Annotated in this window: 31 protein-coding genes; 13 read left to right on the plus strand and 18 right to left on the minus strand. The window is 39.3% G+C overall.

Features of this window, described 5'->3' with window-relative positions; genetic code table 11:
• Positions 1–626 precede the first annotated feature (626 nt).
• The gene (locus tag PLE33_06055) at positions 627–2,690 is read right to left on the minus strand and encodes a heavy metal translocating P-type ATPase (protein ID HPS60809.1); all 2,064 of its coding nucleotides are present in this window, start codon (positions 2,688–2,690) and stop codon (positions 627–629) included.
• The gene (locus PLE33_06060) at positions 2,691–3,044 is read right to left on the minus strand and encodes a metalloregulator ArsR/SmtB family transcription factor (GenBank protein ID HPS60810.1); all 354 of its coding nucleotides are present in this window, start codon (positions 3,042–3,044) and stop codon (positions 2,691–2,693) included.
• 332 nt (positions 3,045–3,376) lie between these two features.
• On the opposite strand from PLE33_06060, the gene thrS reads away from it, so the two are divergent.
• Entirely contained in the window at positions 3,377–5,278 is a 1,902-nt protein-coding gene (thrS, locus tag PLE33_06065; protein ID HPS60811.1) for a threonine--tRNA ligase, read from the plus strand.
• Positions 5,275–6,243, plus strand: coding sequence for a KpsF/GutQ family sugar-phosphate isomerase (locus PLE33_06070; protein HPS60812.1), 969 nt, complete (start codon positions 5,275–5,277; stop codon positions 6,241–6,243). Before thrS ends, PLE33_06070 begins: the two co-directional genes overlap by 4 nt.
• A gap of 80 nt (positions 6,244–6,323) precedes the next feature.
• On the opposite strand, the gene PLE33_06075 is transcribed toward PLE33_06070, so the two are convergent.
• Positions 6,324–8,033: a Na/Pi cotransporter family protein gene (locus PLE33_06075; protein HPS60813.1), complete on the minus strand. Its 1,710-nt coding sequence runs from the start codon at positions 8,031–8,033 to the stop codon at positions 6,324–6,326.
• A gap of 180 nt (positions 8,034–8,213) precedes the next feature.
• On the opposite strand from PLE33_06075, the gene PLE33_06080 reads away from it, so the two are divergent.
• The 10 genes from PLE33_06080 (at position 8,214) to PLE33_06125 (ending at position 18,859) form a co-directional block, all read left to right on the plus strand.
• Positions 8,214–8,483 carry an acylphosphatase gene (locus tag PLE33_06080; protein ID HPS60814.1) on the plus strand — a complete coding sequence of 90 codons (270 nt, stop codon included), beginning with the start codon at positions 8,214–8,216 and terminating at the stop codon, positions 8,481–8,483.
• Positions 8,464–9,663 (plus strand): LysM peptidoglycan-binding domain-containing protein, encoded by a 1,200-nt coding sequence (locus PLE33_06085; protein HPS60815.1) that lies wholly within the window; start codon positions 8,464–8,466, stop codon positions 9,661–9,663. The genes PLE33_06080 and PLE33_06085 overlap by 20 nt, the downstream gene beginning before the upstream one ends.
• Positions 9,664–9,674: 11 nt before the next feature.
• A complete protein-coding gene (locus tag PLE33_06090; protein HPS60816.1) occupies positions 9,675–10,553 on the plus strand; it encodes an RNA polymerase sigma factor RpoD/SigA in 879 nt (292 codons plus the stop codon).
• 74 nt (positions 10,554–10,627) lie between these two features.
• Positions 10,628–11,530 (plus strand): phosphate acyltransferase, encoded by a 903-nt coding sequence (locus PLE33_06095; protein HPS60817.1) that lies wholly within the window; start codon positions 10,628–10,630, stop codon positions 11,528–11,530.
• Positions 11,531–11,995: a 23S rRNA (pseudouridine(1915)-N(3))-methyltransferase RlmH gene (locus PLE33_06100; GenBank protein ID HPS60818.1), complete on the plus strand. Its 465-nt coding sequence runs from the start codon at positions 11,531–11,533 to the stop codon at positions 11,993–11,995.
• A gap of 12 nt (positions 11,996–12,007) precedes the next feature.
• Complete coding sequence (locus PLE33_06105) at positions 12,008–12,157, plus strand: OadG-related small transporter subunit (GenBank protein HPS60819.1); 150 nt, start codon at positions 12,008–12,010, stop codon at positions 12,155–12,157.
• On the plus strand, positions 12,157–16,005 hold the full coding sequence (porU, locus tag PLE33_06110) for a type IX secretion system sortase PorU (protein HPS60820.1): 3,849 nt from the start codon (positions 12,157–12,159) through the stop codon (positions 16,003–16,005). The genes PLE33_06105 and porU overlap by 1 nt, the downstream gene beginning before the upstream one ends.
• 10 nt (positions 16,006–16,015) lie before the next feature.
• Positions 16,016–17,425 (plus strand): cysteine--tRNA ligase, encoded by a 1,410-nt coding sequence (gene cysS, locus PLE33_06115; GenBank protein ID HPS60821.1) that lies wholly within the window; start codon positions 16,016–16,018, stop codon positions 17,423–17,425.
• Positions 17,422–18,237, plus strand: a complete 816-nt coding sequence (locus tag PLE33_06120) for an SMP-30/gluconolactonase/LRE family protein (protein ID HPS60822.1) — start codon at positions 17,422–17,424, stop codon at positions 18,235–18,237. The genes cysS and PLE33_06120 overlap by 4 nt, the downstream gene beginning before the upstream one ends.
• Positions 18,230–18,859 carry a hypothetical protein gene (locus tag PLE33_06125; GenBank protein HPS60823.1) on the plus strand — a complete coding sequence of 210 codons (630 nt, stop codon included), beginning with the start codon at positions 18,230–18,232 and terminating at the stop codon, positions 18,857–18,859. The genes PLE33_06120 and PLE33_06125 overlap by 8 nt, the downstream gene beginning before the upstream one ends.
• 366 nt (positions 18,860–19,225) lie before the next feature.
• Here the strand turns inward: PLE33_06125 and PLE33_06130 are convergent, their stop codons facing one another.
• From PLE33_06130 to PLE33_06165, 8 genes are all read right to left on the minus strand, one after another.
• Positions 19,226–23,752, minus strand: a complete 4,527-nt coding sequence (locus PLE33_06130; GenBank protein ID HPS60824.1) for a T9SS type A sorting domain-containing protein — start codon at positions 23,750–23,752, stop codon at positions 19,226–19,228.
• A 384-nt stretch (positions 23,753–24,136) separates the two neighbouring features.
• The gene (locus PLE33_06135; GenBank protein ID HPS60825.1) at positions 24,137–24,604 is read right to left on the minus strand and encodes a hypothetical protein; all 468 of its coding nucleotides are present in this window, start codon (positions 24,602–24,604) and stop codon (positions 24,137–24,139) included.
• A gap of 976 nt (positions 24,605–25,580) precedes the next feature.
• Positions 25,581–26,318, minus strand: a complete 738-nt coding sequence (locus PLE33_06140) for a prepilin peptidase (GenBank protein HPS60826.1) — start codon at positions 26,316–26,318, stop codon at positions 25,581–25,583.
• 34 nt (positions 26,319–26,352) lie between these two features.
• Positions 26,353–26,796: a hypothetical protein gene (locus PLE33_06145; protein HPS60827.1), complete on the minus strand. Its 444-nt coding sequence runs from the start codon at positions 26,794–26,796 to the stop codon at positions 26,353–26,355.
• A 61-nt stretch (positions 26,797–26,857) separates the two neighbouring features.
• Positions 26,858–28,036, minus strand: a complete 1,179-nt coding sequence (locus PLE33_06150; protein ID HPS60828.1) for a PLP-dependent aminotransferase family protein — start codon at positions 28,034–28,036, stop codon at positions 26,858–26,860.
• A gap of 138 nt (positions 28,037–28,174) precedes the next feature.
• Positions 28,175–29,470 carry an asparagine--tRNA ligase gene (asnS, locus tag PLE33_06155; GenBank protein HPS60829.1) on the minus strand — a complete coding sequence of 432 codons (1,296 nt, stop codon included), beginning with the start codon at positions 29,468–29,470 and terminating at the stop codon, positions 28,175–28,177.
• 16 nt (positions 29,471–29,486) lie between these two features.
• Positions 29,487–30,479: a Gfo/Idh/MocA family oxidoreductase gene (locus PLE33_06160; protein ID HPS60830.1), complete on the minus strand. Its 993-nt coding sequence runs from the start codon at positions 30,477–30,479 to the stop codon at positions 29,487–29,489.
• Positions 30,479–31,429, minus strand: a complete 951-nt coding sequence (locus tag PLE33_06165; GenBank protein ID HPS60831.1) for an NAD-dependent epimerase/dehydratase family protein — start codon at positions 31,427–31,429, stop codon at positions 30,479–30,481. Before PLE33_06165 ends, PLE33_06160 begins: the two co-directional genes overlap by 1 nt.
• 192 nt (positions 31,430–31,621) lie before the next feature.
• Between PLE33_06165 and PLE33_06170 the strand changes: the two genes are divergently transcribed.
• The gene (locus PLE33_06170; protein ID HPS60832.1) at positions 31,622–31,801 is read left to right on the plus strand and encodes a hypothetical protein; all 180 of its coding nucleotides are present in this window, start codon (positions 31,622–31,624) and stop codon (positions 31,799–31,801) included.
• 335 nt (positions 31,802–32,136) lie between these two features.
• Here PLE33_06170 and ygeW read toward each other — a convergent pair whose 3' ends face one another.
• The 7 genes from ygeW to ssnA form a co-directional block, all read right to left on the minus strand.
• On the minus strand, positions 32,137–33,315 hold the full coding sequence (ygeW, locus tag PLE33_06175; protein ID HPS60833.1) for a knotted carbamoyltransferase YgeW: 1,179 nt from the start codon (positions 33,313–33,315) through the stop codon (positions 32,137–32,139).
• Positions 33,302–33,787, minus strand: coding sequence for a (2Fe-2S)-binding protein (locus PLE33_06180; protein HPS60834.1), 486 nt, complete (start codon positions 33,785–33,787; stop codon positions 33,302–33,304). Before PLE33_06180 ends, ygeW begins: the two co-directional genes overlap by 14 nt.
• Positions 33,784–36,048, minus strand: coding sequence for a xanthine dehydrogenase family protein molybdopterin-binding subunit (locus tag PLE33_06185; GenBank protein HPS60835.1), 2,265 nt, complete (start codon positions 36,046–36,048; stop codon positions 33,784–33,786). The genes PLE33_06180 and PLE33_06185 overlap by 4 nt, the downstream gene beginning before the upstream one ends.
• On the minus strand, positions 36,038–37,135 hold the full coding sequence (locus tag PLE33_06190; GenBank protein HPS60836.1) for a dihydroorotase family protein: 1,098 nt from the start codon (positions 37,133–37,135) through the stop codon (positions 36,038–36,040). The genes PLE33_06185 and PLE33_06190 overlap by 11 nt, the downstream gene beginning before the upstream one ends.
• Positions 37,132–38,310: a pyridoxal-phosphate dependent enzyme gene (locus PLE33_06195; GenBank protein HPS60837.1), complete on the minus strand. Its 1,179-nt coding sequence runs from the start codon at positions 38,308–38,310 to the stop codon at positions 37,132–37,134. The genes PLE33_06190 and PLE33_06195 overlap by 4 nt, the downstream gene beginning before the upstream one ends.
• 129 nt (positions 38,311–38,439) lie before the next feature.
• Positions 38,440–39,636, minus strand: a complete 1,197-nt coding sequence (locus tag PLE33_06200; protein ID HPS60838.1) for a YgeY family selenium metabolism-linked hydrolase — start codon at positions 39,634–39,636, stop codon at positions 38,440–38,442.
• 374 nt (positions 39,637–40,010) lie between these two features.
• Positions 40,011–41,339 carry a putative aminohydrolase SsnA gene (ssnA, locus tag PLE33_06205; protein ID HPS60839.1) on the minus strand — a complete coding sequence of 443 codons (1,329 nt, stop codon included), beginning with the start codon at positions 41,337–41,339 and terminating at the stop codon, positions 40,011–40,013.
• Positions 41,340–41,982: the final 643 nt, after the last annotated feature.

Raw genomic sequence — 41,982 nt, forward strand, 5'->3', positions numbered from 1 at the left:
TACCGGCGGACGCCGTTCCGCCGTTTTTATTCGGCGCTACAGCGAGCGCCGGTACCAAGAAAGGCGGACGCCGATCAGCGGAAAGACAATTTGCCAGAACATCATTTTATACCATCTTTTACAGTTAATTTCATAAAGGCCTCCAGATATTTTTATGCCAGATTATTACCTTGCTTTAAACTGTCAATCACTTCTTTATCATACCTTGATCACTCCTTAATTATTAACGCTTGATTAAGGTTTGATTAAGGAGTAATACACGAGCTGAAGAGAGACAAGAGAAAAACATGGGGCTAACCTTTTACGAGGAGCTTACGCCTCCATTGCTATGAATGTGTTGCCCTAAGGGCTTTTTTGCCTTGAGGCGGAACGGCGTCCGCCCGTACATTAGTCGGTAGGGATTTTAGTACCGGCGCTCGCTGTAGCGCCAAATAAAAACGGCGGAACGGTGTCCGCCGGTACAAAGCAAGTTCCAGTTATACAAGTCATCCCAGACCTATTAAATCCTCTAAATCCTTTAATCCTTGTTTCTAAAATCTTTATCCTGAAATCCTTGTTTCTTGAGGTGGTTGACCAGGAGGTCAATCTTCAGCGTAAAAAATCGGGAGCAGTGGTTGACCAGGAGGTCAATCTTCCGGATGTTTCATAATTCTTAAAGAATTGAAAATAACCAGTAAAGTAACTCCTACATCGGCAATTATAGCTTCCCACAGGTTTGCCAGACCTGCAATCCCTAAAGCCATAACCAATATTTTAATACTTAAAGCAAGGATGATATTCTGCCACACCAGATTGTTTGTTTCTCTGGCAATGCTGAAAGCGCTTTCCAGCTGTTCCGGTTTATCATTTAAGAGAACAACATCCGCGGTTTCAATAGATGCTTGAGCACCAATTTTACCCATTGCTATTCCTACATCCGCCCTGGCTAAAACAGGGGCATCATTTAATCCGTCTCCGCAGTAGGCGACTTTATTTTTGCCGGTATTGATAATTTCTTCCAATTTTGCCAGTTTGCTTTCGGGGGTTAAAGCGGCAAAAAAGCCATCCAACCCTAATTCTTGGGCAACACTTTCCACTTTGGGCAGGCGGTCTCCGGAGAGCATTATTAAATTCTTAATTCCCCTCCGTTTTAATGCTTGCAGCGCTTCTTTCATTCCCGGTTTTAATTCATCCGTAAAACTGATGCAACCAAGATATATATTATTCTTAACAGTATGCACCACGCTGTTATCACCCGCATCAAGGAAATTCACGAAACCAAAGGATTGTAAAAAAATCTCGCTTCCGCAAAGATAGCGGTTTTTATCGTAAACCAGCAATACTCCTTTGCCGGGATATTCGGATAATGCTTCAACCGCTTTCGCATCAAACTTGTAGGAGAACGCATTTTTTATTGCTTTGGCAAAAGGATGAGACGATGTCCATTCACAAAGCCAAGTGCTTAGTTTTAGCTCTTCAGGGTCTATTCCGGGGGCTGTTTTAAGATTTGCAATACGCAGGTCTCCTGTGGTTAAAGTTCCTGTTTTATCAAATATCAGGGTTTTAACTCTGTTCAATAAATCAAGATATATGCTTCCTTTGAAAATTATGCCTCTTTTAGCTGATTTCCCTATCCCGATATAATATGTTAAAGGAATTGAAATTACCAAAGCACAGGGACAGGATACTACTAAAAATATGAGCGCTCTCTTCAACCAGACAGTATAGCTGTAGCCCAATAAAGTTGGAATAAGAAAAACCAAAACAGCAGCTAAAACAACTGCAGGAGTATAATATCGGGCAAAACGAGTCATAAACTTTTCGGTATCGGACTTTTTAGCGCTGGCATTTTCTATCAGTTTTATTATTCGGGAAACCATACTTTCGGTTTCGGTATTCTGAACTTGAATTTCCAGAATTCCTCCCCCATTTAGAAAACCTGCAAACACAGTAGATTTGGGTTCTACAAAAACTGGAATTGCCTCTCCTGTTAAAGAAGAAGTATCAACTGTAGATTCTCCTTTTAATACAATTCCATCTAAAGGAATTCGTTCTCCGGCATAAACAAGAATTATCTGTTCTTTTTTAATTGTTTTCAGTTTCAGGTCTTCTATCCCTTTCTCAGTTTTCAAATGCGCTATTTCAGGTTTTAAGGCAAGAAGGGATTGCAAATTTTTCTTGCTCCTGGCAATTGCTCCGCTTTCCAAATACAGCCCTATTTCATATAAAATCATCACTGCTGCAGCTTCCATAAATTCATTTAGAATGATAGCACCGATGGTAGCCAAAGTCATCAAAAAATTCTCGGTAAAAACCTGACGGGAAGCAATCTCTCTTATTGCTTTTTTAATAACTCTGTGCCCGGCTATAAGATAGGCAGCTATCCCCAAAACTATAGAAACAGGACTTCCGAAAAACAAACTGACGGTTAGAATTAGGATGGCAATAATAATAAACCAGGGCTTTTTACCTTCCTGCTCACTTTCTCTGCCAACCAAAGTAAATTGCACCTCTGGATCAATCTTGGCTGCTATGGCATTTAAGCGTTTTAAGGGATTATCCACTTTTTCTATGTATTCAATAGTTAAGCGCTTGGATATAAAATCCAAATTGGCGCTTTCCACCTCTTCCAGATTGTTGATTGCGGTTTCTATTTTAGAACTGCAATCAGGGCAATCCAGATTGTGAACATCGTATTCCTCAATAACCATTTATAGCTCCTGCAAATGTTCTAAAGCAACTTTGAAAATGCTGTTAATATGCTCATCATCCAAAGAATAGTAGGTTGTTGTGCCCTCTTTGCGATATTTCACTAATCTATTTAAGCGCAAAAGCATAAGCTGATGTGAAACCGCTGATTGCTGCATCTGCACTAATAACGATAAATCCGCTACACACAATTCTTTCCTGGAAAGATAGGACAATATCTTCAAGCGGGTGCCATCTCCAAAGACCTTAAAAAACTCAGCCATCTTTTGAATGACCTCGTCGGCGGGAATATGACTTTTTATATCTTCCATTTCTTCAACGGAAATGCTTTTATATAGATAGTTTTGAGTATCCATTTCCAGCTCCTTTATGAGTATGTGTTCATATATTGATGGATACCTATTCCTGTCAATAACTTTTTTGGATGAAGAAATAATCGTGCGAGGTGGGTTGACCAGTAGGTCAACCTTCCGGAAACAACCCCTGTTTATACAAGTTACAACAAACCTATTAAATCCCTAAAATCCCTTCAATCCTGTTCATCCCAGACCTATTAAATCCTCGTTTCTAAAATCTGCGTGAGCGAAAAAACCGGAGGAATATAACTTTCAATCTCGGCTTGACAGAATAATCTTTATGGAAATTAAGGTTATTTTTAAAAGAAATGAATTTGAAAATGGAGAGATAAATGATAAAAATAACGCTATTAGATGGAAAAACGCTTGAATATCCAAACCCCGTAACACCATTACAGGTTGCGGAAGACCTCAATCCCAAATTAGCGGAAGAGGCAATTTGCGCTGATGTCAATAACCAAACCGTAGATTTAAACCGGATGCTGGATAGTGATGCTACAATAGCTTTTCATACTTTTGCCGTGGAGAAAGGAAAAGAGGTCTTTTGGCACAGCACTTCTCATTTATTGGCACAAGCAGTTAAACAACTATATCCGGAGGTTAAACTTGCCATTGGACCTGCTATAGAACAGGGTTTTTATTATGATTTTGACAGGGATGAACCATTTACAGAAGAGGACTTACAAAAAATTGAAACAAGAATGAAAGAATTAAGCACAAAAGCTCTCCCCTATCAAAGAACGGAATTAAGTAAAGCAGATGCAATACAGCTTTTTGGCAAGATGGATGAAACCTACAAATTGGAACTTCTGAAAGATATTCCCGATACGGATATTATTACCATTTACCAGCAAGGTGAATTTGTAGATCTGTGTCGCGGACCTCATCTTCCAGATACAGGAAAAATTAAAGCCCTAAAATTATTGAGAACTTCGGGTGCATACTGGCGTGGCGATGAAAAAAACAAAATGCTGAAAAGAATCTATGGTATTAGTTTCCCCACGGAAAAAGAGCTTGCCGAATATCTGCATTTTCTGGAGGAAGCAGCAAAACGCGACCACCGGAAATTGGGAAAAGACCTGGATTTGTTTTCTATCAATGATGAAGTTGGCCCAGGTTTGGTGTTATGGCATCCCAAAGGAGCAATGGTGCGTCATTTAATTGAGGCATACTGGAAGGAACAGCATCTTAAAAAAGGTTACCAGCTTGTTTATACTCCTCATTTGGGACGGGCAAATTTATGGGAAACCAGTGGACATCTTGGTTTCTATAAAGAGAATATGTATAGCAAAATGGATATTGATGGACAGGATTATTATATAAAACCGATGAACTGTCCTTTTCATATCAGTATTTATAATGCCAGGCAACATAGCTACAGGGAATTACCTATTCGGCTTGCTGAATTGGGAACTGTTTACAGATATGAGCGTAGCGGAGTTTTACACGGTTTAATGAGGGTGCGTGGTTTCACTCAGGATGATGCGCATATTATTTGTACCCCCGAACAAATGAATAGTGAAGTTGATAAATTGATTGTCTTCTCTCTGGAGATGTTGAAAGCATTTGGCTTCAAGGAGTTCTTAATCTATCTATCTACCCAGCCGGAGGATTGTGTTGGCGCAAAAGAGGATTGGGATAAAGCTACAGTTTCTTTGGCAGAGTCCCTGCAAAAACTCGGCTTGGAATATAAAGTGGATGAAGGAGGCGGTGCTTTTTACGGTCCCAAAATAGATATTAAAATTAAAGATGCTTTGGGAAGAGCATGGCAGTGTACGACTATCCAATTTGACTTTAATGAACCCGAACGCTTTGATATGATATATATTGGTGCCGATAATACTGCTCATAGACCTTATATGATTCATCGGGCAGTGCTGGGTTCAGTAGAAAGGTTTTTTGCTACTCTATTGGAATATCACAGCGGTAATTTACCTTTATGGCTTGCTCCTGTGCAAATTATGCTTATTCCTATCACCGATAATCAATTGGAATATGCGCACACCATTGAAGGACAGCTTTTAGAACAAGGATTCCGTTGTGAATTGGATTCCCGCAGTGAAAAAATGGGCTATAAAATTCGTGAAGCAGAAAAAAACAAAATTCCTTTTATGTGCATCATCGGTAAAAATGAAGCAGAAAATAATAAAGTGACCTTGCGTCAACATACTGTCGGTGATTTGGGCTCTATGACAATAGAAGAAGCTACAGCTATATTAAGAAGAGAACTATGAATGTTTATGAAGTAGTTACGGAAGAGATGACAAAAGAGGCATCCGCTATTCAAAAGGTAGCGGAACAATTAAACAAGAATTCCCTGGAAAAAGCGTTTGATTTGCTTTGTAAATGTAAAGGCAAAGTTGTGCTTACCGGAATGGGAAAAACAGGCATTATTGCCCGCAAAATAAGCGCTACTTTAGCTTCTACGGGAACTACCTCAATTTTTTTACATTCCGCGGAAGGAATTCATGGTGATTTGGGAATGCTGGAGCCGGGGGATGTAGTAATAGCCGTTTCCAATAGTGGAAACACCCAGGAACTGATAAGTTTAATCCCTTTTCTGAAATTCAATCATATTCCGATAATTGCCATAACAGGCGAGCCCAAATCGCAATTGGCAAAACATTCTGATGTTGTGCTGAATTGCCATATTCCCAAAGAATTGGAGCCCTTGGGTTTAGTGCCTACATCCTCCACAACAGTTGCATTGGCAGTTGGTGATGCTTTAGCGATTGCTCTTCTAAAGTATAAGAATTTTCAGCTGCAGGATTTAGCTCGTTTTCATCCAGGCGGAGTAATCGGGAAAAAATTACTTTTGCGGGTAAACGATTTGATGCATAGTGGGCAGGAACTTCCGGTAATTGCGGAAAATGCAAAAATGTCTATAGCAATAATGGAAATGACTTCCAAAAAACTTGGTTGTACCGCGGTTACTGATGAAAATGGAAAACTAATCGGAATGATAACCGATGGTGATTTACGAAGACAATTACATCTTAAGGGCAATGCGCTTTTAAGTTTTACGGCAAAGGAATGTATGACGGCAAACCCCAAAGCGCTAAAACCCGAGGTTTTGGCTATTGAAGCGCTGAATTTAATGGAGACCAATAAAATAACAATGCTTCCTATTGTGGACAATGATAACCAACCGGTGGGAATGTTGCATATGCACGATTTAATAACGGCAGGAGTAATTTAAGAAGAGGGTCTCAATCAGCTTTTATTCTCTATTCCTAAAGCCCAGACCTTTACCTGCCTTGTTAACAAGAAAAAGGATTATTACATTTCCGTTTCGGTTTCGCTCTCTTTCTCCTCATCTTCAGCTTCTTTATTGTAATTATGATTATACACGAATTTATGGCTACCTGCTTTAACTAAATTCTTCATTTTATCGGCAATTTCTTCCACCTCATCAATGTAATCAATTGTATTTAAGCCACCGGGAGCATCGCATTCACCTTTTTGAATTTTAGCCAGGATTTCTTCTCGCAGATAGCTGTGTGTTTCGTTTATGCGCCCTTCCATCTCAATTATTTTATAGATAAAATCTTCCTTCAGTTCCTCCAGGTATTCAATAGATAAATCCAACATATAGAGCAGCTTGGAATGCAGCGCATCTATCATCTCAATAAATTCCGGAGCAAGAGAATGCTTTTGGGAAATAATTTGGTCATTCAGGATTTTGTTTATTTCTTCCGTAAAATCGCCAATTTTTTCAATATCATTAACGGTATGCAGTAAGGCAGGAATTTTGTGGATAATATCTTCCGCTTTGGTCTTTTCATTCACAGCTACCAGATATAGCGTTATCTCTCGTTGCAAATTATCAATTCCCTTTTCAATGCGGGACACTCGCATTTGTTTTTTGTAATCCTTTTCCTTAAATGCCTGATAGGAAACAAGCAGTTCCATACGCACTAATCTTAGCATTTCCCGCATTTCTTTGATGGATTGATTTATTGCCAAATCGGAGTTATTGATAACAGTATAATTCAAATGTTTCGGTTCGCCCAAAGAAAGGGTCTCTACTTTATCCGGAGGAATTATTTTACAGGCAAGATTAGCTAATTGATTAGCAAAAGGTAAGAAAACAATGGTATTGATGACATTGAACATCGTGTGCCCATTAGCAATATGCCGAGCGATATTTTGTCCGGCAAAAACATTACCTGGTGTTATCCGATTCAAAAACCAGGTATATATACCCAAATAGGTTAAAGTAGCAAAAATGATAGTACCCAAAACATTGAACAAGGTATGCACCATTGCCACTCTTTTAGCAGTGCTGTTTGAATTAATTGCAGCTAACCAGGCAGTAATAGTTGTCCCTATATTATCTCCAAAAACAAGATACAAAGCACCTTCAAAAGGAATTAATCCGGTTGAAGCCAGAACAATAACTATTCCAATGGAGGCGGAGGAGCTTTGAATCAACATTGTTAATGCAGTTCCTATTAAAATACTAAGCAACGGATTAGTTGCCAATTTAATCATCAAATTACGCATTAAAAGGGAATCTTTTAAAGGCATAACCGCAGAAGACATAACATTTAACCCTACAAACAATAAACCGAAACCAAAAATAATCTGACTCCAGTGTTCCATAGTTCTGCTTTTGCGGATGAAAAGTAAGGTTACCCCCAAAATTACAAATAAAAACGCATATTGACCTAAATTGAAGGCAATTAACTGAGCTGTAATAGTAGTTCCAATATTAGCGCCCATAATTACCCCTACTGCCTGATTCAAAGTCATAATTCCGGTATTAACCAAACCAACCGTCATCACGGTTGTAGCAGAACTGCTTTGAATGAGAGAGGTAACGCCCAAGCCAACTAAAACCCCTTTCAAGGGTGTGTTAATGAGAACTTTCAAGATGCGGCGCATTTCCGTTCCCGCAACTGCTTGTAAGCTATCACTCATTTTATTGATACCAAAGAGGAAAAGTGCCAAGCCCCCGATCAAGTTTATAATTAGCAATAAGTTCATTTAACCTTATCTATCCTTTTCGCCGTAATGTTTATATTTTTTTATCCCCCCTGTTCTGGTCAAGGATATTTTTGCTTGCTATAATTAAAAATATCCCTCATTTTGAAACGAATGAAAACGAATGCTTGACAAATTCGGGAGGAAAATTTATGCAGAACAAATAATCTAAAGGTGTGATATATGCCTACTTGGGAACTTTATGCAAACGGCAGAGTTCAGGGAGTAGGATTCCGTTATTTTGTGTGGAAGACCGCTTCCGAACTTGGAATTAAAGGTTATGTGAATAACCAGTGGGATGGCTCGGTTAAAATCGTTGCCCAGGCAGATGAACACTTATTGCAGGCATTTAAGCAGATTATTGCCCAAGGAAACAGATATGCTAAAGTGCGTGAACTGCAAATTTATATCCTGGAAAGTGCAGAAAAATATAATGATTTTGAAATTAGATAGATACCTTTGGCTGCTGGTAATGCAGATTTTACTGATTTACCCTTTGGGTTTGTTCCCGGCAGACCAAATGCATACCGTTAAAAAAGGGGATACGCTGTATTCGCTCAGTAAGCGTTATGGCACAACTGTAGATGACTTAAAACGCCTGAATAAATTAGCGGATAATAACCTTGCTATCGGGCAAAAACTAATTGTGAAAAAGGATACGGAAAAAGCTAAACCTGCTGTTCCGAGTATTTCAACACCTACTTCCCCACCTCAAAGTCCTCCTGTTTTAACTCCTGCAAATATTTCGCCTCCCGCGTCTGTAGTTCAAGTTCCGGATGATTATTACTACACTGTAAAAGCAGGGGATAACCTCTACCGGATAGCGGTTAATAATAGCATTACCTTAGGTGAGCTCCTTGCCTGGAATAATTTTGCCAATAGTTCAGTGGCTATTCACCCGGGTGATAAACTGATAATCAAGAATCCTGCTACTGCTTCAGATACGAAGAAAACAAAAGAAGAACCGGTTCCAACTGCTCCTGCTCCTGCAATTAATGCTCCTGAAGTTACAAATCCTGCCCAAGAAGATACAGTGCTTATTGAAAGAGTTTATATCGTGCAAAAGAAAGATACTTTATTCCGAATTGCCACAAACAATTCAATGACCGTTGATGAATTGATGCAATTGAATAATCTCTCTTCCCCCGATATAAAAGTGGGGCAAAAATTATATCTTTCCGGTAAACCGCGTACAGAATCACCATCTTCGCCAACAGATATTTTAACGGAAGAAGAACTGATGAAACGGGAAAAAATTAGAGATGATATAATAATGCCTGTGGCGGGAAAAGTTATTTCGGAATATGGTTTGCGCAATGGACGTCCCCATAAAGGCATAGATTTGGGGGCTAAAGCTGGAACTCCGATATATGCAGTTTTGGATGGAACTGTTGTTTATTCGGGAGTTCAGGGTTCTTACGGTAATGTTATTGTTATTGAACATCCCGATTTTGTAATGACGGTTTATGCTCATAACGAGAAGAATCTGGTGAATGTGAATGATGTAGTGAAACAGGGTCAACAAATCGCTACAGTTGGCGCCACCGGTAATGCGCAGGGTAATCATTTACATTTTGAATACCGTTTAAAAGGCAAAGCTATCAACCCCCGTAAAGTTCTTCCTTTACCCTAAGGGAAAAAAGTATGAGCCAGAAAGAAAGTGTTTTTACGGATAAAGCACTGCAAAATTATCTGAACGAGATTTCCAAATTTAAAACTTTAAGTCGTAAAGAAGAACACGACCTTGCCATAAAGGCAAAAAACGGAGATATGGAGGCAATGAACAAATTGATTCAGGCAAACCTGAAATTTGTGGTTAAAATTGCCTCCCGCTATCAAAACAGGGGGTTATCTCTTTCCGAACTGATCAGCGAAGGCAATATCGGTTTAATTAAAGCTATAGAGAAATTTGACCCAGATAAGGATATTAAGCTTATTTCTTATGCTATCTGGTGGATTAAACAAAGAATTATGCTTGCTGTTAGTGAAAAGAGTTCTTTAATTCGCGTTCCGATGGGTAAATCCAGCGCTGCACACAGGGTTAAAGTAACCCAGGATAGATATTTTTCGGAAACGGGTGAATTAGCGACTACCGGTGAATTAAGTGAGAAAATGAATATTACCGAAAAGACCATAGACAACTTGCAAAACCAAATACCCGAAACCAGCTCTATTGACGATATTCTTGCCACTTCCGAGAATCAGGATTTCACCGCTAAAGATTTACTGGAAGATAAAGATAACTTAGACCCGCAAAGTTTATACTACCAGGAACGGATGCAGAAAAAAATCCAAAATGCCATCAGTAAACTGGATGCCCGCGAAGCGGATATTATCCGGAACTATTTTGGTTTGAATGAATCCCACGAATCCCGTAATTTTGCCCAAATAGCTGAAAGATTAGGTCTATCTCGGGAAAGAGTGCGTCAAATTCAGAAGGAAGCATTAAAAAAGATAATGCGGGAAATCAAACCTGAAGAAGATGAATTTGTAGATAGATTTTTGGAGAAATATCACAATTAAGCAAAATATCCTATCCGGCATTAAAGAATGGGCTATTTTAATGATTTATATGATAAAAAAGGAGATACACCGCTATGTTCAAAAACTTCGCTGAAATGCTAAACTATGTAAAACAAAACCGAAAAGGAACCGCACTTATAGCCGGAGCTCAAATTGAATCAGCTCTGGAAGCAGCTGTTTTGGCAAAAAAAGAATGCCTGTGCGAAAGCATTCTGATAGGTGATAAAATAGAGATTTTACGCTTATTGCAACAAATAGCTCCGGAAAATACAGATTCCTTTACCATTATTGATACCTGCAGTGATTTGAAAAGAGCTGCAGAAACAGCTGTTTCTTTAGCCAGAGAAGGAAAGGGTGATTTGATATTAAAAGGTAAAATGGAATCCTCCGTTATCCTGAAAGCTGCATTGGATAAGGAAAAGGGCTTGAAAGTAAGCGAGGTTATTTCCGATGTTTTTGTTTATGAACATCCCGAAGGATTAAAAATTCAAACCGATGGCGGGATTAATATCCTTCCGGAATTGAACGAAAAAATAGCCATGGTTAAAAATGCTGTCCTCGTAGCTCATGCCTTGGGTAATCCGAATCCCAAAGTAGCTATGATTTGCGCTATAGAGACAGTCAATCCCAAAATGCCGGCTACTATTGATGCTGCTTTAATTGCCAAAATGAATGAAAGAGGTCAAATTCCTGGTTGCCTCATAGAAGGTCCTTTAGCTTTTGATAATGCTGTGGATAAAGAAGCTGCACGCATCAAAGGGCTCACTTCAGAAGTTGCGGGAGCAGCGGATATTTTAGTTTTCCCCAATATTGAAACAGGAAATGTGCATGGCAAAATGCTCACCTACTATTGTCACTATAGAATAGCACATGTAACCATCGGAACTAAAGTTCCCATTCTGATTCCTTCGCGTGCCGATACCGGTGAAACCAAGATGCTATGTTTGGCTCTTGCTTTAGCCACAATGTCTCAATAAATGAAATTAACTCTGCTGCAAATAGGAAAAACGAAAGATAAATGGCTGGAAGAAGGGATTGCGGAATACCGGAAAAGAATTTCGGCTTTTGCCAAACTGGAGCTGATAGAATTGCCCGATGAAAGCATCAAACATAGTGGTAACGCAGAAAGCGTGAAAGCCAAAGAAGCCGTTACTATCTTGAAATATCTCAAGCCCGAGGACTATGTTATTTTGTTAGATGAAAAAGGCGGCCCCAAAAATTCCCTTGAATTTGCAGATTTTCTGCTTAGTTTATCTGATAAGAGTAAAATAGTTTTTGTTATCGGTGGCGTCTTTGGTGTGGATGCCTCTATTCGTGAACGGGCTAATTTTACTATGGCTCTTTCATCTTTAACTTTTACACATCGCCTTGCACGGTTAGTTCTTTGTGAACAGATTTACCGGGCATTGACGATAATAAACAACCGCAACTATCATAAATAATAAGGGGATATAATGATACCGGAAACATTATCTACTATGCAAAATGTAAAAACAGCCCTGGAAATTCTGGTGCAGGGTATGCTGGGAATATTTATCTTTATGGCAGTGTTTTATCTGCTGATATTTGCCTTGGAGCATTTCTTCAGACCTAAGGAAAAGTAATGAAACATTTTTTGCTATCTGCTTTCACTATCCTTTTCAGCGTTTCTCTTTGTGCCAAAGTAAGCATCATCAGCCACTCGGAAACGGAAATGGTAATTGAATTTACAACTGACCCCTGGAAAATATCAACAGAAGGCGAATATAGTCGTTTAACTGCAGAGAATATGAGTTACAGCGATATTCCGGGAGCTCCTTCAGTTCCCTACAGCGAATTTAAAGTGGGAATTCCTCCCGCAGGAAGAATCAGCTGCACCGTTCTAAGCAGTAATAGCATTACCACCGGTTTGGATTCCAAACTAATTCCTGTGCCTGAAATTAAAACTATAAACGGGATAGATAATTATTTGTATCAGATTTCCCCCGCGGCATATCAACCGCAAAGAATGGAATTGATAACTCAGCTTCCAGCAACAAACTTTCGGGGTTATCATTTTGTACCGATCACGCTGCATCCTTTTGTTTACGATGGAAATAAAACTCTTACTATCACAACAAAGGCAACTCTTAAAATAAACATTTCCGGCGCTACCGATTTTCGCAGCTTAGAGCCCGGCGACAAAGCTGCAGACCTTCTTTTAGCGCAATTAATAAATTCTCAGCAGGCAAAAAACTGGCGTAGTAATGTGCGCACCGAAATTAACTATGCACCCTTCAATTTAAGTGACTGGTGGTTTAGGATTGAAACAAATCGGGATGGCATTTATAGAATCAAACCTGCGGATATTAGCAGTTTGCCTTTAGCAGATATTGACCCTGCTTCTTTTCGCCTTTTCAGCACTTCCGGCAAGGTCTTGAGTAATAATATAAATAATACTGGAGCGGAATTCAAAGAAGTTCCTATCTTTATTTCCGGAGCAGCAGACCATAGTTTTGATAGTCAGGATTACATTTTGTTTTACGGCAGTTCCAGAGATAGTTATGAGCAAAATGTGAATGTTCAGTCCGATCCCCTGTATTATAATCCCTATTCACAAAATCAGGTCTTCTGGCTTACCTTCGGAGAAAACTTCAGTGGAACTCCTTTAAGAATTCAAACTGTTCCCACTCCAGATAACTATGATGTTTCTGTAACTTCCGCACCGGCTTCAAAACAGGTAGAAAATGAAATTTATCGCCGGGAATCCTACGGTTTTTCCTGGTATAGCGAAACTCTTTTCGGAAACAGCACTGCAGAATATGTTTTCACTACTAATCTCACCAATGTTGACCTGAATGGAGATAAAGAACTCTACTTGCGTTTGCGCCAGGATGATCAAGGAGAAGGAACTCATCACAAGATTCGGCTCTGGATAAATGGCACCCCGGTATATAACAATAAGGACGCAGAAACGGATGAAGAAAAATATAATTTCGCTTGGACAGGAGCTTCATATTATAATATCAATCGCCCTGTCAGCTATCTTGTTAATGGCACCAATACTCTTAGAATTAAAGTTTTTCGCAGCACACCCGATAATCTCTTATTAGATTATTACCGTTATACTTATCAGGAGAATCTAATTAAGGGAAATGCCCAACGGCAATTCTGTCATCCCGATTCCCTTTTCCCCAATCTTTGCAAATTCAATTTCAGCGGAGATATCAGCAATGCTCTTATTTTTCAGATAACCGATTTGTATAATGTAAATTTAATTCCTGTTGTGGATAATTATTCTATCGCCAGAGGTAACTACAAAAATTTCTACTTTATTTTGAAACCCGAAGAAGCATATTCCCCGGCATTGATTCAATCTGTCCAACCTAATGATTTAACCGCTGTAAGAAATCAGACCGATAATATAATTGTAACGCCTGCAGAATTTTTACAGCAAGCCCAAGAACTGGCTGCTAAATATTGGGATATATACCAAATCCGCAGTCAAGTGATTTTGGTGGATGACATCTATAATCAATTCAGCGGTGGACACATAGACCCTGCTGCCATCCGTATGGCAATGAAGTATTTTTATTTCAATTTACCTTCACCAAGAATTACTTCCTTAACGCTAATCGGGATTGGAACAATTGATTGGAGAAATTTTTCCGGTAGCGCTGCTCCTAAAAACAAATTAATTATCTGGCAGGGAAGTTATATTACTTCCGATGACTACTTTGGAATGATTAATACCAGTTATTATCCGGAACTGGCTATAGGCAGATATCCGGTTAGAAATACCAATGAGCTGAATATTATGCTGCAAAATTTTACCAGTTATATCAATAACCCAACCCCCGGATGGTGGCGTAATTCAGTATTAATTGTAGCTGATGACCTCACTAACGGAGATAGCAACTATGAATATGATCTCACACAATATGCGGAACAAACCAGCACTGTTATTCATCCCAGTATTCTGGTAGATAAAATTTTTGCCATAGAATATGAATATGACGAATTCCAGAATAAACCTAAAGCGAGAGACGATTTATTTAAGGCACTGAATGATGGATGTCTGGTTATGCATTATACAGGTCACGGTTCTTATGATAAACTGGGAGCCGAGGATTATATGAACGGAGCTACCGATATGGGTAGATTTAATAATGAAGGTAAACTAACTTTCTTTATCGCAGCTGCCTGTGAGGTCTCTCAATTTGATTATTGGGGTTTTGATTGTTTGTCTCAAAAGGTTGTCCTTTTAAATAATTTGGGAGCTATTGCCTCCTTATCGGCAACCCGTAAAAGTTTTGCCGACCTCAGCTTAGTAATGCTTAAATATGTAATGGATAGTTTAATTAATAATCGTAATCCTTTGGGTTATAGTGTAATGGATGGTAAACTTAGGTTCACTACCGGAGGAACTAACGATGAAATGTATATTCTGTTTGGCGACCCTGTTATTCGGGTTATTCCTCCGGAAAGGGATAGTTCAATGCAAGTAAGTTCTATTACCGATAATGGAATTGTTCACTCCAGAGAAACAGTTGCAATTGAGGGTTCTTTCACTACCGAAGGACTTTCCGGAGAAACTGAAATAAAGGTTTTTGATTCTAAAAGAAGATATTCTCTTGGTCCTGGAACTAATGTTACCAAAATGGGAAATCAGCTTTTCCGCGGCAAAAGTTCGGTTTCCGCCTCCCAGTATTCTTCTTCTTTTATTGTTCCGGATGATGTAAATAGCGGAGCAGATGGATTTATTGTCTCCTATATCTGGGATGAAAATAATAAGAAGGATTATACTAATTTTTACTCTCCCTTACAGTTAAGTGATGAAGCAGGAGATGTTACTAATACCGATATTCCCCAAATAAATATCTATCTCGGTTCCAAGGATTTTCGCCCCGGAGATACAGTTGGCACCAATACTTCAGTGTATGCCGATTTTTATGATTCCAACGGAATCAATATTACCGGTTCTTCTGGGCATAATATTCTTCTGGTTATAGATAATTCTCTACAACCGGTGTCTATAACCGATTATTTTGAATATGATAAAAATTCCTGCACTTCCGGAAGTTTGATTTATCCTTTACAGGATTTAAGCGAGGGAATGCATACTGTGCAGGTAGTTGCCTTTGATAACTTCAATATGCCTGCTGTGGCTACGACCAGTTTTATGGCTAAAAAGAGTTCGGTTTTGGATATTGAACGCCTGCTTATTTATCCTAATCCAATTGCCAAAGATGGTTACATCACTTTTATGCTTTCAGATGTTGCGGATGTAAATATTGGCATTTACACTCTTAGAGGAAAGCGTATTGCTAACTTGAAATCCTTTGGTAGACAAGGGTTTAATAAGGTTTATTTTAACGGACGCGATGATAAGGGCGATGCTTTAGCCAATAACACCTATTTTGTTAAAGTTCAAGCTCGTTCCTCCAGCGGCAGGAAAGTGGAAAAAACAGAAAAAATGGTAATCTTTAAATAGGTATTGTCTTATGTTAATTTACAACACCCAAACCCGTAAAAAAGAAGTATTTGAACCCATAACTCCTGGAAAAGTGGGCATATATACTTGCGGTCCTACCGTCTATAACTATTTTCATATCGGTAATGCCCGGGCTTTTCTCTTTTTCGATGTAGTTCGTCGCTATTTTGAATACCGGGGTTATGAGGTTACTTATGTGCAAAATATAACTGATATTGATGATAAAATCATTGCTCAGGCAATAGAAGAAAATACCGTTTTTTCTTCCATTGCTGATAAATACACACGCGCTTATCTGGAAGATACTGCAGCTTTGGGAATTAAGCCCCCCACCTATCAACCTAAAGCAACGGAAGTGATGGACGATATTATTGCGTTTATTGTGGCTTTGCAGAAAAAGGGCAACGCTTACGAAGTGGAAGGTGATGTTTATTTCGCTACGGAAAATTTACCTTCCTACGGCTGCCTTTCGGGTAAAAAAACGGAAGAACAACTGGCAGGAGCAAGAGTTACAGAAAATCCCAATAAGCGTAATCCCGCCGATTTCACCCTGTGGAAAAAAAGTAAACCCGGCGAACCCGTTTGGGATAGTCCCTGGGGAAAAGGACGTCCCGGCTGGCATACCGAATGCGTAGTTATGAGCCGTAAATTCTTAGGTGAGACCTTTGATTTGCATTGCGGGGGAATAGACCTCATTTTTCCTCATCACGAAAATGAACTGGCACAGGCAATTGCCTACAGCGGAAAGCCCTTAGCCCATTATTGGATGCATAACGGTTTCCTAAATGTGGATGGTGAGAAAATGAGTAAAAGCTTAAAAAACTTCTTCACAGCAAGAGATATCTTGTCCGAATATGATGCTGAAACCATCAGGTTTTTCTTTCTTTCCAAACATTATCGCAGCCCTATAGATTTCAGCCGGGAACTGATGGAAGAAGCACAGCGGGCTATTACCAATTTTTACAATGCCCTCGCCGAAATTAACTTTGCAGAGAATAAAGATAATATTAGTCCAACCGTTTGCGGAACTGCGGAAGAACTACAAAATTTCCAGCAGGATTTTATTGCGGCTATGGACGATGATTTTAATACTGCTAAAGCCATATCCGTCCTTTTTGAACTGAATCGCAAAGTTAAAAATACTTCCTTCCCAAAAACAGACCGCCTTGCCTCAGCACAAAAAATGGTGGAATTGGGTTCCGTTTTGGGCTTCTTTCAAAATTGGGAAACAAAGTTAAATAAATCCCTGCCCGATTTATCTAAGGCACTTATTGAACTTCTTCTTACTTACCGTAAGGAAGCAAGAAATAACAAACAGTGGAATGTTTCCGATAAAATCAGAAACGACCTGGCTAATTTGGGAATTGACATTAAAGATACCCCAAACGGCGTTAAATGGAGCTTAAAGGAGACAAAATGAAAGCCAAAATTCTATATTATATCCTTATTTTGCTGGTTCTGCTGGCTGGTATCATTACTTTTATCTTGCTCAGTAAAAGAGACCCGCTAAACGGTCCTGAAAGCATTGCCTTTGATGAAACAGGAAAACGCTTTCTCGTCTCCAATACTATGGGCAAAAGTATCACTTCCTTAAGTTTATCTGAACAATGGACTCCCTTTCTGGATGAAGGATTGGATGAACCACGAGGGTTAACTATTCACTCAGGCAAACTTTATGTTGCCGATAAAACAGCGATTAAAATTATTAACCTGGATAATGCCGCTATTATAGATACCATCCAAATTCCCGGAGCGGTGATGCTCAACGACCTGGCATTTACCAAAAACGGGATCATTTATACAACCGATACAGCCGGAAATTGCATATTTGTAATTGACCCCGCTAATAATAATATCCAAAAATTAGCTTCTCCTTTGCTGAAAAAACCCAATGGCATTATTTACGATATGCCCCGCAATCAAATGTTTGTGGTCTGTTTTACGGAAAAAAGTCCCATCTTATCTGTAAGCACTTTAGATAATAAGATAACTATTTTTATGGATAGTATTTATGATAATTTAGATGGCATCGCTATTGACGATTTGGGAAGAATATATATTACCTGCTGGGGTCAAGAGATGATTTTTGAAATTCCCCAGGAACAAAATCGCTATCTACCTACTTTCAAAAATATTAAAGCTGCTGCGGATATTTTTTATTACCTGCCGGAAAATCAACTAATTGTTCCCCTCTTCAACGATAATAAGATAATCCGTCTCCAACTTGAATAATCCTAAAAACAATTCCATAACTTATCTGCCCGATTGCGTTATCAAATGTTTTAGCAACCCGAAACACTTTCAGGCAGAACTTTTTGCTTATCAATCGGGTTTGGAAATGCTCCCCCAACTGCTTGATTATGCTGAACCAAACTGGATAAAAATGGAAAGAATATGGGGTATTCCCTATCTTGATAATTTAATGAATTTTAAACCTGCGCTGCTGGCAGAAACCATTGCCCACTTTCATCTTGCTACTTATCATAACGGCAATTGCTTGTGTCATATAGATAATGCGCCTAAAAATATTCTCTTCTGCTCAGGTAAGTATTATTTTATTGACTTTGCCGAAAGCAATTATGCCTGTCCGGAAGTGGATATTACCCATCTTTTGCTTTTTTGGGCTGCCGATTTTCCTTATGCCCTTTTGCAAAGTTCAGTTTTAAGCTTTATTATTAGCTATCTGTCCATCTTGAAATTGGATAGTGCACGCTGGCATAATTCTCTGCTGGATAATATATCTCTTTTTGATAGCCGCAGATATATTTTCAGCAAACCACCAGGTAAACAGCCAATAGATGTCCAAACAGCTAACCGTAATTGGCTGGCAGACCTTGATGCTATTATAACTTAATAAAATATAATGAAGTAATAAATTCTGCTCTAGGAAAAAGGTTTAGAAGGTTCATCTTCGATTTAGTTCCGCTCCAGTTCGGTTATAGCATAAATCTTATCCTAAATGAGTATCTTGGACTGTAGAGTGAAAGTATATTTACTGAGTTGATCGATGGTCTTAATATCGGGTTTCTCCTGATTACACCGCTTGCTGCTAAAGCTGGTAACGTTATCGTCAGTTATATCTATTATAGTAGCTGCATAGGTATCATTGTTCTTAAGGATGATCCTATAAGTGGTTTCAGTTATAAGAGATGCACTGTTGATTAAATAGGAAAAGCTGCCAATTTTTTTAGGCAGCCTTTCTATACACTTTCTTTCGATACTATTTTATAAGCATCATTTTACTAATTATAGTTACTCCACCTTGCTCTAATCGAGCAAAGTATACACCAGATGCAACTGGACAATTGCCATCATCCTGACCATTCCATACTACGCTGTGGTTACCACACTCTAATGACTCGTTCAAGAGATCTTTAACCTTTTGACCTCTGATATTGTAAATGAACAGTCTGACGGGTGCTGTTTTTGGCAAAGAGAAATTGATAGTAGTTGAAGGATTAAACGGGTTTGGGTAATTTGAATGCAGCGCCAGCACTGAGGGCATCGGTTGGTTGTTGGTTTTTAATGTTAACACACGAAAGCCATATAGTTCAGGCTCAATAGTTGGCTCATTAGCGATGTAATTGCCGGGTTGTATTGTAGCTGGGCTTGCAGAAATTGTACCCTTGCTTTCAGAATATAACATAAAGCTTAAAGCTCCACCGCCTTCATCCTCAGGAGTAGAATAGGCCAGTATCTGGATGGGATATGCTTCATTGACTCTGGCTCCGATACACACATCATCTTGGAAAACTCCTATCTCAGTAAACTCCGGATTGCCCTCGATTGATGCAATCATAATAGTTTCATAGTTTGGTTTTTCTTCATACTTGAAGTAAGAAGGTTTACGCGGGTCTACAATTATTGGTTTAGTGAGTCGATTGTTCCAAACAAATTCGCAATCTCTAACTGTTCGTATCATGATAGAATCACCGTATTTCAAATGAGGACGAGAAAACCCATCATAAATCCATTCATCGCCATCTTTCTTCATACTCCAATCTTCTGCCATGATGTAATCTATCCTATCTATGACTCCAGATAATGCCTCCCAGGGATAGACCATCTCATAGCAGGGATATGTAACCCAGTTCCACTGCCCCTCTCTCAATTGATGTACCATCAGAGTATCAATTATAGTACCAAGCTCAAATAATCTAACTGATGTAGTGTCGTTTATGCGTAGTTTATACCCAGGCTCGCTTCTTAAATAAGATAAACCGTAATAGTTCCATTGGTTGTTACGATATTGCGCAATCCCATCACTGGATATAATATCTGTTAGAAATGGGCATAATGAAGCATTAGCATAATCAATAGATGTTCCTACTTCATCTCTTTGTAAACGAGGGTACCCAACCCAGTTCCACCCTTTATGTATATTGCGTGTAACTTGCGGATATGGGCTTGGTTGAATATAACTTAAGTATAAATTCTGATTGACAACCCGTCGCCCATTTATCGAAGGAATATCTACAATAATTGACAAGCCGAAGTTCCCATATTGCTGATAGTATGGGAAATCGTTTACTATCGCAGCGTAAGCATACAAATAATTACCATACAAGCCGTCGCCAGCGTTCCCATCATTGTGGCTGCCATCATCATAAAGATCAACCGAAAACTGCCATTCACCTCTCTCAAGTAGAGCACTAACTCCAGCGTTAGAAATAGGTGTATTATAATCAAAAACTGAAACTTGCAATAGCAAAGGACAATCCACAGGGTACATTATAGGGATTTCCTCAACCGAAACAGTTAAATCAGAATCAACTTCACTTATTAGGCTATAAGTTAGTGTTGACGAGTAGTTGTTTGCAATGCTAGCATACCAGATTCCACTTTCTGGTGCATCAATTATGTATTTTTGAGTTGTAGAACCTAAACATTCTGGCTGATTATAAATAATCCCCGATGGTGAAGTCAAAGTAAATAATAAATTATCACTATGGTTATAGATTGTATTCCAAATTAAAGTAGTTCTTAGCTTATCAGCCAAATCATCGACCACGATTTGTAAGGTTTGGGTGGAGTTTGGCGGAATTGAGTGATTATTCTCGTATGATGGAGGATTTCCTCTCAAACGATTGATTAGACGGCTTACAATCAATGACATATTTGATAGTTGTGGCACCTGATAAGCCACCCCATGTCCCCAGTACGCTATATTATTCATGTTCACAATACCACTGGAAATATTGCCGAACCGCATAGTATAGCATTCAATATCTCTGGGATTATAATATGAATAGATGCTATTTCTAACATCATACATCCTATGAGGGTTGGTGTAATGGGGGTTATTTTGATGTTCGGGGTCTATTGTTGGATGATGTTCTCCATCTGACAAAAGTACCATCCCCTTTTTCCTTTCTGTTAGAGTCCCAAACCTACTGTACCCATTTTTAAAAGGGACAAGTAAATCTGTATTACCTCCTGCACTTGGTAAGCCTACATTGTTGATAAAAGAGTTTTGATTTGATAAAGTAATAGAGTATAGTTGCGCTGCAGGTGTTGGGGATAAATTTGTAAACCCTCCATTCCAGTACGGAGGAATACCTTCATTAAAACCAAAAATATTAATCTTATCCCCAGGTAGCATAGCACTTATGAACCTTCTCGTTAGCTGTTGAAGATTTGCGCATTCTCCTACCATACTCTGTGAAAGATCAAGGGCTAACACTACATTAATCCCATCATCAAAAACAGAGAAACCGGGACCATTGAGTCCATCAAAACCATCCCGGACATTTGCCCCGTTATAGGCGAAATGCAGCACCCCATTATTGCCAATATCAACAAGGATGTCGTAATCTCCTACATCTGAAGCAGTCATTACAGGAGTGCTGGAATACCACACTCCGTCATTATCTGAAGTACCAGATACCTGACAGATGATTGCATTCAAAGCTGATATATTCATCCCATCAGTATAGTCCTGATCCTCAACAATGTAAACCGTAAGAGGAGTATTCTGAGGGCAGTTTGTGACTTTCACATGAACCGGATCGCCGATCCGAAACATATTCTTATCCCTACCATTTGGAGGGTTGGATACCCCAGCACTGATCACTTGTGGTGTGAAATGAAGACCCCTGTCTGAATAGGCTTTATCAATTACTAACTGATTCGATGTTGTTGAATTCCTCATGAGGATATTGTAGAAATACCGGGGTTTGTATCTTAGGGGTTCGGTTGGGAGAACATTGTTAATTAGTGCATAAACGAGAAACTGGTTAAAATATGTGTCGCCCAGGCGATTTCTAATCTCCCACCATGCGGAGGATATTGTGTGTCGAACATCATAGTCTTCGTAGGTAATCTCATTTAACGAAAGAGAAGTTACAGTATTGATATGGTTTAAAACATCTATTCTTTGTGGATCCTGAGGATTTCCATAGATACAGTATGGTGATTCTATTGCTGCACAAGGCAGATACACAGCAAATGCTTCATCCATGGCGCTCATGGAGTCATTATTTGTTGGATTAAACAATGTCCCGCCGAGAACCGAAAACACATTAGAATGAGATAATTCATGCCGTACTACATGAGATAGTTTACCAGCATTGGTGCTAATTCTGATTTCATTTAGTGAGGGATGAAAAGTCCCTCCGCTGGTATAGGGGTAATCTGTAACGACCTTAAGCCTCCATGGCTGATAAATCTCATCAACTACCAAATTATCTATGAACTGTTGTTGATCATGGGAATGCCAATATGCATTTGCTGTCTTAGCATAATTATCGTGAAAATAGGCAGTTAATTGGTTTCCTGAAACATTCACCGAATCGTGTTGCACCGTCATCACATTTGGATGCACTACCACTCTAAAAATATCTCGATCATTAAGTTCAGCTTCTAACCATGTATATGTGCTATCTGATATTGTTTGGTTGCCAAACTGGTTTGCAAACAAACTATCGATTGGAGTTTTTAAAAGGACACCCCCCATAGCTTTTTGTGTTAGTTGAAAGTGGGTCGTATCTGTATAAGCCTCATTGTACACATCGCCTATAACACTTACATCAAAACTTCTTACAAATATGCTTGGGGTTCTACTTCTGATGGTAAGATTTGATACATCAACATTGATTGTATAGTCCTCAAAATTCAATACATAGCAAAGGTAAAATTCCTTTCCGCCATCATTGTCGCCAAGAGTATAGGCTATCCTATGGTTGCATGGTATGACATCGGCTCCATTATATACTTCATCTTGCGATAGCTTTACAGCTTGCTTTAAGGTTATGTTGATTGGTATAATATCAGAGCTTATGTCTGCTGTATCATCTACAATACTCAGCTTACATGTGGTAAAATTATAAGACATCTTAAGATATCCAAAACCTCCTTCTATCCTGTATCCATTTACAATTTGTTCATAACTGACCCTTGATCCGATAATGTTGCTTAATGTCTTTCCTTTGAATAACTGTCCCTCTTGTGCAGAGATATAGGGCTTTACTTTGGCAAGAACCCGATCAAAGACCTGCTTCATATAAACGGTATCTTGGGGGGCTGTTACAACTATGTCTCTAAAATTTCCGATTATGTTGGAGAATGTCATATACTGGTAATTATAAGTGATATCTCCCTCAAAACCCGTTTCGGCTTTGAATCTTGTAGCCCGTTCGTTTAAGATTGCTTGCTTTTGGATGTATTCCTCTGTTTGCTCATAAGGTAATCCTATCAAAGTGACCACCATAAGCAATAGACAGAATAGGCAAAACAAATACTTTTTCATCATTCCTCCTACCTGAGTTTGTTCATTATTTATCTAAGTTTTAAATGTTGAGTCCCAAATGTTGGTGTAAATTCCAACTCATTGTTTCTCAGGTTCTTTGAGGGTATTTGATATCCCTCGTTACTCACAATCTATATAATGTCTAACGACCAATTGCATAGTTTTCATCTCTTTTATACAAGTCAAGTCCTTTTTTTTCATCAAATGCTTCCTTGCTACGACCGAGCATATCAAATAAACTGCCAGGGCTTGTTTTTGAACAGTTAAAAATTTCTTTCCTCGCACATTACACTCTTTAATATATAGCCTCTTCAGCTACTGATACCACTATTCATAATAAGAATATCTTGCCAAGCAAAAAGTTGTTGGCATTCCCATATTTTTTCACCGGAGCCTTATTTTCATTTGGTGCCGGTCGATAAGTTCTGCTAAGCTTAGTTTCCGTTTATACTGAATAATAAAGTTAATGCATACTATAATAACTTCAGCTATTCTGTAGGATATGCATTCTTTAGGTATAGCTAAATCTTCTTTTTTGTAATTTATTATTTTAGGGAATCCAACGGTGAATTTGGCAATATACTTTTTAGACCTATAGATGAAGAACAATGCTAAAGCCATTAAAGCATTAAGATTTTTTGGACCTTGATAGCTACCCAATCTCATATTTTCCCATCTTATGTTTTGCTGCATTTGGCGATGAACTTCTTCAATTGCCCAACGCTTTTTATAAATAGCTATTGCTTTCGCAACCAGCTCCAAAGCAAGCATATCCTGGCTGGCAAAATCACATAAAAGATAAAAGTCGTTTCTCCTTTGAAAACCTTTTCTAAAAATCTTAGATACAACCAAACTAATCTCAACCGTATTTGATTTTTTAATGGGAAAGTATTATGGGCTTTAAATGGCATAAAATTCTTGATTGCTAATTTTGGTTACGAAAAAATTAGAGGAGAAATCCACTTTCTCACTAAATAATAAAATTAATACCTTAGACATTTACACCATATATCTAACAATACAACAGTATGTTATAACTTATCCACAGCGTTTTTTTATGGGAATGCCTTGTATATTGTATTGAACAACATTTTTATGGACAAGCCATAAATAATGATTATATCATCCTATGATAATAAAAAAACAGGATGAATACTATATGACAATGAAAGTAATGTTTTGTTGCTCAGATATGAGAAAAAATTGAGCTGGCAAAAGATACTTTACCCGATAGTTCCGTAGTTCTCAGACCTGTGATAGCAGCAGCTTTTTCCTGAAGGAAATTACAAGACAGAAGCTATGCTCCGTTCATAATTTTGATTTATAAATTTACTTTGTGGACTTAGTATAACTACCTGGTGCTTAATCACTTATTTAACGCTCCCTTAACACTTCCGTAACGATCCTGTAACACTGCCTTAACTTTGTTAAGGAGTCGCTAAAGAAATGTTAATGCAGCATAAACCTAAATAATGCAGTTGCGGGATAGTGGGTTGGCAAATTCCAATTTGCCAAAAAGGATGCAATCCTTTAAAAAAAGTATGCTTGACAGCATTTGCCGAATCGGAGTTCGGCAACCCAGGTTTTTCGTTACCGCTTGCTTTTCGGTAAAGAAATAAATCCCAAGAGGTGGGTTGACCAGGAGGTCAACCATCTGGGGTAAAACGACAATGCTGTCGTTTTTCCGGAAATTACCCCTCTCATCATCTCACTTCAATACATTCTTTATTCTAAACCCACTTCCAATTCTTTAATCTGCGTAATCTGCGTGAAATCTGCGAAATCTGCGTGAAATCTATGAAATCTATGAGAGAAACCAGCTATGCGTTTAGATAACAGGTAGCAACTGGAAAATTGTTTCTTCTCCAATCACAGACCATAAAACCGCTGCCAGAACAATGAAGGTACCAAAAGCAAAGGGTTTGCTTTTATCTCTTATAAAAATAAGGAAATAGATAATGCCCATCAGGGCAGAAAGCAAGACGATGTAAGGTATGCCTGTTATGCCATAATAAACAGCCAACGCTGTAAGCAGCCAAATATCACCTCCACCCAGTCCTTCAGTTCCGCGTATTTTTTGATAAGCCCAAGCTAAAAATAGCAGCAAACAGAATACCACTGCTCCTGAAACCAAGCCATTTATGATACCGACATCAGTTCCGGGTATAAAAACAAAGATGATACCTGTAATCAATAACGGAAAGGATAAAACATTAGGTATTATTTGATGGAAGGCATCTATAAAAAAAATGGGGATAAGGAAAGAGAAGAGCAGGATATATTTATAGAAGAGGAAAGAGTGTAAGCCATAGCGGAAAAACAACGCTAAAAATAAAATAGGGGTTATAGCTTCAACTACTATATGATGCCAGTGTATTTTAGCTCCGCATTTAGAACACTTTCCACCTAAAATAATGTAACTGATTATAGGTATATTCTGATAAAAGGGAATATGCTTTTTGCAATTCTCGCAATGTGAACCGGGGAAAATTATGGATTGCTTCTTAGGAATGCGGTAAATAAGCACATTAAAAAAACTGCCGAAAGCAGCGCCTAATACAGCAATGACAATGATTGTAAAGGTTAGCAGAAAACGCTCCTTACCAGTTTTGCAGCCAATTATTCGTATTGGGGTTTAAATAGGCGCCTTGAATAATACTAAATTGAATTTGTATATTATCTCTCGGAGTATAGCGCATTGAAAATTCGGGAATAACACGACTGTAATTAGCATCGTTAAGATTAAATTTACTGCTGGTATTAAAACCGCCGTAGTTAACAAAATTCAAATCCAGATTCATTTCCAGCTTAGGATTGAAAGTATATTTCAGGTGATTAGTATATAGCGAAAGGTAATAGCCATCACCTACGGAACTTGTGCCTGCTTGAAAACCAAGCGAATGGTCAATCGTAAGCTTATCCATATTAAGCAGCGAAGAGCCGTTATTAGTATAGGGACTTAAGTTTGGACGCGGAAATTCAATTTGAGCTGTAAGCGGTATTAAAACGGCTAACAGCATAGTAATCAGCACTACCTGTTTCATTTAATCTCCTTCGGGAAAGTATCAGGATTCACTAATAATATAAGCAAGATATATACCGATGTCAAACATAAATTGATTTAACCAGTTCGCCCAAGCGTTTAATTCCTGTTTCAATTTGAGAAAAACTGGAATAGCTGTAATTAAGACGCATGCAATTGAATTTTTCCTGACCTTCGGGATAGAATTTGCTACCCGGGATGAAGGTTACCAAGTGGTCTTTGGCTTTATAGAAAAGAGTATCGGCATTAATATCTTCAGGCAACCACAACCAAAGGAAAATTCCTCCGTCGGGTTTTGTCCATTGCACATAAACCGGCATCTCTCGGGAAAGACATTCCAGCATTTTATCCAGATAGGGGCTGTAAAACCGGCACAGGTTTTGAATATGCGGTTCCATATAGCCCTTTGCCAAAAATTCGGCAACTACGCGTTCAGAAATACAATCGGGACTTATAGTAACTTTTTGCTGCCAGGAAACCATTTTAGTAATCAATTCCGGAGCTCCGATGGCGTAAGCAACACGAATACCGGGACCCAATATTTTGGAAAAGGAAACAATTTCAGTTACCAGATAGGGATTATTTAATTCTGTTTGAGCAATCCGTAATAATGTGGGCTGTTCTTCTCCCCTGAACCGCAACCGGGAATAAGGATTATCTTCCATAATGAGAATACCTTCCGCCTCGCAGAATTGAAGCAATTCACGCCTGCGTTTGTAACTCATAGTAATTCCGGTGGGATTTTGAAAATCGGGAATCGTATAGATGAATTTAATCACTTTATTTGCATCCCGAAGCCGTTTCACTTTCTCTGCCAAGCGGTTTAAATCTATTCCTTCATTATCCATAGAAATGCTGTGAACTTCGGCTCCTACAGCTTCCAAAGCAACAATGGAACCCAAAAAACTGGGTGCTTCACAAATAACTACATCCCCTTCATTTATTAAGGAACGACTCATATAGTAGATAGCGTTAGTGGCTCCTACCGTAATCATCATATTAGCCATATTCAACTTAGGATAATTTTCCCATTTCAGGATTTCCTCTTTCAATTGTTCATCACCTTCGCTGTTTCCATATTGCAGAACATCTCTTCCCTGTTGAGAAACTATTTCCTGATATAATTTGCTTAAGGTTTCCAAGGGAAAAGTTGCCGGAGAAGGAAAACCTCCCGCAAAAGATATTAAATCGGGAACATTTTTAGTGGTAGCTACCAATTCCCTAATCAGTGATGATTTCATCGTTTTTGTTGTCTCCGAAAAGTAATTCGTAATCATTCTTCTATCCTTATTGTTATATTTTTATCATAAACAGAACCGGAAAAAAGGCAAGAACTGCTTTCTGCTGATACACGGCTGCTATAAAAAATTCTGATATGCTTAGGGATATATTCTATAAATCATTCTCGGGAAAGGAATTGTTTCCCTGATATGAGATGCTCCGCTCAGCCAGGTAACGAGTCGTTCCAAACCAATTCCAAAACCGCTGTGAGGGACAGAGCCATATTTACGCAAATCCAAAAACCACTGATAATCTTCTATCGGCATCTTTTCCGCTTGCATTCTGGAAAGTAAAAGCTCGTAATTATCCTCACGCTGACTTCCCCCAATCAATTCTCCAAAACCTTCCGGAGCTATTAAATCATCCCCTAAAACCAAATCGGGATTTAAGGGATCGCGTTTCATATAAAATGCTTTAATTTCTTGAGGCCAGCGTTCTACAAAAACAGGAACTGCAGAATCCTCTGTTAACAAAACCTCATCCTGAGCGCCTAAATCTTTACTATGAGTTATATCACTGCCTTTTTGGCGTAATAATTCTACTGCCTCATAATGAGTCATCCGTTTAAAAGGAGCATCGGCTAATTTCAATGCTTCCGTGTTTCGTTCCAGAATTTGCAGTTCCTGAGCACAATTAGCAAGAACGGTTCGGATAACATAACGAATAAGGTCTTCCTGAATTTGCATATTCTCTTCGTGCTCCACAAAAGCTGCTTCAGCATCCATCATCCAAAACTCGGTTAAATGTTTACGGGTTTTGGAACGCTCAGCTCTAAATACAGGACCAAAATCATAAACCCTGCCAAAACTCATAATTCCTGTTTCCAGATATAGCTGACCCGATTGGGAAAGATATGCTTTGCCTTCGTCAAAATATTCCAGCTCAAAGAGGGTTGTTGTTCCTTCACACGCATTGGGTGTAAGAATAGGCGAATCAAAACGGATGAAATTATGCTCGTTCAAATAGTTGCAAATAGCATAATAGACGGTATGCCGAATGCGTAAAACAGCCCATTGCTTTTGAGAACGAATCCAAAGATGCCTGTTGGATAGTAAAAAATCGGGTCCGTGTTCTTTCTTACCTAGAGGATATTCATCCGCAATTTGAATGGGCTCAATTTGCGTAACCTGCAGTTCAAAAACTCCTTCCTGTTTGGGATGGGGTTTAGGTATCCCGCAAATGATTACGGAGGACTCCAGGGTAAGATGTTTTGCTGTCTCAAATGCCTCTTCACCCAAATCCGGTTGAAAAGCAACTGTTTGAACTTCTCCTGTTCCATCCCTTAAAATGATGAACAGTAGTTTTCCGCTATGCCGAATATTACGCACCCAGCCCTTAAGGCAAACTTCCTGTCCTATATACTTTTCTATATCTTTAATGAATACATCCTGCATAATCTTTTTTCCTGTATTATAAGTTTATTTTGGAATTTTGGGTTTGAATTTGGTTTATAATCATAGTAGCTATTTCCAAAGCTCTGGTTCCTGCTTCTCCATCTACAATCGGCTTTTTGTGGTTTTGCACACAGTCAATAAAGGACTCCAGTTCCAAAGTTAAGGCATCCTTACCCAACTCGCTAACATCATAGTTTTGAATATCCACCAGCTGTTCGGACTTAATATTATTTGCCCCTTCCAAAATCTGATACATAACTGTCTTGATGTCGGCTCTCCGTTTAATAACCTGCACCTGCTTGGTTAAAAAATCCATTTTCATATAAGCATCTTGCTGGAAAAATCTTAAAATTCGTTCCTGCTTAAGCGAAACCCGAGATGAAGTTACATTGGCAACAGCGCCATTGGCAAATTCCATACGCGCATTGGCAATATCTATGGTAGGAGTAAAAATTCCCACTCCGCTGGCTTTTATATCAGTAACGGGACTATGCACAAAGCTTAATATCAGGTCTATATCGTGAATCATTAAATCCAGCACTACCGGAACATCCGTTCCTCGTGGCTGAAAAGTGGAAATCCGTTGGGACTCTATAAACATTGGTTCATTAATTTCATCTTCAATTTTCAGAATAACAGGATTGAACCTTTCTATATGCCCCACTTGAATTATAAGGTCTTTTGCCGCAGCCAGTTGAAGAAGCTCCCTGGCTTGTATCAATTCACTGGTAATCGGTTTTTCTATAAAAATATGCTTTCCCGCAAGTAAGGCCGCCTTAGCCAGTTCATAATGAGCGGTAGTCGTTGCCGCAATATCTATTGCCTCGCAGGCAGAAAGCAAATCTGTGTAACTCTCAAAGACCTTCGTATTCTGCTGCGCCGCAATTTCCCGGGCACGAACTACATTCCGATCATAGACCCCAACCAATTCCGCTGCAGTAATGTCTTGAAACTTTTGGGTATGATACAAACCTAAATGGCCAACACCCGCTACTCCAATTTTAACCATTACTTAAGTTTCCGGGATAAAACCTTCAGCATATCTATGGTCATTGCAGGAAGGTCATAAACAGGTTTCCAACCCCATTCTTCCATTGCTGCTGTTTGATTCATATAATTAGGCCAGCTTTCGGCAATTGCCTGCTTAACAGGGTCAATTTGATAATCCATAGTAAATTCGGGGATGTGTTTTCTTATTTCGGCAGCAATTATTTCGGGCTCAATACTCATTGCCGTAACATTAAAACAATTGCGGTGTTTTAACTTCCCGGGGTCTGCTTCCATAAGCTCCACACAGGCACGTAAGGCATCCGGCATATACATCATATCTAAATAAGTACCAGGTTTCAAATAACAAGTATAATGTTTATTTTTAATGGCTTCATAATAAATCTCAACCGCATAATCCGTTGTGCCACCTCCAGGAAGAGTTACATTGGAAATAATGCCCGGATAACGAACCCCCCGCGCATCTACCCCATATTTTAAGAAATAATAGTCACTCCAAAGCTCAGCAGCAACTTTTGAGATGCCATAAATGGTGGTAGGACGCATAATTGTATCCTGCGGAGTATTATCCAAAGGCGTAGAAGGACCAAAAGCACCAATAGATGAAGGTGTAAAAACAGCGCCCTGAACTTCTCTCATTACTTCCAGGGAATTTATCAAACTGCCCATATTGATGTTCCAAGCCATTACGGGATTGGCTTCACCTTTGGCGGAAAGAACAGCTACCAGATTGATAATAGTATCAATTCCGTATTTTTTAACTACCTCAAACATCTTGTCCGCTTCCATAGCATCCATATTTTCACAGGGACCGCCTTCCCGAATTTCCGGTATTAAAGGTGTGCTGCGATAAGCAGCTACAACTGCATTTGAACCATAAAGCTTACGCAAATAAGGAACAAGTTCCGAACCAATTTGCCCTGCGGCTCCAATAACCAGAATGTTTTTCATTGTCTAACTCCGTTATTTTATTACTTTCTTTTATAACCTTGTTTTTTTTCTGCCCCGCTCTGTCAATTGTTTTATTCGGGGATTTCAGGACAAGGATTTTAGAAACGAGGATTTAAGGATTTCAGGATTTAGAGGATAAATTTGCAGAGGGCGGAGAGCAGAGAGCAGAGAGAAAAAAATAATAGGTATGGGATGAACAGGATTAACATAGCAGAGGGCTTAGAGCAGAGGGCTGAGAAAAAAAATAGTAGGTCTGGGATGAACAGGATTAACATAGCAGAGGGCTTAGAGCAGAGGGCTGAGAAAAAAAATAATAGGTCTGGGATGAACAGGATTAACATAGCAGAGGGCTTAGAGCAGAGGGCGGAGTGAAAAAAATAATAGGTCTGGGATGAACAGGATTAAAAGGGATTAAAGGGATTTATAAACTTGTATTTGCTATCATAACTAATATGAAAATCCAAGTTCACCGTTCACCGTTCACTTTTCACCGTTCACTTTTCTCCGTTCACTTTTCACCGTTCACCATTCACCCTTAACCGTTCACTGTTCACTGTTCATTCTCAATTTTCAATTCTCAATTTAATCTCTTTTTCTCTTTTTCTCTTTGTAAAAAAAACCTATTTCGCTATCTCTCTCTTTCCATCTCGCCATCTCGCTATCTCGCCTAATTCATTTTCTACCCGTTTCCTCTTTTTCCCTCTTTCTTAAACACCTCTATGTTCCAAAAATCTCCTCAGCTTTTCCGCCGGGTTATTCACTTTGCTCATAAAAATCATTGCTGCAATTACAAAGGGCTTATACCCTGCTTCCTGGTAGGTGTGCAAACGATATTTTTCAAACACGGTTTTTGCCACTTCCCCATTTTCACAACTTACATCACTGATATCTGCCGGCAAACAGTGTTCGTATAGAGCATTTCCGTTTTTGGTAAGTTTCATCATCTCTTCATCACATTCCCAATCAATAAACTTTTCATTTTGAGCTAAACAATGCAATTCAAGTTCTTTCAAACCCTGTTTATCCCCTGCTTTAAGTAGTTTGGTTCTTTGTTGCATCACAACCATCGGTGCCCAACTTTTTGGATAAACGATATCTGCATCGTGAAATGCTTCTTCCATCAATGAGGTCTTACTAAATGAACCTCCGCTCTCTTTGGCAAAAGCAGAGGCAGTTTGCAAGGTCTCCGGCAGTAAATCATAGCCCTCGGGATGAGCCAGAACAACATTCATCCCGAAACGGGTCATCAGATTTATTACGCCCTGGGGCACAGAAAGCGGTTTTCCATAAGAAGGAGAATAAGCCCAGCTCATAGCTATTTTTTTGCCTTTCAAATTTTCCCATCCACCAAAATAATCCTGCAGTTTCAAAAGGTCGGAAAGAACTTGCGTAGGATGGTCTAAATCGCATTGTAAATTTACAACAGTAGGTCTTTGCGCTAAAATTCCTTCACGATAACCTTCGGTAACAGCATTGGCAACTTCTAACATATAGGTGTGCCCTTCTCCGGGATACATATCATCCCGAATGCCTATTACTTCCGTTAAAAAAGAAATCATATTTGCCGTTTCCCGCACCGTTTCCCCATGCGCAATTTGGCTTTTTACTTCGTCCAGTTCGGACAAAGCCAAGCCCAAACTATTTACTGCCGAAGCAAAACTGAAACGGGTACGAGTGCTGTTATCTCTGAAAATAGATATTGCTAAACCATAATCAAAAATCCGCCAGGGTTTTTTCTGCCAATGCAGGCATTGCAGTATTTCCGCTGTAAGCATCACAGCTTTCAGTGTGTCTAAACTGTTTTCCCAGGTTAAAAGGAAATCCTTACCCTGCAAGTCAGGTCTTAAGGTTTCCAGTTCACTAAGCAGTGTATTAATCTTGTCCATAATATACCTCTATTTTCATTCGCTGTGCAGCAAGTAGGATAGCATCAATAATCTGCTGGTAACCGGTACACCGGCAGATATTTCCTTTAATCGCTTCTCTGGCTTCTTCTCTTGAGGGCTGTTTATTTTCCAGCAAAAAAGCATAAGCCGTTAATACCATTCCCGGAGTGCAAAATCCGCATTGAATAGCCCCGGCATCAATAAATGCCTGTTGAACAGGATGCAAAGTTCCATCGGAAGAAGCAAGACCCTCAATCGTTAAGACCTCTTTATTTACAATATCTTTCAGTTTCAACAAGCAGGAACGCTTAGGTTTATTATTTACCAGTACAGTGCAGCTTCCACAACTGCCTATATCACAGCCGATTTTGGTTCCGGTTAAACCCAGATTTTCTCTTAAGTAGGTAGGAAGTTTCAGTTCCGCAAGTTCATCGGAAATAGCATATTCGGTATTATTTACGATTATTTTCATTGCTTTTTTCCTTTAACATATTCCATAACCTGTGGGGCAACAGGCAGGTCTGTAAATCTTTTGCCGGTAGCTCTGTATAGGGCATTGGCAATAGCAGGAGCGGTAATTTCCAAAGCCGGTTCTCCAATTCCTTTTGCCCTGGAAGGAGAATTGGGGTCTGCATTTTCAACTAAGATAGCTGTCATTTCCGGTAAGTCCGTGCTACGCATCACTCTATAGCCGTTATAATTAGTAATCTGTGGTTCACCGTTTACCAGCGGAAAATTTTCATATAGAGCATAACCTGCTCCCATCGCCATACCTCCGTAAATCTGACCTGTTAGTAAAGCCGGGTTAATAGCTTTGCCGATATCGTGAGCAGCAACTAAATTCAGTAAAGTAATTTTCCCGGTTTTACAGTTCACTTTCAGTTCTGCTGCCTGACAACTGTAAACCCAACTAAAATAAGCGTTCCCATGACCTGTTTCTTCATCCCAGCTAATTTGTGGCGCTTTAAATACTCCGAAAGCATAAGGATAAATTTGATGGTCATAACACATACGCACTGCTGCAAAGAAATCTGCCACTATTTCTCCTTGGGCAGAATAAATATTACCGTTCTTGTAGCTGCAACCATTTATCCCAAGTGCTTTTTCAGCTCCTTCACAGAGACGCTGTTTAATTATTTTTGCAGCATTAACAACTGCTCCTCCCCCCATAATGGTTCCCCTGGAAGCAACGGTAGAACCTCCATCCGGAATATTGGAAGTGGAAGGTAAACGATAACGAATAAGCTCTTTAGGGATGCCAAGTTCTTCTGCAGCAATTAAAATCATCGCACTTTGGGCTCCCTGTCCATTTTCGTGAACTCCGGTTTCCAGTAAAACACTGCCATCGGGTTGAATATTAATGATGGCACTGTTCATATCGGTTCCTTCTGCTCCTAAACTAACTCCCCGGTAAGAAATAGCATATCCGATTCCATACCATTCCTCTATATCAGGATTGCCGAAACTACATTTCTGCACTTTGTTTTCGTAATCAATTTCTTTCAAAACGCTATCCATAACCTGCTGCAGAGAAACGGTATGATTATCCAGTTTCTGTTCCGTAATGGTCTTGCTGCCTTGATGAACCATATTTATTTTGCGGAATTCCGTTTCATCAATATGTAATTTTTCCGCTGCCATTTCTATCAGCTGTTCAATAGCAAAATTTACCTGCGGTGAACCGAAACCTCTGAAAGCACCTGAAAAAATGTTATTAGTATAAACTCCGTAAACATCACTTTGAACATTGGGAACTTCATAGCAACCACAACTTTGAACTGTGGAACGCCAAGTAACCCAGGGTGTTACACTGCAGTAAGCACCCCCGTCTGCAACAATCCGAGCTTTAATAAAGACGATTTTCCCGTTCTTTTTAAGCCCCATTCTATATTGCAGTTTGTAAGGATGGCGTTTATAGCTTTCCCGCATACTCATTTCTCTACTGTAAGTTAATTTTACCGGTTTCCTGGTAAGATAGGCACATAAAGCTGCCCGGGCACAAACTAAGGCAGCTGTATCATCCTTTCCTCCAAAACCGCCGCCCATACTAATATTTTTCACTTCTACTGCGCTTAATTTGCAGCCCAAAGTGGAGGCAACAAATCTTCTGGTTGAAAAAGGATGTTGCATACTGCCAAGCACTTCCATAACACCATCGGGGCGTAAATAACAAAGTGCTGTTTCCGGTTCCAGATAACAATGCTCTACGCGTGAAGTATTAAACTCCTGTTCAATAATAAGCTTTGCTTCTTTTTCGCCCTGTTCCATATTGCCGGTGCGCACCTTATGATAATTACAGATATTACTGCCAAAATCAGGATTAACCAGAGGACTTGTTCTTTGCATTGCTTCTTCGGGATTATAAACACCAGGAATTTTTTCCAGTTCAACTTCCACTAAAGGTAAAGCAGAAAGAGCTATTTCACGAGTTTCTGCTACAATTAAGGCAATAACATCTCCCGCGGAACGAATCCTCCTGTTAACTAAAGTGGGACAATCCTTAATAATCTGGCCAAATTTGATATTTCCGGGAATATCCTTCGCAGTATAAACAGCTACAACTCCTTTTTGCTTAAGTGCTTCAGAGTAGTTTATAGTTTTAATTACAGCGCTTGCTACTTTGGACTGCAAAGGAACTGCATATAGCATATCAGGAAATTTATAATCATCGGTGTATTTTGCTCTGCCGGTAACTTTAGCAACTGCGTCATTACGAAAAGCATCAGTAAACATTATTATTATGCCTCCTCAATTCATAATAGCTCCAAAAGTCCATCCACGGATTAGGGGTATTTGCCCAACTGGGAATAACGGGAATTGGAGCTCCCAGGTGTTCATAACTTAGAGTATCTTCTGCTACCGTAAAATCCATCATCCTGGCAGGTGTATAGCTTATCAAAGCAAAAAGTTGCTCCATAGTCAGTTTACCTTTTTCTACCAGATTTTCTGCCAGCAAAGTAAATAGCACTCCACATCCAGCTATACCCATAGGGGTTTTAGCAGGATACAAAATTCCCGTGTCTTTGGTTTCGGAACTAAAAGCACAATGATCACTGGCAATAATATCAAAAACACCATCCTGTAAAAGTTCCAGTAAAAGACCTCTACTGTTTTCACAGCGTATAGGAGGAGAACAAAGCCAGCGATGGCCTTCCGGTTCATTTAAGATCTCCTCATTCAAAAGCAAATAGTGAGGTGCAGTTTCACAAGTAATATAATCTGCCTCCTTTTTTGCCTGTTGAACTAAGAGCGCTGCTTGAGGAGAAGAAATATGCACTATATGTAGAGGGTAATGATACTTAATAGATAGATTTAGCAACTTCTCCACTGCAGCAATTTCTGCTTTTTCAGGACGCCGTAAACAGTGGTCTGATGGCTTATGAAAAGGATAGCGTTCACTGTATTCGCTAATTATTTCATCATCTTCACAATGCACCAGCAATCTTTTCTTAGGCGAAGGCATTTCTTCCATAAAGCGTTCAATGCTTTCATAGCTTTGATATAGCCCTGCCTCCCGATAAGTGGTATAGAGCTTTAAATCAGTATCTTCTTTCAGAATTCTTTCCAATTTACCAATATCCAACTGCCTAGGAGTTAAATGCCAAAAGACCTTTCCCGAAAAGCCAAGGGATGCTTTTCGCATTCTTGCCAGTTTGGAAGAAAGGGGTTCATTCGGGCTTTCGGTTACAAAAACACCAATTCCTTCCAAACCGTTATGTTCATAAAGAAGATTGAAACTCTTCCAGCTATCTGCTAAAAGGTGTCCACCAATGGTTTCACCAATATGCACATGGAAATCGTAAATTCCACTTGCTTTCATAGTTTTACGGCTCCGGGGTCTTTTAAGCCGTGACCAGTTATCAATAATACAATATCATTATCGGCTTTTAACCATCTTTTGTTCATTGCTTTTTTCAGTCCAGCCAAAGTTGCGGAAGAAGAGGGCTCTGCAAAAACACCGGTATATTTAGCCAATTCCAGTTGCGCATCTTGAATTTCTGCATCGCTTACTCTGATACCTTTTCCGTCTGTTTCTATAAGTGCTTTAACAGACCAATGTGCCAGTGCCGGTGTTTTCACTTTTATAGAATCTGCTATAGTAACAGGGTTTTCAGCATCGTGATAAATTCCTGTTTCCCAATAAGAAGTAATGGCGTCACTACTTTCTGCCTGTACGCATAAAAGATGAGGCAAATTTTTTGTTATCCCGGCTCTTTGTAAGTCCAAAAATGCTTTGTAGATACCGGTTAAAATAACTCCATCGCCAACCGGAATCACAATCCAATCCGGAACTTTATATCCGTTTTGAATATAAATCTCTATTCCAGCACTCTTTTTCCCGTCTATTGTTAAGGGATGATAGCCCGTATTTCTACACATACAATGATGCAGTTTTGTATATTCCAAAGCAGCTTTGAAGGCATCATCATAACTGCCATCAACTTTATGCAGTTCGGCATTATGCACTTGAATTTGAATCAGTTTAGCCGGTGGGGCACTTTGAGGGGCAAAAATAACCACTTTCAAACCTGCTGAGGCACCTAAACAGGCAAGTGAACAAGCTGCATTTCCTGTGCTGGCAGTTACAATTTCGGTAATCCCTTTTTGTAAAGCATCTGCTACAACAAGTTGAGAAGCACGGTCTTTATAACTTCCACTGGGGTTTAAACCATCAAATTTTATTCCGATTGGGTAATCGGAGGATGCTGTTCCTCCGCTTTTTAAACCAGGAATCCTAACTTTAAAAAACGGTGTATTCCCAACCGGTAAAGGGGGATAAAACTCAGGATTTACAGCACTGAAGAGAAGAGGTTCAGGTTTTTGTTTCCATTTTTTACCAATTTCTTCATAATCAAAAACCGCTTCCAAAACACCTTTTAACGGTATTCCCGGCACATAATCCCTGCCACATTCATCACAAAGATAATGCAGTTCATTGGGGCTAAATTCCTTTCCGCATTCAATACAACGATATTTAAGCAAATAACTCTTCATTCTTCACTCTTCATTAGCTGTCACGAGTCCTCACTGCCAAATAAATTTGTGGATTGCGTAAAAGTTCTTTCGGCAATAACAACTCCTGACTTACTTTTTTCATTTTGCATTCCGGGATGCACTTTCTCTCTATTTCTGGGCAAGGTTAAAAACCAACGCAGCATAAAAAGCTGCTGCTTTGGTTAAATGTTCAATCGGACATGCCTCGTTGGGAGCATGAGCATATATTTCATTACCGGGTCCCAAACCAATACAGGGGATTTTTTTCATTCCAGCGATAGCAACTCCGTTTGTGGAAAAAGTCCATTTATCAATTACCGGTTCTGTTCCTAAGGTTTTAGAATAGGCATCGGATGCCTTTTGAACATATACTGAATCCGAAGGTGTAACCCAAGTAGGATAATATTTTTCAGTAGGATAAACCAATCCTGTATAAGCAGTTTCCTTATAAGTTAAAATTTCTATCGTAGCTTCAGGATAACCTGCTTTTTTACAGGCATCCTGAACTTCGGCAAGGGCGCTTTCTTTATCTTCACCAAAGGTCAAACGCCGGTCTAAATGCAGGCGGGCACTATCCGGAACAGCACATTGGCTCGGTCCTGTAAAAAAGACCTGAGTAACGCAAATACTGCCTTTTCCCAGAAAATCATCAGACCGCAGATTCTGATGCAATTTCTCTATTTCCAAAGCAATGCGGGAAATTTTATAGATAGCATTATCTCCGCGTTCAGGAGCAGAACCATGACAGGAAAGTCCTTTCACGCTGACTTCCATTTCCATCCTACCTCTATGACCCCGGTAAATATTCAAATTTGTGGGCTCTGTAATAACAACGAGTTCTGGTTTAATTTCCTCTTTTTGAAGAATATACTGCCAGCATAAACCATCGCAATCCTCTTCCATAACCGTTCCTGTAAAATAAATGCTTAAGTCCTTACCCAAATTCAAATCCTTTATTATGCGGGCAGCAGTCAGCATACTTGCCATTCCACTTTTTTGATCAACAGTTCCTCTACCCCAAACCTTTCCGTCTTTGATGTGAGAGGCAAAAGGATCAAAATCCCACAGCGAAAGGTCACCCGGATAGACAGTATCAATATGAGCATCAAAGGCAATTACTTTTTCGCCAAAACCAAAGCGTCCGATAACATTTCCCAAAGGGTCAATATATGCCTCATCCATTCCTATTTCCTGCATTTCTTTCAGGATGCATTCTCCCACTTCTTTTTCCTTGGTAGAAAAAGAGGGTATTTTTACGATGTCCATTAAAAAACGGGTGCTAATATCTTCATAGTGCTTTGCTTTTTCTAAAATGTCTTTATACATTTTCATTCTCCTTATGTCTTTACTGTAATAATACTTCCCGCCAATTCTGATAAATGAATAGCTCCAGAATGAACAAGATTAATATAGCAGAGGGCGGAGGGCAGAGGGCGGAGAGCAAAGAGCAGAGGGCGGAGAGAAATAATAGGTCTGGAATGAACAGGATTAAAGGGACTAAAGGGATTTATAAACTTGAATGTGCTTCCATAACTAATATGGAAATCCAAGTTCACTCTTCACCTTTCACTGTTCACCTTTCACCGTTCACCTTTCACCGTTCACCCTTCATTCTCAATTAAATCTCTTTTCCTCTTTGTAAAAAATATTCATTTCGCCATCTCTCTCTTCCCGTCTCGCCATCTCGCTATCTCGCTCTATCAAAACCTTTCCCACAGTTTTTCTGCTAATTCTCTTGCCTTGGCTTTAACTTCCTGTTCATCAATATCCAGCAGCAATTCCCCATTCCACATCAGAATTTTGCCCTGGCAGATAGTTGCTTCAACATTTGCCTGGGAAATTCCATAAACCAGATGTCCTATCCAGGTCTCTTCATTAAAAGGAGTATGCGGAATATAGTCAACAATAATAATATCTGCAGGACTGCCTTCTTTTATTGTTCCGTGTTTTTCACCCCAATATTTTTGGGCAATCACAGGATTATTGAAAACCAGGGCAGAAGCAATTTCTGTAAAACCACGGGAAGGATCATTTTGCTTCAAATGCTGAGCCCAAACACCAACTCTAACTTCTTCCAGCATATTATTAGTCATTGCATCAGTGCCAAGTCCAACTTTTATACCCAATTCCGTCATTTTACAAACATCAGCAATGCCCACAGCATTATTCAAATTGGATTGGGGATTGGTAACTATGGCAGCTCCTTTTTCTGCGGCTAAAATAAGTTCCCTGGCATTCAAATAAACGCCATGAGCCAGAATGCTTTTACTATTTAGCAAATTAAAATCGTTTAAGCGTTCCATCACTCTTCTGCCAAAATGTTCCACATTATATTTTTCGTCTGTTTCCGCTTCGGCAGTATGAATATGGATACCGCAATTAAGTTCTGCAACTTTATCAGCAATATTGGCTAAGGTTTTATCCGAAAGCGTAAAAGCAGCGTGCAGACCAAAAAGTCCTTTCAAAAATGGGTTGGGATTATTTTGACAGTATTTTAGCCATTCATAATTTTCTTCTATTCCGGCTTGCGTAATTTCTGCACCATCTCTATCTGAAACCTCATAGCATAGTGATGCTTTAATCCCTGTTTCCCGAACCGCATTAGCAATTTGAGAAAGAGAATTTTTTACGGCATAAGGAGAGGAATGATGATCAATTATAGTAGTAGTCCCTTTCCGTATGGAAGCCAGAATAGAAATTAAAGCACTATAATAATTATCTTCCGGGAGCAGCTTTTTATCCAAACGCCACCACAAGTTTTCCAGCACAGCACTAAAATTTTTAGCTGGAGCTGCTTTTCCCAAACCGGTTACAAAAGTAGAATAAAAATGATGATGCGCATTTATAAGCCCGGGCATAATGATTTTGCCTTCCACATCTATGCGTTCACAAACCTCATCCTGAAAACAGTTATCAGCTCCGATTTTTACTATATAACCATCATCAATCAGGATTGCCTGCTGTTCCAACAGTGGCTTATCTTGATCAAATGTAAGTATTGTGCCACCTGTTAAGATGTATCTATTCATTGTTATTCCTCGCTTCACATTTTGTCTATGCAGTAAAAGCAAAATGGCTATATTTGTCAAGCTTGAAGAATGAATTTAGCGAGATGGCGAGATGGCGAGACGGAAAGAGAGAGATAGCGAAACAGATTTTTTTACAAAGAAAGAGAGAAAGAGATTAAATAGTGAACGGTGAAAGGTGAACAGTGAAGGGTGAACGGTGAAAGGTGAATGGTGAATGGTGAAAAGTGAACAGTGAAAGGTGAAGGGTGAACTTGGATTTCCATATTAGTTATGGAAGCACATTCAAATTTATAAATCCCTAAAATCCTCATAATCCTGTTCATCTCAGACCTATTATTTTTTTTTCTCAGGGTAAAAAGCCCCTTAATGTACCGGCGGATGCCGTTCTTGGTACCGGCGGATGCCGTTCCGCCGTTTTTTATTCGGCGCTACAGCAAGCGCCGGTACATAAAGCCGTTCCGCCGTTTTTATTCGGCGCTTCAGCGAGCGCCGGTACAAAGAGCCGGTACAAAAAGCCCTTCTTTTACTATAATTTTCATTATAATCTCGTAATTTTTTAGCGTCATATTCTTTCCTTACCCCAAACTGTCAATCAATTCTTTATCATACCTTAATCACTCCTTAATTATTAACGCTTGATTAA

Source organism: Candidatus Cloacimonas sp. (assembly GCA_035403355.1).
Lineage (GTDB): Bacteria > Cloacimonadota > Cloacimonadia > Cloacimonadales > Cloacimonadaceae > Cloacimonas.

What these genes read in the sequence shown, in the direction of transcription:
- PLE33_06055 (HPS60809.1), bottom strand. Translation starts at nt 2,690, where the DNA reads ATGGTTATTGAGGAATACGATGTTCACAATCTGGATTGCCCTGATTGC.
- PLE33_06060 (HPS60810.1), bottom strand. Translation starts at nt 3,044, where the DNA reads ATGGATACTCAAAACTATCTATATAAAAGCATTTCCGTTGAAGAAATG.
- thrS (HPS60811.1), top strand. Translation starts at nt 3,377, where the DNA reads ATGATAAAAATAACGCTATTAGATGGAAAAACGCTTGAATATCCAAAC.
- PLE33_06070 (HPS60812.1), top strand. Translation starts at nt 5,275, where the DNA reads ATGAATGTTTATGAAGTAGTTACGGAAGAGATGACAAAAGAGGCATCC.
- PLE33_06075 (HPS60813.1), bottom strand. Translation starts at nt 8,033, where the DNA reads ATGAACTTATTGCTAATTATAAACTTGATCGGGGGCTTGGCACTTTTC.
- PLE33_06080 (HPS60814.1), top strand. Translation starts at nt 8,214, where the DNA reads ATGCCTACTTGGGAACTTTATGCAAACGGCAGAGTTCAGGGAGTAGGA.
- PLE33_06085 (HPS60815.1), top strand. Translation starts at nt 8,464, where the DNA reads ATGATTTTGAAATTAGATAGATACCTTTGGCTGCTGGTAATGCAGATT.
- PLE33_06090 (HPS60816.1), top strand. Translation starts at nt 9,675, where the DNA reads ATGAGCCAGAAAGAAAGTGTTTTTACGGATAAAGCACTGCAAAATTAT.
- PLE33_06095 (HPS60817.1), top strand. Translation starts at nt 10,628, where the DNA reads ATGTTCAAAAACTTCGCTGAAATGCTAAACTATGTAAAACAAAACCGA.
- PLE33_06100 (HPS60818.1), top strand. Translation starts at nt 11,531, where the DNA reads ATGAAATTAACTCTGCTGCAAATAGGAAAAACGAAAGATAAATGGCTG.
- PLE33_06105 (HPS60819.1), top strand. Translation starts at nt 12,008, where the DNA reads ATGATACCGGAAACATTATCTACTATGCAAAATGTAAAAACAGCCCTG.
- porU (HPS60820.1), top strand. Translation starts at nt 12,157, where the DNA reads ATGAAACATTTTTTGCTATCTGCTTTCACTATCCTTTTCAGCGTTTCT.
- cysS (HPS60821.1), top strand. Translation starts at nt 16,016, where the DNA reads ATGTTAATTTACAACACCCAAACCCGTAAAAAAGAAGTATTTGAACCC.
- PLE33_06120 (HPS60822.1), top strand. Translation starts at nt 17,422, where the DNA reads ATGAAAGCCAAAATTCTATATTATATCCTTATTTTGCTGGTTCTGCTG.
- PLE33_06130 (HPS60824.1), bottom strand. Translation starts at nt 23,752, where the DNA reads ATGAAAAAGTATTTGTTTTGCCTATTCTGTCTATTGCTTATGGTGGTC.
- PLE33_06145 (HPS60827.1), bottom strand. Translation starts at nt 26,796, where the DNA reads ATGAAACAGGTAGTGCTGATTACTATGCTGTTAGCCGTTTTAATACCG.
- PLE33_06150 (HPS60828.1), bottom strand. Translation starts at nt 28,036, where the DNA reads ATGAAATCATCACTGATTAGGGAATTGGTAGCTACCACTAAAAATGTT.
- asnS (HPS60829.1), bottom strand. Translation starts at nt 29,470, where the DNA reads ATGCAGGATGTATTCATTAAAGATATAGAAAAGTATATAGGACAGGAA.
- PLE33_06160 (HPS60830.1), bottom strand. Translation starts at nt 30,479, where the DNA reads ATGGTTAAAATTGGAGTAGCGGGTGTTGGCCATTTAGGTTTGTATCAT.
- PLE33_06165 (HPS60831.1), bottom strand. Translation starts at nt 31,429, where the DNA reads ATGAAAAACATTCTGGTTATTGGAGCCGCAGGGCAAATTGGTTCGGAA.
- PLE33_06170 (HPS60832.1), top strand. Translation starts at nt 31,622, where the DNA reads ATGAACAGGATTAACATAGCAGAGGGCTTAGAGCAGAGGGCTGAGAAA.
- ygeW (HPS60833.1), bottom strand. Translation starts at nt 33,315, where the DNA reads ATGGACAAGATTAATACACTGCTTAGTGAACTGGAAACCTTAAGACCT.
- PLE33_06180 (HPS60834.1), bottom strand. Translation starts at nt 33,787, where the DNA reads ATGAAAATAATCGTAAATAATACCGAATATGCTATTTCCGATGAACTT.
- PLE33_06185 (HPS60835.1), bottom strand. Translation starts at nt 36,048, where the DNA reads ATGTTTACTGATGCTTTTCGTAATGACGCAGTTGCTAAAGTTACCGGC.
- PLE33_06190 (HPS60836.1), bottom strand. Translation starts at nt 37,135, where the DNA reads ATGAAAGCAAGTGGAATTTACGATTTCCATGTGCATATTGGTGAAACC.
- PLE33_06195 (HPS60837.1), bottom strand. Translation starts at nt 38,310, where the DNA reads ATGAAGAGTTATTTGCTTAAATATCGTTGTATTGAATGCGGAAAGGAA.
- PLE33_06200 (HPS60838.1), bottom strand. Translation starts at nt 39,636, where the DNA reads ATGTATAAAGACATTTTAGAAAAAGCAAAGCACTATGAAGATATTAGC.
- ssnA (HPS60839.1), bottom strand. Translation starts at nt 41,339, where the DNA reads ATGAATAGATACATCTTAACAGGTGGCACAATACTTACATTTGATCAA.